General features: G+C 51.9%; 43 protein-coding genes and 1 other annotated feature (1 of these 44 only partly in view). Of the genes, 13 read left to right on the top strand and 30 right to left on the bottom strand.

What is annotated here, in order from left to right:
* Positions 1-124: 124 nt before the first annotated feature.
* The 3 genes from folA to DXU84_RS19430 form a co-directional block, all read right to left on the bottom strand.
* The gene (folA, locus tag DXU84_RS19440; protein WP_013577047.1) at positions 125-610 is read right to left on the bottom strand and encodes a type 3 dihydrofolate reductase; all 486 of its coding nucleotides are present in this window, start codon (positions 608-610) and stop codon (positions 125-127) included.
* A 269-nt stretch (positions 611-879) separates the two neighbouring features.
* On the bottom strand, positions 880-1,344 hold the full coding sequence (locus DXU84_RS19435) for a threonine/serine exporter (protein WP_037033453.1): 465 nt from the start codon (positions 1,342-1,344) through the stop codon (positions 880-882).
* Positions 1,341-2,150, bottom strand: coding sequence for a threonine/serine exporter ThrE family protein (locus DXU84_RS19430; protein ID WP_037033454.1), 810 nt, complete (start codon positions 2,148-2,150; stop codon positions 1,341-1,343). The genes DXU84_RS19435 and DXU84_RS19430 overlap by 4 nt, the downstream gene beginning before the upstream one ends.
* A 105-nt stretch (positions 2,151-2,255) precedes the next feature.
* Between DXU84_RS19430 and DXU84_RS19425 the strand changes: the two genes are divergently transcribed.
* Entirely contained in the window at positions 2,256-2,870 is a 615-nt protein-coding gene (locus DXU84_RS19425; protein ID WP_013577050.1) for a LysE family translocator, read from the top strand.
* Positions 2,871-2,925: 55 nt separating this feature from the next.
* Here the strand turns inward: DXU84_RS19425 and kefC are convergent, their stop codons facing one another.
* The 6 genes from kefC to dapB all read right to left on the bottom strand — a co-directional run bounded on the left by kefC (position 2,926) and on the right by dapB (position 14,063).
* Positions 2,926-4,779, bottom strand: a complete 1,854-nt coding sequence (kefC, locus tag DXU84_RS19420; RefSeq protein WP_037033455.1) for a glutathione-regulated potassium-efflux system protein KefC — start codon at positions 4,777-4,779, stop codon at positions 2,926-2,928.
* Positions 4,772-5,326: a glutathione-regulated potassium-efflux system oxidoreductase KefF gene (gene kefF / locus DXU84_RS19415; RefSeq protein WP_013577052.1), complete on the bottom strand. Its 555-nt coding sequence runs from the start codon at positions 5,324-5,326 to the stop codon at positions 4,772-4,774. The genes kefC and kefF overlap by 8 nt, the downstream gene beginning before the upstream one ends.
* A 118-nt stretch (positions 5,327-5,444) precedes the next feature.
* Entirely contained in the window at positions 5,445-8,036 is a 2,592-nt protein-coding gene (locus DXU84_RS19410; RefSeq protein WP_153376528.1) for a glycosyl hydrolase family 18 protein, read from the bottom strand.
* 335 nt (positions 8,037-8,371) lie between these two features.
* Complete coding sequence (carB, locus tag DXU84_RS19405; protein WP_037033457.1) at positions 8,372-11,596, bottom strand: carbamoyl-phosphate synthase large subunit; 3,225 nt, start codon at positions 11,594-11,596, stop codon at positions 8,372-8,374.
* 16 nt (positions 11,597-11,612) lie between these two features.
* Complete coding sequence (gene carA, locus DXU84_RS19400; RefSeq protein ID WP_013577055.1) at positions 11,613-12,764, bottom strand: glutamine-hydrolyzing carbamoyl-phosphate synthase small subunit; 1,152 nt, start codon at positions 12,762-12,764, stop codon at positions 11,613-11,615.
* Positions 12,765-13,241: 477 nt separating this feature from the next.
* Positions 13,242-14,063 carry a 4-hydroxy-tetrahydrodipicolinate reductase gene (gene dapB, locus DXU84_RS19395; protein WP_112151003.1) on the bottom strand — a complete coding sequence of 274 codons (822 nt, stop codon included), beginning with the start codon at positions 14,061-14,063 and terminating at the stop codon, positions 13,242-13,244.
* A 689-nt stretch (positions 14,064-14,752) separates the two neighbouring features.
* On the opposite strand from dapB, the gene DXU84_RS19390 reads away from it, so the two are divergent.
* Together DXU84_RS19390 and DXU84_RS19385 are read left to right on the top strand one after the other, a co-directional pair.
* The gene (locus DXU84_RS19390) at positions 14,753-15,898 is read left to right on the top strand and encodes a porin (RefSeq protein ID WP_112151004.1); all 1,146 of its coding nucleotides are present in this window, start codon (positions 14,753-14,755) and stop codon (positions 15,896-15,898) included.
* Between the two features lie 160 nt (positions 15,899-16,058).
* On the top strand, positions 16,059-16,934 hold the full coding sequence (locus DXU84_RS19385; protein ID WP_013577058.1) for an SMP-30/gluconolactonase/LRE family protein: 876 nt from the start codon (positions 16,059-16,061) through the stop codon (positions 16,932-16,934).
* Positions 16,935-17,000: 66 nt separating this feature from the next.
* Here DXU84_RS19385 and ispH read toward each other — a convergent pair whose 3' ends face one another.
* The 5 genes from ispH to ribF form a co-directional block, all read right to left on the bottom strand.
* A complete protein-coding gene (gene ispH, locus DXU84_RS19380) occupies positions 17,001-17,954 on the bottom strand; it encodes a 4-hydroxy-3-methylbut-2-enyl diphosphate reductase (RefSeq protein ID WP_013577059.1) in 954 nt (317 codons plus the stop codon).
* Complete coding sequence (fkpB, locus tag DXU84_RS19375) at positions 17,935-18,405, bottom strand: FKBP-type peptidyl-prolyl cis-trans isomerase (RefSeq protein ID WP_013577060.1); 471 nt, start codon at positions 18,403-18,405, stop codon at positions 17,935-17,937. The genes ispH and fkpB overlap by 20 nt, the downstream gene beginning before the upstream one ends.
* Before the next feature lie 5 nt (positions 18,406-18,410).
* Complete coding sequence (lspA, locus tag DXU84_RS19370) at positions 18,411-18,917, bottom strand: signal peptidase II (RefSeq protein WP_013577061.1); 507 nt, start codon at positions 18,915-18,917, stop codon at positions 18,411-18,413.
* Positions 18,917-21,733 carry an isoleucine--tRNA ligase gene (gene ileS / locus DXU84_RS19365; protein ID WP_112197251.1) on the bottom strand — a complete coding sequence of 939 codons (2,817 nt, stop codon included), beginning with the start codon at positions 21,731-21,733 and terminating at the stop codon, positions 18,917-18,919. Before ileS ends, lspA begins: the two co-directional genes overlap by 1 nt.
* A gap of 61 nt (positions 21,734-21,794) precedes the next feature.
* Positions 21,795-22,733 carry a bifunctional riboflavin kinase/FAD synthetase gene (gene ribF / locus DXU84_RS19360; RefSeq protein WP_013577063.1) on the bottom strand — a complete coding sequence of 313 codons (939 nt, stop codon included), beginning with the start codon at positions 22,731-22,733 and terminating at the stop codon, positions 21,795-21,797.
* A 439-nt stretch (positions 22,734-23,172) separates the two neighbouring features.
* Here ribF and rpsT point away from each other — a divergent pair, with 439 nt between their 5' ends.
* Entirely contained in the window at positions 23,173-23,436 is a 264-nt protein-coding gene (gene rpsT, locus DXU84_RS19355; protein WP_013577064.1) for a 30S ribosomal protein S20, read from the top strand.
* Positions 23,437-23,518: 82 nt separating this feature from the next.
* On the opposite strand, the gene nhaR is transcribed toward rpsT, so the two are convergent.
* The 4 genes from nhaR to dnaK form a co-directional block, all read right to left on the bottom strand.
* Complete coding sequence (nhaR, locus tag DXU84_RS19350) at positions 23,519-24,406, bottom strand: transcriptional activator NhaR (protein ID WP_013577065.1); 888 nt, start codon at positions 24,404-24,406, stop codon at positions 23,519-23,521.
* Between the two features lie 39 nt (positions 24,407-24,445).
* The gene (nhaA, locus tag DXU84_RS19345; protein ID WP_013577066.1) at positions 24,446-25,621 is read right to left on the bottom strand and encodes a Na+/H+ antiporter NhaA; all 1,176 of its coding nucleotides are present in this window, start codon (positions 25,619-25,621) and stop codon (positions 24,446-24,448) included.
* A gap of 231 nt (positions 25,622-25,852) precedes the next feature.
* On the bottom strand, positions 25,853-26,986 hold the full coding sequence (gene dnaJ / locus DXU84_RS19340; RefSeq protein ID WP_013577067.1) for a molecular chaperone DnaJ: 1,134 nt from the start codon (positions 26,984-26,986) through the stop codon (positions 25,853-25,855).
* A gap of 99 nt (positions 26,987-27,085) precedes the next feature.
* Positions 27,086-28,987 (bottom strand): molecular chaperone DnaK, encoded by a 1,902-nt coding sequence (gene dnaK / locus DXU84_RS19335; RefSeq protein ID WP_013577068.1) that lies wholly within the window; start codon positions 28,985-28,987, stop codon positions 27,086-27,088.
* Positions 28,988-29,306: 319 nt separating this feature from the next.
* Here dnaK and satP point away from each other — a divergent pair, with 319 nt between their 5' ends.
* Positions 29,307-29,906 (top strand): acetate uptake transporter, encoded by a 600-nt coding sequence (gene satP / locus DXU84_RS19330; protein ID WP_153376527.1) that lies wholly within the window; start codon positions 29,307-29,309, stop codon positions 29,904-29,906.
* A gap of 60 nt (positions 29,907-29,966) precedes the next feature.
* On the opposite strand, the gene DXU84_RS19325 is transcribed toward satP, so the two are convergent.
* From DXU84_RS19325 to tal, 3 genes are all read right to left on the bottom strand, one after another.
* The gene (locus DXU84_RS19325; RefSeq protein ID WP_112151005.1) at positions 29,967-31,289 is read right to left on the bottom strand and encodes an MFS transporter; all 1,323 of its coding nucleotides are present in this window, start codon (positions 31,287-31,289) and stop codon (positions 29,967-29,969) included.
* Positions 31,290-31,431: 142 nt separating this feature from the next.
* Complete coding sequence (gene mog / locus DXU84_RS19320; RefSeq protein WP_013577071.1) at positions 31,432-32,019, bottom strand: molybdopterin adenylyltransferase; 588 nt, start codon at positions 32,017-32,019, stop codon at positions 31,432-31,434.
* Between the two features lie 126 nt (positions 32,020-32,145).
* Positions 32,146-33,099: a transaldolase gene (gene tal, locus DXU84_RS19315; protein WP_013577072.1), complete on the bottom strand. Its 954-nt coding sequence runs from the start codon at positions 33,097-33,099 to the stop codon at positions 32,146-32,148.
* A 275-nt stretch (positions 33,100-33,374) separates the two neighbouring features.
* Between tal and DXU84_RS19310 the strand changes: the two genes are divergently transcribed.
* Positions 33,375-34,802, top strand: coding sequence for a sodium:alanine symporter family protein (locus DXU84_RS19310; protein WP_153376526.1), 1,428 nt, complete (start codon positions 33,375-33,377; stop codon positions 34,800-34,802).
* A gap of 111 nt (positions 34,803-34,913) precedes the next feature.
* Positions 34,914-35,687, top strand: a complete 774-nt coding sequence (gene yaaA, locus DXU84_RS19305) for a peroxide stress protein YaaA (protein ID WP_112197254.1) — start codon at positions 34,914-34,916, stop codon at positions 35,685-35,687.
* Between the two features lie 67 nt (positions 35,688-35,754).
* Here yaaA and thrC read toward each other — a convergent pair whose 3' ends face one another.
* The 5 genes from thrC to DXU84_RS19280 all read right to left on the bottom strand — a co-directional run bounded on the left by thrC (position 35,755) and on the right by DXU84_RS19280 (position 41,520).
* On the bottom strand, positions 35,755-37,044 hold the full coding sequence (gene thrC / locus DXU84_RS19300) for a threonine synthase (RefSeq protein ID WP_013577075.1): 1,290 nt from the start codon (positions 37,042-37,044) through the stop codon (positions 35,755-35,757).
* Between the two features lie 24 nt (positions 37,045-37,068).
* A complete protein-coding gene (gene thrB, locus DXU84_RS19295) occupies positions 37,069-37,998 on the bottom strand; it encodes a homoserine kinase (protein ID WP_013577076.1) in 930 nt (309 codons plus the stop codon).
* 1 nt (position 37,999) lies between these two features.
* Positions 38,000-40,459 (bottom strand): bifunctional aspartate kinase/homoserine dehydrogenase I, encoded by a 2,460-nt coding sequence (gene thrA, locus DXU84_RS19290; RefSeq protein WP_013577077.1) that lies wholly within the window; start codon positions 40,457-40,459, stop codon positions 38,000-38,002.
* Positions 40,460-40,493: 34 nt separating this feature from the next.
* Positions 40,494-40,610, bottom strand: a sequence feature (Thr leader region).
* Positions 40,549-40,617 (bottom strand): thr operon leader peptide, encoded by a 69-nt coding sequence (gene thrL, locus DXU84_RS19285; RefSeq protein WP_071823645.1) that lies wholly within the window; start codon positions 40,615-40,617, stop codon positions 40,549-40,551. (Overlaps the previous feature by 62 nt.)
* Positions 40,618-40,833: 216 nt before the next feature.
* Positions 40,834-41,520: a tRNA/rRNA methyltransferase gene (locus DXU84_RS19280; RefSeq protein ID WP_013577078.1), complete on the bottom strand. Its 687-nt coding sequence runs from the start codon at positions 41,518-41,520 to the stop codon at positions 40,834-40,836.
* Positions 41,521-42,186: 666 nt separating this feature from the next.
* On the opposite strand from DXU84_RS19280, the gene arcA reads away from it, so the two are divergent.
* On the top strand, positions 42,187-42,903 hold the full coding sequence (gene arcA, locus DXU84_RS19275; protein WP_013577079.1) for a two-component system response regulator ArcA: 717 nt from the start codon (positions 42,187-42,189) through the stop codon (positions 42,901-42,903).
* A 91-nt stretch (positions 42,904-42,994) separates the two neighbouring features.
* Here the strand turns inward: arcA and creA are convergent, their stop codons facing one another.
* On the bottom strand, positions 42,995-43,477 hold the full coding sequence (gene creA / locus DXU84_RS19270; protein WP_013577080.1) for a protein CreA: 483 nt from the start codon (positions 43,475-43,477) through the stop codon (positions 42,995-42,997).
* 208 nt (positions 43,478-43,685) lie between these two features.
* On the opposite strand from creA, the gene robA reads away from it, so the two are divergent.
* Positions 43,686-44,549 (top strand): MDR efflux pump AcrAB transcriptional activator RobA, encoded by an 864-nt coding sequence (gene robA / locus DXU84_RS19265; RefSeq protein WP_013577081.1) that lies wholly within the window; start codon positions 43,686-43,688, stop codon positions 44,547-44,549.
* A 12-nt stretch (positions 44,550-44,561) separates the two neighbouring features.
* On the opposite strand, the gene gpmB is transcribed toward robA, so the two are convergent.
* Positions 44,562-45,209, bottom strand: a complete 648-nt coding sequence (gene gpmB, locus DXU84_RS19260) for a 2,3-diphosphoglycerate-dependent phosphoglycerate mutase GpmB (RefSeq protein WP_013577082.1) — start codon at positions 45,207-45,209, stop codon at positions 44,562-44,564.
* Positions 45,210-45,260: 51 nt separating this feature from the next.
* On the opposite strand from gpmB, the gene yjjX reads away from it, so the two are divergent.
* Positions 45,261-45,794 (top strand): inosine/xanthosine triphosphatase, encoded by a 534-nt coding sequence (gene yjjX / locus DXU84_RS19255; protein WP_013577083.1) that lies wholly within the window; start codon positions 45,261-45,263, stop codon positions 45,792-45,794.
* A 23-nt stretch (positions 45,795-45,817) separates the two neighbouring features.
* Here the strand turns inward: yjjX and trpR are convergent, their stop codons facing one another.
* Both trpR and sltY read right to left on the bottom strand, forming a co-directional pair.
* Complete coding sequence (trpR, locus tag DXU84_RS19250) at positions 45,818-46,153, bottom strand: trp operon repressor (RefSeq protein WP_013577084.1); 336 nt, start codon at positions 46,151-46,153, stop codon at positions 45,818-45,820.
* Positions 46,154-46,209: 56 nt separating this feature from the next.
* On the bottom strand, positions 46,210-48,129 hold the full coding sequence (sltY, locus tag DXU84_RS19245) for a murein transglycosylase (protein ID WP_173362118.1): 1,920 nt from the start codon (positions 48,127-48,129) through the stop codon (positions 46,210-46,212).
* 596 nt (positions 48,130-48,725) lie between these two features.
* Here sltY and DXU84_RS19240 point away from each other — a divergent pair.
* The 3 genes from DXU84_RS19240 to ettA form a co-directional block, all read left to right on the top strand.
* Complete coding sequence (locus DXU84_RS19240) at positions 48,726-51,464, top strand: cation-transporting P-type ATPase (protein WP_119262121.1); 2,739 nt, start codon at positions 48,726-48,728, stop codon at positions 51,462-51,464.
* Positions 51,465-51,787: 323 nt separating this feature from the next.
* Positions 51,788-52,468 (top strand): transcriptional regulator RcsA, encoded by a 681-nt coding sequence (gene rcsA / locus DXU84_RS19235; protein ID WP_013577087.1) that lies wholly within the window; start codon positions 51,788-51,790, stop codon positions 52,466-52,468.
* A 203-nt stretch (positions 52,469-52,671) separates the two neighbouring features.
* Positions 52,672-53,360 carry the beginning of an energy-dependent translational throttle protein EttA gene (gene ettA / locus DXU84_RS19230; protein WP_015690481.1) on the top strand. It continues 979 nt past the right edge of the window, so only the first 689 of its 1,668 coding nucleotides appear in the window; its start codon is at positions 52,672-52,674; its stop codon lies beyond the right edge, outside the window.

The following is a 53,360-nucleotide window of genomic DNA, read 5'->3' as shown; positions in this document are numbered from 1 at the left end:
GGGTCCATGATGAGCATGAACCCTTTTTACACGAGCCACCGGATCGGTCAACTGATCCTTAAACGATCGGCATTACCTGCAAAGGGTGCCTTTTTATTGTCACACGGCTCGCGCAGCCGTAGGATCAGGCGCGGCGATCAAGGATTTCGAAGCAATAACCATGAGAGTTCTGCTCATCCGCATCGTGGAATTCGCTGAATGTGCTTTCCCAGTCATCCGGCTCATAATCAGGGAAATGTGTATCCCCTTCGACTTCGGCATCAATGTGAGTCAGATATAAACGATTGGCCTTCGGCAGCAGTTGCTCATACACGCGGCCGCCCCCCATCACCATCACTTCTTCCACATCGCCGGCAGCCGCCAGCGCAGCGTCAACAGACGTTACCCAGGTCACACCTTCATGCTCGCCCGGTTTAGAGCTGATGACAATATTCAGCCGGCCAGGCAACGGGCGTCCGATTGACTCAAACGTCTTTCGCCCCATGATGACGGGTTTGTTGAGCGTATTACGCTTAAACCAGGCCAGATCACCAGGTAAATGCCAAGGCATAGCGTTTTCCATGCCAATAACGCGATCGGTCGCCAGTGCGGCGATCAGGCTAATAATCATTGTGAAGCCCTGTGTAGAAAAAGGATTTGTGCGTGACCCCAAAAAAGAGCTGCCACTATACGGAAAGCCCCATCAGCCGTCGATAGGGAGACCCACGCTTTACAAAGATATAAGAGAGCTCTTACCCTGCCGGGATATTCCCCGCCAAAAGTAGCGGTTCCGGCGGTAAAGGACGCTCAAAAGCAGGAAGGTACCGCCGTAATCCAGTCGAAAATGCTGAAGCGCTCACCTGCTTTTTTGCATGGTAGCTCCACGTTGTACAACAACGCTTACACACCGGGGCGTTTACGGTACAGCCACAATCCCGGTAACGATAATCCGATAGATAATGCCCCGACGATAAAACTGGCTTTCAGAAAATTGGTGAGTGCCGTCGATAGCAATGCTTCGCTGTAGCCCAGATGCGAAATCTCCACGACTGAGATCATCGCCGTGTAGGCAGAAATGCCGGGGAACATCGGTATAACAGCGGCAACGGTGAAAACTTTAGGATGCGCCAGTAACCAGCGTGACCATCGAATGCCCATAATGCCAATCAGTATAGCTGCCAGCAGGGAGGCCCATTCGATGTTTATCCCGCCGTGGATCAGCAACATCCGCGTGCCATGGCCAACTGCGCCGAGCAGTGCGCAATAACGTAATGCCCGCGGCGGCACATTAAACACCATCGCAAAGCCCAGTGCGGGCACGGCAGCGAAAAGCATATCCTGAATCAGTGCCCATAAAAGGCTCATGACCACCCCCGTAAACCCCACAATGCCATTGCCATGACCACACCAATGCAGGTCGCCAGTGTCAGCAGGCTGGCCATAGTCCAGCGCGCCAGTCCGGTGTTCACATGCCCTTTGAACATGTCCGCCACGGCATTAATCAGCGGAAAACCCGGCACCAGCAATAACACGCTGGCAGCCATTGCGACGTTTGATGACTGCTGAAAAATGCCCAGCCGCAACAGCAACCCTGAAATGGAAGTCGCCACGAATGCCGTGCAGCAAAAGTTGATGAGCGGATTCATATGCCGTGCAGTAAGGCTCTGGCGTACGGCCATGGCGACGCCGCTGGCAAAAAAAGTGACAATGAATGCATCCCAGCCGCCACCATTAAGTTTGCTGAAACACCCGCAGGAGAGCGCCACCATCAGGATCATCAGCCAGCGCGGATACCGCAGCGGTTTGATTTTTTGCAGGCGTTTTGCCACCAGTTGACTGTCGAGCAGTTTATGCTCGGCCAGGATCACCGTATGTTGGACTTGTGTCACAACCTGCATGTTGATCCCGCGGTCAACATTTTTACGCGTCGAGGTCAGACAATAACCGCCGCTTAAGGTGCTGAGCACAATGGCATTGGCGGAAATCGAGCTTTCCACCCGGTCCATTCCCAGCGCGACGCCAAGCCTCGCCGACAGCTGTTCGACCAGCATACTTTCGGCACCATGCTGCAACAGCATCAGGGCACATTCGATGCACAAACGGGTAATTTCACGTTGATGATGCGCCTCGGGGCTTTCACGCACCGGGTATTCTATGACCGGATCCTGCATACCATTCACCGCCCGCAAAAAAAGCAATAAGAGTGATTTAACTTACTGAGGATTGGCGTATCATGCCGCCTTCTTTTGTTCCGAACATTGACGACGGTTATTTTCATGCTTGAAACCACCCTTTTTGTTGCCAGTATCGCCTTCCTCGGCATGCTTTCTCCCGGTCCCGATTTCTTTCTGGTCATCAAAAATGCGGCCCGCTATCCGCGCATCGCGGCACTCATGACGTCACTGGGTGTTATTTGTGGTGTGATTACGCATATGTCTTACTGCGTGGCCGGTCTGGCAGTGGTGATCACCACCACGCCGTGGTTATTTGATTTACTGAAATACGTCGGTGCGGCTTATCTGATCTGGGTCGGTATTCAGGCGTTGTTTTCGCGCAGCAACAGCAAAATGAACCTCGACGGACTGGAGCCACAGCAGGTAAAACTACGCACCGCGTTCGTGCAGGGTTATCTGTGTAACCTGCTCAATCCAAAAGCGACACTTTTCTTCCTGGCGATGTTTACGCAGGTCTTGCAGATTAACTCCACCTTCGGTGAAAAGCTGTGGTACGCCTCTATAATCGTCGGTTTGTCGGCCATTTGGTGGCCTTCGCTGGCGTTACTTATCCAGAGCCCGCCGGTGCGTCGTGGTCTGGCGAAAGCGCAGAAACTTATCGATAAACTGCTGGGCGGTGTACTGATCGGTTTGGGCATTAAAGTCGCACTGAGCTGAGTTCAGAAAGAAAAAACCGGTGCATCAGGCACCGGTTTTCTGTTTTAACGGCGGCTTAGCCCTTCGCTTCAATCACCTCTTTCTCAGGCGCTTTTCCGTCAATACTGCCACGCCAGCCCTGTTGCTGACCAGAAGCCAGACGCTCCTGATCCTGCTCGATAGCGGCTGTCAGCATATCTTTCGCACGCTGCATGCTGGCGATACGGAACTCAGTATCTTCGTAATTCTCGATAGTAGCCTCCAGCATTTTCAGGTTATAGCGGCGGAACAGATCTGCCTTCTCGCGGGCTTCGTACGCATCCAGCCCCAGCGCCTCCAGCACATCGCGGCCGACGCGCAAGGAGCCTTCAAACAGTTCACGCTCCGGCGCTTCGACACCCAACTGACGCAACTGATACCAGTGATCGACATCACGGGCGCGGGCAATCACTTTCAGATTCGGGAAATGCTCTTTCGCCAGCGCCGTCAGCTGAAGGTTGGCTTCCACATCGTCGATGGCATTAATCAGAACCTTCGCCTGCGCGGCACCGGCGGACTCCAGCAAATCAACGCGTGTGGCGTCGCCGTAAAACACTTTGGTGCCAAATTTACGCAGCGTTTCGATGTGATCCGGATCGTGATCCAGGACCACCGTGTGGACGTTATTTGCCAGCAGCAAACGACCGGCAATCTGACCAAAGCGCCCGAAACCGGCAATAATTACCTGCGCGTTCTCATCATCAATGGTGTCATGCGGACGGTCATCCTTCGGCGCATTGCGCTCAAGGCGCGCGGACAGTACCAGCAGCAATGGCGTCACCGCCATGGAAAGCGCCACGGCCAGCGTCAGGGCTTTCGACCATTCCACCGGCAATACGCCCGCCATTTGCGCCGTGCTGAAAATCACAAATGCAAACTCACTGCCCTGCCCGATTAAGATGGCAAACAGGCCGCGCTGCTTTTTCGGCACACCCAGCCACGGCGCAACCAGCCACAACAAGGCGGCTTTCAGCGCCATAAAACCGACCAGCAATGTGGCAATAAGCAGCGGCTGATGGACCAGCGTGCCGAAGTCGATAGACATGCCGACGCCGATAAAGAACAGCCCGAGAAGCAGACCTTTGAACGGCTGAATATCACTTTCCAGTGCATGACGGTATTCAGAACTTGCCAGCAAGACACCCGCCAGAAATGCGCCCATCGCCATCGACATACCGGCCATTTCCAGCAGAATACCGAAGCCGAATACCAGAAACAGCGCAACGGCACTGAACACTTCACGCATGCCGGAGCGTGCCACGAAGTGCAGCAAGGGCCGCGTGACATAGCGCCCGAGCAACACCACCAGCACCAGCGCACCGGCTACTTTTGCCGCTGACAAACCAAAACTCATCAGCGTTGTGGCTTCGCCGGTGCTCGCCAGTAAGGGGATCATCGCCACCAGCGGGATGGCGGCGATATCCTGGAACAGCAACACCGCAAAGGCGCTGCGGCCAATGGGTGAAGCCGTCAGGCTGCGCTCACTCATCGCCTGCATGGCAATGGCCGTTGAAGAAAGCGCCAGCGTCAGGCCGATCAACAGGGCGATTTTCCAGTCCAGTCCGAGGAAATAACAGAATGCGCTGAGCACTGCGCCGCAGCCCACCATCTGAATGCTGCCGCCGCCGAAAACCGAGGCACGCATCGTCCACAACCGTTTGGGATCCAGCTCAAGTCCGATGACAAACAGCATCAGCACCACGCCGATCTCCGCAAAGGTCAGAATTGATTCGGCATCAGAGACCAGTTTCAGCCCCCACGGGCCGATAATGCAGCCCGCAATCAGGTAACCGAGCACAGAACCCAGACCCAGACGTACCGCAATCGGCACAAACAGCGCCGCCGAGCCGAGATAAATCAGGCCTTCAATCATCAGGTTATGGTTATCCAAGGCTCACCTCCGGCGGGCAGCCTTCTTTCAGACTCAGGCAGGCGGTTAAACGACGGCGGTATTCTTCTCCCGCCGCTTTCAGCGCCACTTCATCGCAAATGAAGGTGTTGTGCACGGCGAAATACGGCAGCCAGTGCATGCCGCAATAAATGGCTGTCGCCTGTAACGGCTGCGCCAGCACGTCAAAATCGGGGTGATCACCCAGCTCGAAATGGTGCTCGTTACCGCCGGTCGTTACCGCCCACAAGCAATGTTTGCCATTTAAGGCATTGCCTTCATGGCCGTACGCCCAGCCGTGCTCGAGCACTTTGTCGATCCACAGTTTCATCAGTGGCGGCAAGCTGTACCATTGGAGCGGATGCTGGAAGACCACCAGATCTGCACGTTCAACGGCTTTCTGTTCAGCGGCAATGTCGATATTGAAATCGGGATAGAGGTCGTAGAGCGAACGCACTTCGACGTTGGGCAAATCACTGACTGCCGACAGCAGCCCCTGATTGGCTCTTGAATGGCGCGGATAGGGATGGGCGTAAATTATTAAAATCATCTGTGAACTCATATCGACAAAATATGCATTCATCATAAAGTATTTTTAACATTTATTAACTGCCGTAAATACGATGAAAAACAGGGCCCTCAGGCCCTGTCGATTTACATGAAAGGATTCACGGACAACTGACTGCCCCGAGATCCAGCCAGTTGTCACCTGCAACCGGCGTGACACCCCGAGTCCAGACCTTCGCTTTCCAGTTATGGCCGCCGTAAGTGGCCATTTCCCCCTGAACATAGGTGGCCGCATTGTCGTAAGGCAATGTGATATTGCTGACGAGTTGCCACTGATCGCTGCTGCGCGATGGCGGGTTGTTTTGTGTCCAGTATTTCGCCTTCCATATCAGCTGGGTGTAGCTGACGGCATCGCCGGTATTGTAGATTTTGCTGCTGTCCCAGGCAGGCACTTGCGCCGCCGCAGGATCCGTTGTCACACCACACCCGCCCGTGCTCGCCGGGTTAACCGTCAGTTGTAAGCTGGCAGACGTGGATGATTTTCCATCGCTGACCATCACACTGACCGGATACACTGTGCTGCTGGTGACCGCCGGAGCGGTAACGTTGATGGAGCTGGTAGTCAGCGAGCTGGCGCTCAGACCGGCGGGCAACGTCCACTGATACGTGAGCGGATCGTTATTGGCATCCGTCGCCTGTGCCACCAGCGCGAAGGTATTACCTGCCGTTACAGCCATGGTCGCCGGCAACGTCACCACCGGCGGCTGGTTCGCCTGAACCGCCGAGTTTGTCACCTGAACCTGCGCCGTGGCGCTCAGCCCTTGTGGATCGGTCACTTTCAGCTGGAATACCCACACCTGATCTTGCGCGGTAGTAAGGACATTAAACTGCGCTTTGGCTTTGTCTGCATTGGTCAGCGTCACCGCAGGCCCGGAGACTTTAGTCCACAAATACGTCAGGGCTGCATTTTCCGGATCACGGGAAGCAGAACCATCGAGCGTCACGGTCAACGGACCGGTCACGTTCTGATTTGTCCCGGCACTGGCCAGCGGCGCAAGGTTCGTCGTGCCGCCGCCGGTGCCATTCCCTAAGCCTTCATGCATGGCATTTAAAATATCGCCATTATCCGCATCAATTTCCCATGCAAACAGGCCACCCAGCTGATTAGCCAAAACATATTTACCTTTCGCGACCACTGAACGGTTGTCGTCGTAAGTGATCAAATCGCCGGTGGAAGGCTTCCACAAATACGGTGCTTCAGCTGCGGCATCATACTTGTACTGCCAGTCACTGTTGGCTTTAAGTTTCGCCACCTGACGGTAATCAAGAATGCCATTTTCCCAGGTACCGGCGGTCGGGCCGGTCGCGGTCCCGGTGAAAGGATCGTTATTCTGGAAATTCTTCACCCCCGTCCAGCCGCGCCCATACATGGCCGCACCCACTACAATTTTGCCCGGCGTCACGCCCTGTGAAAGCAACGCCTGCACGCCATGATCGGTGGTGTAATCGGTATCGGGTTTCGAGGCGGAGCCGTACAACGCAGTTTGGTGTCCCAGCGTCGTCAGTGAGAAAGCGCCATAGAAGTCATAGCTCATCAGGAAAATATGATCCATATACTGCTGCGCGGCGCTGTAATCCACGTTATCAATTTTGTCCCGGCCTGCACTGATCGCCGAACTCAGTTCATAGGTTTTTCCGGTTTGGGCGGATAATTCATTGAGCATAGTCCGCAGCTCTTTCATCAGCTGCACATAGGTATCTCCATCCGCCGTGCTGCCCAGTGCAGGATTTTCACCGCCACCGCCCGGAAATTCCCAGTCGATATCCACACCGTCGAAGAATTTCCAGGTTTGCAGAAACTCCTTCACCGAGGCCACAAAAACATCCCGCTTCGCTTTGTCTTTCATGAAATAGAACGGGTCGGATAACGTCCAGCCACCGATGGAAGGGACAATTTTCAGATTCGGGTAGGCTTTCTTCAGCGCCATCAGCTGGCCGAAATTCCCTTTGTAAGGCGCAGAATATTCACTGACACCTTGCTGAGGCATTTGCACTGCAGCCCAGGGATCATGGATCGCGACTTTAAAATCCTGACGCCCTGCACAGGCGCGTTGCAAGGCCTGAAAACTGCCCTCAATGCTTTTCAAGCTGTCGTTAATCCCATCCCCGCCGCAAATCGGCGTAAAGCCGTACAGGATATGAGTCAGGTTCTGCGCAGGGATTTTATCCACCGGGAACCCGCGACCGTACACGCCCCACTCGACAAAATAAGCGCCTACGACCTTGCCGGATTTATTGTTATAAGGCTGGTTGTTTTCCTTCAGCGTGCTGGTCAATGGTAGCAAATGGCTGCCATCGGTATCCGCCACTACAATTTGTTTGGCGTCACTGGTGGTACAGCCTTCGCTGTTACATAACGCAACCTGCAACTGATAGCGCCCGCCTTTATTGACAGCAAACGTGGCGCTGCCCGTTGTGCCGGAAGGGCCGCTCCAGACCTGCGCACCGTTCAGTAACACTTTGGCCGTCTGCCCTGCATCGCCGGTCCACAAATTCCAGGTGACGGTGACATCCGCCGCATTCTTTACAGTGACCAGTTGATTGTAGGCCGAGGCGGACTGATTGATATCAATGATGGCAAAGGTGGTTTCATCCGCACCGAGTGTCGGCTTTCCGGGAAGTGCCGCCTGTGAGACCGGCGCAAGAACCGCGCCGATGAGTAAAGCCAGAAGGGTGACAGGTGTTTTGTACATGTGAAATTCCTCATTTTGACTGAAAGCGCTGCAAGAAGGGTTAATTCTCGATGTGAACTAACCCAAGCTCCGAGTATAAAATCAGGAACAAAAACATAACAATAATTAAACATTAAAACATCATGACACCCATCACATTAACACAAAATATCGATCTAAAATAATAACTTATGATAAATTCACTTTCATATGAAGACTTTCATACATAAAAAATATAACTTTAATGATAAACATACTTAATGATTATATTTAACATTTTAGCCAAACACATATAAAAAAAAGCCCGCCCCTTGCGGGAGCGGGCGTCTTAACGACCGGATGGAAACAGCGGAGACTTATTTGCTGATTTTGGCGTGCATTTCCTGCACTGAAATCACCTGTTCAGTCGGGTCAGAAGATAATGCCATTGCCGTCGCGAAACCACCGTTCAGCGTAGTGTCGTAATGCACTTTGTATTGCAGCGCACTGCGACGGATAAGCTTGGAGTCTTCAATCGCCTGACGACCCGCCGTGGTGTTCACGATATACACATATTCGCCGTTCTTGATACGGTCCTGAATATGCGGACGGCCTTCATGCACCTTGTTGACCAGACGCGGGTTAATCCCGGCTTCGCCCAGCACTACCGCAGTACCGTGAGTCGCATCCAGCTCGAAACCGCGTTTCAGCAGTTTCGCGGCCAGATCCACCACACGGCCTTTGTCGCCTTCACGAACCGACAACAGTGCGCGTCCGGCTTTCTTCATGCCGGAGTTGCTTCCCAGTTGCGCTTTGGCAAAGGCTTCTGCGAAGGTACGGCCAACGCCCATCACTTCACCGGTAGAACGCATTTCCGGCCCAAGAATCGGGTCAACGCCAGGGAATTTGTTGAACGGCAACACCACTTCTTTCACGGAGTAGTAAGGCGGGATGACTTCTTCGGTAATGCCCTGCTCTGCCAGAGTCTGACCTGCCATCACGCGAGCCGCCACTTTCGCCAGTGGTACACCGGTCGCTTTAGAGACGAACGGAACGGTACGGGCAGCACGCGGGTTGACTTCAATCAGGTAGACTTCGTTGTTCTTCACGGCGAACTGGACGTTCATCAGGCCGCGAACGCTCAGCTCGAAGGCCAGTTTCTCGACCTGCTGACGCATCACATCCTGAATCTCTTTGCTCAGCGTGTAGCACGGCAGTGAACATGCAGAGTCACCGGAGTGAACGCCCGCCTGTTCGATGTGCTCCATGATACCGCCAATCAGCACGCGCTCACCGTCGCAGATAGCATCAACGTCAACTTCTACGGCGTCGTCAAGGAAGCGGTCCAGCAGAACCGGGGCGTCGTTCGACACGCTGACGGCGTTCTGGAAGTAACGGCGCAGGTCGATTTCGTCGTATACGATTTCCATCGCGCGGCCACCCAGAACATAAGACGGACGTACCACCAGCGGATAACCGATACCCGCAGCTTTCTCAACAGCCTGTTCGATAGTCGCGACTGTGGCGTTTGCCGGTTGTTTCAGGCCCAGACGGTTAACCGCCTGCTGGAAACGTTCACGGTCTTCGGCGCGGTCGATGGCATCCGGGCTGGTGCCGATAATTGGCACGCCAGCGGCTTCCAGTTCACGCGCCAGTTTCAGCGGAGTCTGGCCGCCGTACTGAACAATCACGCCTTTCGGCTGCTCGATACGCACGATTTCCAGCACGTCTTCCAGGGTGACGGATTCGAAGTACAGGCGGTCAGAGGTGTCGTAATCGGTAGATACAGTTTCCGGGTTACAGTTAACCATGATGGTTTCGTAACCGTCTTCACGCAGCGCCAGCGAGGCGTGTACGCAGCAATAGTCGAACTCGATACCCTGACCGATACGGTTCGGACCACCGCCCAGCACCATGATTTTTGGCTTATCATTGGTCGGGTTAGATTCACACTCTTCTTCATACGTGGAGTACATGTAGGCGGTATCGGTAGAGAATTCCGCCGCACAGGTATCAACACGTTTGTAGACCGGATGCAGGTTGTATTTGTGACGCAGTTTGCGCACTTCGCTTTCTGACACGCCGACCAGTTTAGCCAGACGCAGATCCGCAAAGCCTTTACGCTTGAGCATGCGCAGGTAGTCGTGGGTCAGAATGTTGAAGCCGCCCTCGGCCACTTCATTTTCCAGTTTCACCAGCTCTTCAATCTGCACCAGGAACCAGCGGTCCACGTTGGTCAGGTTGAAGATGCCGTCAACAGACATCCCGGCACGGAAGGCATCAGCGATATACCAGATACGCTCGGCACCGGCTTCTTTCAGTTCACGACGAATTTTGGTCAGCGCTTCCGGATCATCCAGACTCACTTTCGGGTCGAAACCGCTCGCGCCGACTTCCAGGCCGCGCAAGGCTTTTTGCAGAGATTCCTGCTGTGTACGACCAATCGCCATCACTTCGCCGACAGATTTCATCTGCGTGGTCAGACGGTCGTTGGCGCCGGCAAATTTCTCGAAGTTGAAGCGAGGAATTTTAGTCACAACGTAGTCGATAGAAGGTTCAAACGACGCTGGCGTTTTGCCGCCGGTGATATCGTTCATCAACTCATCGAGGGTGTAACCCACCGCCAGTTTCGCCGCCACTTTAGCAATCGGGAAACCGGTCGCTTTGGAGGCCAGGGCTGAGGAACGGGAGACACGCGGGTTCATTTCGATAACAATCAGACGACCATTTTTCGGGTTCACCGAGAACTGAACGTTGGAGCCACCGGTTTCTACGCCGATTTCACGCAGCACCGCCATCGAGGCGTTACGCATGATTTGGTATTCTTTGTCGGTCAGGGTCTGCGCTGGCGCCACGGTAATGGAGTCACCGGTGTGGATGCCCATCGCATCGAAGTTTTCAATGGAGCAGACGATGATGCAGTTGTCGTTTTTATCACGCACCACTTCCATCTCGTACTCTTTCCAGCCAATCAGCGACTCATCAATCAGCAGCTCTTTGGTCGGGGAAAGATCCAGCCCGCGTTCGCAAATCTCTTCGAACTCTTCACGGTTGTACGCAATACCGCCACCGGTGCCGCCCATAGTGAATGACGGACGGATGATGCACGGAAAGCCAACGTCAGCGGCAACCGCCAGCGCTTCTTCCATCGTGTGTGCAATACCGGAACGTGCGGTGTCGAGGCCGATTTTTTTCATCGCCACGTCGAAACGGCGACGATCTTCGGCTTTATCAATGGCGTCTGCGGTCGCGCCAATCATGGTCACACCGAATTCTTCCAACACGCCCTGACGTTCCAGTTCCAGTGCACAGTTCAGTGCGGTCTGGCCGCCCATCGTTGGCAGCACGGCATCGGGACGTTCTTTTTCGATAATTTTGCGCACAACTTCCCAGTGGATCGGCTCGATGTAAGTCGCATCCGCCATTTCAGGGTCAGTCATGATCGTTGCCGGGTTGGAGTTCACCAGAATGACGCGGTAACCCTCTTCACGCAGCGCTTTACACGCCTGTGCGCCGGAGTAGTCAAATTCACAAGCCTGGCCGATAACAATCGGGCCGGCGCCCAGAATCAGGATGCTTTTTATGTCTGTACGTTTTGGCATTTTTTATTCGCTCCTGTTATCTGGCGTTGTTTGTGCGAAAAGCTTCAATCAGTTCGATAAAGTGGTCAAACAGCGGTGCCGCATCGTGCGGGCCTGGGCTCGCTTCAGGGTGGCCCTGGAAGCTGAACGCCGCTTTATCGGTACGGTGGATACCCTGCACCGTATGGTCAAACAATGATTTGTGCGTCACGCGCAGATTGGCTGGCAGGCCGGATTCATCAACCGCAAAGCCGTGGTTCTGTGCGGTGATCATCACGATATTTTTATCGAGATCTTTTACCGGATGGTTACCGCCGTGGTGGCCGAGTTTCATTTTCACGGTCTTCGCGCCGCTGGCGAGTGCCAGTAACTGATGGCCGAGGCAGATGCCGAAGACCGGTATGTCGGTTTCCAGGAAGGTTTTGATGGCGGCGATGGCGTAATCACAAGGCTCCGGATCGCCCGGGCCATTGGACAGGAAGATGCCGTCCGGATTCATTTTCAGGACGTCTTCTGCCGGAGTCTGTGCAGGAACGACCGTCAGGCGGCATCCGCGATCCACCAGCATGCGCAGGATATTGCGTTTCGCGCCGTAGTCATAAGCCACCACGTGGAATGGCAAGTCTTCGGCTTTTTTTGCTTCAGGCAGTTCGCCTTCCAGAGTCCAGCTACCTTGTTGCCAGCGGTAAGATTCCGTCGTGGTCACTTCTTTCGCCAGATCCATGCCTTTCAGGCCCGGGAATGCTTTGGCTTTTTGCAGCGCCAGTTCAGCATCCGGTGAATCGCCCGCGATAATACAGCCGTTCTGTGCGCCTTTTTCGCGTAACAGACGGGTCAGTTTGCGGGTATCAATATCGGCGATGGCAACGATATTGTTGCGCTTGAGGTAATCAGAAAGATTTTCTTCACTGCGGTAGTTGCTGGCTATCAGGGGTAAATCGCGGATGACCAGGCCTTGAGCATGTACTGCGGAGGATTCTTCATCAGCGGCATTGGTGCCGACATTACCGATATGGGGATAAGTGAGAGTGACAATCTGGCGGGAATAGGAAGGATCAGTGAGGATTTCTTGATAACCGGTCATCGACGTATTGAAGACCACTTCCCCCACTGCCGACCCTTCTGCCCCGATGGCCCGACCGTGGAATTGGGTTCCGTCTTCCAGAACCAATAGCGCTGACTTTATCAAAGCATCCTCCAAGAATAATAAATCACAATATCTGCATATTAATTCAGATAACCCGATCTAAATCAATGCAAAAATCGCTCCCGAAGCCAATTTTTGGCAAATTGCGCGCATTCTAATGATGGCAGTTCGGTTTGTCTACCAAAAGCGCCAATATTTCTCTGTTTTTCGCACAACTCAGTGAAAACAGACTCTCACTGCCATAAAAACACAGCCTAAGTCAGTATAGTAACCGTTTGCGGAAGAGGATGTCTGAAAAATGACGAAGAAAGGAGTTTTGTTACAGCTCAGGGAAACAAGGGAGTACAAAAAACAAACAATACAGCAAGAGAAATCGGGATAAAGTCAGTAAAACACAGGATTCAAAATTAAAACAAACCCAAATAGCCATTTTAAACAAAAAAGAGAAGGGCAATCAAGGAACTGCCCTTTTATCAAAAGATTATGACCAAAACAACCACATCACATCTAAAACGTTGACTACAAATCTTCTAAACCAAGGACATCCCGCATGTCATAAAAACCACTTTTATGCGAGAAAAGCCATTTTCCTGCACGAACTGCGCCATTTGCGAAGGTCATACGGCTGGAAGCCTTATGGGTAATCTCAACACGCTCCCCGATATCGGCAAACATCGCGGTATGTTCACCGACGATATCGCCGGCACGAATGGTGGCAAAACCAATACTTTTTGGATCACGTTCACCGGTATGACCTTCACGGGCATACACCGCACAATCTTTCAGATCACGCCCTAACGCATCAGCAATCGCTTCACCCATTGCCAGTGCTGTACCTGATGGTGCATCAACTTTATGACGGTGGTGCGCTTCTACGATTTCAATATCCGTGTAATCGCCCATGACTTTGGCCGCTTTTTCCAGCAGCTTGAGGACAACATTCACGCCCACGCTGAAGTTGGCCGCAAAAACCACCGGAATGACCTCAGAAGCCTGCTTAATTGCAGCCTTACCGGCATCGTCAAAGCCCGTAGTGCCGATAATCATACCTTTATGGTGTTTCTGGCAAAATTCCAGATGAGCCAGGGTGCCTTCCGGACGGGTGAAGTCGATCAAAATATCGAAGTCATTCTTCACGGCATCCAGATTGTCATGCACTTTAATGCCAGCAGTACCCACGCCAGCCAGTTCACCCGCATCGGTGCCCACTAAGGAAGAACCGGTACGTTCCAGCGCTGCGCCCAACACCACGCCTTCGGCGTCAGAGATGGCCTGAATCAGCTGCCGGCCCATACGGCCACCCGCGCCAACAACAGCCATGCGAATATCAGCGTTACTCATAATTACTCTCTTCTTTTTGTGGTTCTGCCGTGAAACAGAATCAGGTTATCGACCCCGCGATCTGGGAGCCAGCAAAATTGCCTCATAATTAGAAAATTATGATACAGCCCCGTTAATATCAGTAAAAGCCATCTGGTTTCAGGTTACGCAATCTGTGATTTTGTGTTAAACGACTGGCAAAACTGGAACTAACGGACAAAAAAACACCAAAAAGCCCGCCTTAATGCGGCTCGCATAACCATGCAATGTAGTGCATAAGTTTCAGCTTTCGTCCGCCCTTCTCCCTGCATCTTTCGCGACACTGATTTTATCACTCTCCCCCAGGGCACCGTCTGACAATATGTATTAAAGGAGAAAGAAGAATATGACGGTGATTTCTGAAAACGCGTATTCACATCCTTGCGTGAGACAGATAAGCAGCAAACAAAACATTTCTTAGATCTGAAACATTAAATTTTTATTATATATGGCGAAATAATATTGATAAAATCAATGATTATGATAATAAATAGCAACCTAATTTTAACTGCCGAAATTTGATTTAAACGACAGTCAAAATAAGTAGCCTGGCTTCATAAGGCGCGTCTTCACCCTTACCAGACAGTCATCAGTAAGGGGAATATAAAAAATACACACTGCCAATTTTGTTGCTGATTTTTCAGATCAGTATATTGGCACAGGGACTTAACATGAAATTCAAACTGAACAAAGTCACACAAGTGGCGACTGCAGGTCTTTTATTTGGTTTAGCTTCTTTTGCTGCACACGCAGAAATCACTCTGATTAAACAAGACCCACAGCCGAACGATCCGCTGAGCCGCCTGAACTTCCAGGTTGGCGGCAGTATTCGTCCGCAGTTCCAGTTCCAGAACGGGGTGAAAAACTACAAGACCAATGGTTTTGATGGCGGTACACGTTTCCGTTTTTCTGCTGATTATTATCTGTTTGATGACATCAGCTGGATTAACTACTACGAGCTGGGTGTGAATATTCCTGCCCTGACTGGCTGGGATAATCACCACGCAGATGGCGCGCATAACACCAGCCGTCGCATGCTCTACACCGGTCTGAAAAGCAAAACTTACGGCCAGTTGACCTTCGGTCAGCAAAACAGCGTTTATTACGATGTGGTCGGTGCGAAAACCGATATCTGGGATTACGACATGCTCGCCCAGGCACCGGGTAATGGTGTGAACGGCGATTACGATGGTTCTTACCGTTCCCGTAAGATGCTGAAATACAAAAACACCTTCGGCGATGCAGATGTGTATGCCTCTTACCTGTTCGAAGACAATGAGTTGCTCACCGGCAAAAACGGGCTGCGTTACAAACGTAACGGCGGCGGTTCTGTCGGTGTGGATTACCACATCACCAAAGATCTGACCTGGGGTACGGCGTACAACTACACCGACGCAGAAATGAGAAACCCGGGCGACAACACCTCTAAAGATTACAACCAGAGCATTGTTGGTACTGCGCTGAGCTGGAAACCCGGCAACTGGACAGCGTCCTTCGGTGGCGGTTACTACCATGACTTCCTGACGACTGGTGTGAAAACTGAAGATCGCTTCTTCGCGGGCGATGCTTATGGTCTGGAATACTTCCTGGGGTATGCTTTCCCAATCAATCAGCTGGCGGTCAAAACCATTCAGCCGTACTTCATGGGTGACCGTCTGACCTATGTAACCGGCCGTAATTACCAGCGTATTGATAACGGGTTGGGTGTGTCCTTCCAGCTCGATTACGGCTTCCGTGTTGATTACGAGCACGTGTTCACGTCCTCTACCGATAATCTCGGTGATATGAATCTGATCCGTCTGCGTTACGATTTCTAAATCTTAACGACTGAACTTTTGGGGCCAGCTTTACGTCTTATTGACGGGCTGGCCCTTTCTTTTTACACCATTTCATCTATCCCACGTACGCAAAGCCAGACTAAACTCATAGAGACAGCTGTCGCTATATCCACTATGTAACCTGCAGGAGAGCTTTGCGATGTCAGCATTTTTCCGGTCCGACGTGACTGCCATTGGCGACTACCGAGCCGAATTGGGTGAAACTCCCGTCTGGTGCCAGCGTACACAATCTTTGCTTTGGGTCGATATTCTGGCTCAGTGTGTTTTGCGCTACTGGCCCGACAACGGGCAAACTGAAATTCATGAACTCCCCTCGCTGACCAGCGCCGTGTTGCTGACCGAAAAAAGAAATCAATTTTTGCTGGTTTCCGTCGACGGGATCCATCTTTACGAGTACGAACAGAAAACCCGCCAGAAGCTTTGTGATTATCCCGGCGCGGAAGGCACCCGTCCGAATGAAGCAGCCATCGCGCCCGATGGTTCTCTGTGGTTTGGTACGCTGGATATAAAGGAAGAAAAAGATAACGGCGAATGGTTCCGCTATGAAGCGGGCGCAGAAAAGCCGGAAATGATGCTCGATGGCGTCGGTTGTACCAACACACTGGTCTGGTATGAAGGCAAAGTCTGGTTTGCAGACAGTAAGAAAAAACGCTTTTTCTCCGCCAACGCCCGCCGCATCAATCCACTGAAAATATCCTGTTTTTCTTCGGGCGATAAGATCCCCGATGGCTCTGCGCTGGCACAGAATGGCTGGCTGATCACTGCCTGCTGGGGTTCAAAATGCCTGCTGCGCCAGCAGATCAATCAGGGCGAATTACTGACACTGGATACCCAGCCAGTGCCGGTCACACAACCGAGTTGTTGCACGTTTGGCGGGCCGGATATGACTGAGCTGTTTATCACCTCGGCGCGAAAAAACCTCGATGCGCCACATGCTCTGGAGGGAGCGTTGCTGCACGTTGAAACCACCACCGTGGGTGCACCGCAGAATTTGTTTAAACTCCCGCCTCATTGATGCCGCAGGAGTGCAGACATAAAAAAACCGGCCACTTTGAGCCGGTTTTTCATTTAGGATCTGAGATCAGTCTATCTGACGCACATCCACACGCAGTTCTTTTGGCACTTCGAACACAATATTTTCCTCGCGCCCTTCGATGTTGATCACATCAAGCCCGCCAAAGGTTTTCAGCTTGCTGATCACGTCCTGCACCAGAATATCCGGTGCGGATGCACCTGCCGTAACGCCAATGCTTTTCGCATCCTTCAGCCAGTTTTCCTGAATATCTGCCGCCGAGTCGATCAGATAAGAAGGTACACCGACACGTTGCGCCAGTTCGGCCAGGCGGTTGGAGTTCGACGAGTTCTTTGAACCCACCACCAGCACAACATCTGCTCCGTCAGCCAGCGTACGCACGGCTTCCTGACGGTTTGTTGTGGCATAGCAAATATCATCTTTACGCGGCCCGATGATTTTCGGGAAGCGATCGCGAAGCGCATCAATCACCGCAGAAGTGTCGTCAACCGACAGCGTGGTTTGCGTCATAAAGCACAGGTTGTTTTCGTCTTTCACCTGCAATTTATAAACATCTTCCGGCGCCTCGACCAGGTACATTCCCCCGTTCGGATTGCTGTACTGCCCCATGGTGCCTTCCACTTCCGGATGCCCGGCGTGACCAATCAAAATGGCTTCAGTGCCTTTACGGCTGGCACGCGCAACTTCCATATGAACTTTGGTCACCAGCGGACAAGTCGCGTCAAACAGCATCGTCAGATCACGCGCTTTCGCTTCTGCACGTACCGCCTGAGAAACACCGTGGGCAGAGAAAATCAGAATAGACCCATCAGGTACTTCGCTGATTTGCTCGATAAAAACAGCACCGCGCTGACGCAGGCTGTCGACCACGTAGCGGTTATGCACCACTTCATGGCGGACATAGATAGGTGCGCCATAAATTTCCAGCGCACGTTCTACAATACTGATTGCGCGGTCAACACCCGCACAAAATCCTCGCGGATTAGCCAGCAATATCTGCATGTTTCCCCTCAAGCTCCGGGTCAATTTCCAGCACTTCAATATCGAAATCGATATGTTGCCCTGCCAGCGGATGGTTGAAATCTACAGTGATTGAATCTTCTGTCACTTCACGGACAACGCCCGGCATTTCGCTGCCATCACGACCACTGAACAACATGATGGTGCCGACATCCGGCACCCCAGTTTCCTGAAAGTCACGGCGGGAGAAGAACTGAACCAGATCCGGACTTTTGCTACCGAATGCCGATTCAGGGGCTAACGTGAACGCCCGTTTATCCCCTACGTTCAACCCTAACAGCTGATTTTCCAGCGCGTCAGACAAGCTGCTGTCGCCAAGGCGAAACAGTGCAGGTTTGCCATTGGCGCGGGTTGATTCCGCCGTAGAGCCATCTTCCAGCTTCAACGTAAAATGCACCAGTACAGCGCTGTCATGTTTCACCTGTTGAGACATAGACCTTATCCTTTACTCTTTGTAGCTTCTGATGGCTTTGCCAGAAAACCTTCCAGCACCACCATGGCTGCGCCGACACAGATAAAGCTGTCAGCCAGATTGAACGTAGCAAAATGCCAGTTACCGACGTAAAAATCGATAAAATCGACCACAAAGCCGTGATACAGGCGATCAAACAAGTTGCCCAGCGCCCCGCCGATAATCATCGCAAAAGCGATATTGTTCAGCTTTTGCTTCGCGGTGCCGCGGTACATCAGCACGACCAGCGCCACGACAATCACCAGCGCGATTAACGCAAAGAACCAGCGCTGCCAGCCGCCTTTATCAGCCAGGAAGCTGAACGCAGCGCCATGATTTTGGGCGTAGAACAGATTTAAATACGGGATCAACGGCATGGATTCACCGAGCTGGAAGTTTCCCATAATGAGAAACTTACTGCCCAGATCCACGATGATGACCACGACCGCCAGCCAGAGCCAGCGGAGTCCGGTGGAACAAATCGATTTACTCATTATGCAAACTTACGCTCTTCGCCGTCACCGGCGATGTTAGTGACACAACGGCCACAGATGTCGCTGTGTTCCGCGTTCTGACCAACGTCAGTTGTGTAATGCCAGCAACGCGGACATTTGTCACCTTCCGCTTTCGCCAGACCGATTTTCAGGCCTTTGAGCAATTCACTCGGCACAGCGGCATCGTCAGCTTCAGACAAAGCGGCGACTTTCGCGCCTGACGTCAGCAGGACAAAGCGCAGTTCGTTGCCCAGAGAACGCAGGTCCGTTGCCAGCGCATCATCAGCAAACAGCGTGACCGCCGCTTCCAGAGAACCGCCCAGACGTTTATCAGCACGCGCCTGTTCGATCACTTTGTTCACTTCGCCACGGACTTTCAGCAGTTCATCCCAGAACGCATCGTTCATGGATTCGTTGCCCGCCAGACCGAACAAACCGTCATACCATTCTTCGGTAAAGACGAATTTCTCACGACTTCCCGGCAGTTCTGCCCAAATTTCATCGGCAGTGAACGACATGATCGGTGCCATCCAGCGAACCAGTGCTTCGCTGATGTGATACAGCGCGGTCTGACAGCTGCGACGTGCAACGCTGTCGCTTTTCGCGGTGTACTGGCGATCTTTAATGATGTCCAGATAGAAGGAACCCATTTCGATCGAGCAGAACTGCATCAGGCGTTGAACGACGCCATGGAAATCATAGGCTTCGTACGCGGCAATGATTTCGTCCTGTGCGGCTTTCGCACGGCCAACAGCCCAGCGATCCAGAACAACCATGTCTTCCGGTGCCACGCTGTGCAGCGCCGGATCGAAACCGTTAAGGTTCGCCAGCAGGAAGCGCGCGGTGTTACGGATGCGGCGATAAGAATCCGCAGCACGTTTAAGGATTTCGTCGGACACGGCGATTTCGCCGGTGTAATCCGTAGATGCCACCCACAGACGCAGGATGTCGCCACCCAGCTTGTTCATCACGTCTTGCGGCGCGATGGTGTTGCCGATGGATTTAGACATTTTGCGGCCCTGACCATCCACGGTGAAACCGTGCGTCAGCACTTGCTTGTAAGGCGCTTTGCCTTTCATAGCAGTCGAAATCATCAGGGAAGACATGAACCAGCCGCGATGCTGGTCAGACCCTTCCAGATACAAATCAGGAGAATGACCATTAAACTCAGGACGCACATCCACCACAGAAGAATGCGTTGAACCGGAGTCAAACCACACGTCCAGCGTATCCGGCACTTTGACGTAATCGGCAGCGTCCGCACCCAGAATGTCTTCCGGATTCAGATCCCACCACGCCTGAATGCCATCCACTTCAACACGTTTCGCCACTTCTTCCATCAGCTCAAGGCTGCGCGGATGCAGTTGCTCAGTGTCTTTGTGAACGAACAGAGACATCGGTACGCCCCAGGTACGCTGACGGGAGATACACCAGTCAGGCCGGTTAGCGACCATGTTTTCGATGCGCGCCTGGCCCCAGTCCGGGATCCACTGCACGCCTTTGATCTCTTCCAGAGATTGCTGACGCAGGCCTTTCTGATCCATGCTGATGAACCATTGTGGCGTCGCGCGGAAGATGATTGGCGTTTTATGACGCCAGCAGCACGGATAGCTGTGCGTTATTTTCTCAACGTGCAGCAATGCGCCTTTCTCACGCAGCAACTCAACGATCAGATCGTTGGCTTTAAAGACGAATTTACCGTCCAGCGTCGGGTAAGTGCCTGGCAGATAGCAGCCGTTCGGCCCTACCGGGTTCGCCACTTCCAGACCGTATTTCTGGCCGATAACAAAGTCGTCCGGGCCATGACCCGGTGCGGTATGCACGGCACCAGTACCGGCATCGAGCGTCACGTGATCGCCCATGATCGCCGGAACATCGAAACCGAGGAATGGATGTTTGAAGCGCAGCAGTTCGAGGTCCGCGCCTTTACATTCGCCCAGTACAGTCCATTCTGCGATACCAGCGCGTTTCATGACGCTTTCAACCAGATCGGTTGCCAGGATCAGACACTGACCTTCTGCCTGAATCAGTTGATAAGAAAACTCAGGGTTCAGTGAAATAGCGCGGTTGGCTGGCATGGTCCACGGCGTTGTGGTCCAGATCACCAGAGAAATCGGGCCGTTAAAGGAAGATACGCCAAACTTCGCAGCCACTGCTGCAGCGTCAGTCGCGTTGAACGCCACATCAATAGAAGGAGACGCTTTGTCGTAATACTCAACTTCGGCTTCTGCCAGTGATGAACCGCAATCTGTACACCAGTGAACCGGCTTAGCCCCTTTGTGCAGATGGCCGTTACCGATGATTTTGCCCAGTGCACGAATGATGTTAGCTTCAGTTTTGAAGTCCATGGTCAGGTACGGATGATCCCAGTCGCCCAACACACCCAGACGGATGAAGTCTTTCTTCTGGCCTTCAACCTGCTCTGCTGCGTATTTACGGCAAGCTTCACGGAATTCTGCTGCCGTGACTTTCTCGCCGGGCTTGCCGATCAGTTGTTCGACTTTAAGCTCGATTGGCAGACCATGACAGTCCCAGCCCGGCACATACGGCGCATCAAAGCCCGCCAGTCCTTTGGACTTAACGATCATGTCTTTAAGAATTTTGTTTACTGAGTGACCAATATGAATGCTGCCGTTCGCATACGGAGGGCCGTCATGCAAAATAAAGGTTTTCTTGCCTTTCTTGGCAGCACGAATAATCCCGTACAGATCCTGTTCATACCAATTTTTCAGCATGTCAGGTTCACGCTTGGCCAGATCGCCACGCATCGGGAACCCTGTTTCCGGCAAATTCAGGGTGTTCTTGTAGTCACTCATAGATTCTCGGTTCCGTTTTCGGCTGGATTCCAGGCTTTGTTACACGCCTGTCAGTACATGTTTAGCGCAGTGTCTTTAACCCAAAGAATTCACGGGCCGTCACTTCATCGTTCGCAATTTGTTGCTTTAAAGCATCAAGCGAGGAGAAACGCTGTTCGTTGCGCAATTTCGCGCGGAGCACCACATCAATGTGGCGCCCGTATAAATCTAATGTGGTGTCGAGAAGGTGCACTTCCAACTGCTTGCGCACGCCTCCGACTGTAGGACGTATTCCAATGTTCGCCACACCCGGCAGAGGTTCAGGCCCGAGTCCTAAGACTTCAACCGCATACACGCCGCGCACCGGAGACACGACCCGCTTCAACGGCACGTTTGCCGTCGGGAAGCCAATGGTGCGTCCCAGTTTATCGCCGTGTACGACCCGGCCCGAGATACTGAACGGATGGCCCAGTAAATTCTCGGCCAGCGCCAAGTCATCGTCGCGCAACGCATTACGGATCGCCGTGCTGCTGATGCGGTTCTCGCCTTCACGGAACGTTTGCGTGCTGATCACTTCAAAACCGTATTCTTCACCGGCTTTCTGCAATAGCTCAAAATCCCCCAGACGGCTGGCACCAAAGCGGAAATCATCCCCGACAGTCAGGAATTTAACACCCAGCTTCTCTACCAGCAGTTGTGAGATAAAGGCCTGCGCCATATGCGCTGCAAACCGGGGTTCGAAACGCACACATAAAAGGTAATCAACCCCGCACTCCGCCAGATACTTGGCTTTGTCACGCAAACTGGTCAGGCGTGCAGGTGCTTTATCACCGGCAAACAATTCCAGAGGCTGTGGCTCGAAAATCATTACCATCACCGGCAGCCCCAGACGTTGACCTTCCAGCTTAAGCTGTTCAATCAGGGCCTGATGACCACGGTGTACACCATCAAAATTGCCAATAGTCAGCACACATCCATGATGACGTGCTCGAATATTGTGTATTCCGCGAATTAGCTCCATAGCTGGCTCAAATCCAATGCTGACTCATAACGATGGAAATCGGCGGATTATACCTTGTACAGCCTCCAAGGTTAACCAGCGATTAGCAGGATCACACCATTCTCTCTTGCATACGGCAGATATTGCGGTTCAAATGGCGGCGTGGCGATGAAAATCTTTCGTTGCATACAGGGAATGCGTGACTTTTCGCATAAACAAAGCGTTAATGGCCGTAGTGGGCAGTTTGTACACTCTCCTGTCGATTTTTCTCGCGAAAGACTGTATTCCGATGCCGGAAGCTGTTAAAATCCTGCGCCATCACAACGTAACAAGCGACGAGTAAAGTTCACTCTTTAAAACGCCGCTTATTTGCACAAATCCGTTGACAAAAGAAGACCGAAAAGGCATATTCCTCGGCCTTTGAATTGTTCATCAATAGAAAAATATTTGGGAGTTGGCCTTGGCTAATATCAAATCAGCTAAGAAACGCGCCGTACAGTCAGAAAAACGCCGTAAGCACAACGCGAGCCGTCGTTCTATGATGCGTACCTTTATCAAGAAGGTATACGCGGCTATTGCAGCAGGCGACAAAGCTGCTGCACAAAACGCATTTAACGAAATGCAACCAATCGTGGACCGTCAGTCTTGCAAAGGCCTGATCCACAAAAACAAAGCAGCGCGTCATAAGTCAAACCTGACTGCGCAAATCAACGCAATGCAATAATCGCATTACGCTGAAATGCTTGATAAAAAAACCGGCTCACGCCGGTTTTTTTATATCTGAAATTTGAGTTCAACACTAAAAGCTATTCAAACAACGCTGAAAAGTCCGTATGGCAAATCCGCTGTACCGAAGGATGCTGAATCATTCTTTCGGCAAATATTACGTAGTACTCTTCCATAATCCCTTCCACCCGTCCGACTTCCTCTATTTTTTCATCCTGAAATTCAGTTGATGAATAAATAGCCGGGGCGACAAATATCGCGTCGTTGTTCATTCCAAACGCTTTCATCAGCGCGGCATCATCAAACTCACCGAGAATATTGACCTTCAGCCCTTGCGTATTAAACCAGTTCAGCAGTTTGCGCCCCAGCATTGAACGCCTGCCGGGGATGAGTAATGAACGACGCTCCAGACAAGCCGGGAAATTCATGTCTGCCGGTGGATTACAACAGAAGAAGCTGATCGGGCTTTCACCCAGTTTGACCGAGAACAGCCCTGCCTGCTGCGTGGAATCCACCGGGCAATCAGACAAAATCATGTCCAGTTTATGCTGGCTCAGTTGTTCGAGCAGCATTTCGTGAGTCGATTCAAAACAGCGCAGATGAATTTGCGCGTTGTCCGGCACGGCAGCTTCCAATACGCGACTGACCAGTCGTTTGGATAACGCATCCGCCACACCCACATCAAACAACAGGCTCGCCTCTTTGCGGTAATTCACGATATCCAGCATTTCCTGACTAAGGGTGAACATTTTATCCGCATAGCGGTAAACCAGTTGCCCTAACTCAGAAGGCACCAGCCCACGCCCCTGCCGTTTGAAGAGTTTCCCATCCAATCTTTCTTCCAGGGATTTAATCTGCCCGGTGATCGTTTGCGGAGTAAGGTGCAACACTTCCGCAGCTCCCACAACAGAACCTGATTTACACACGTGCCAAAAATAATACAAGTGGTTGTAATTGATATGAGGCATGGTTTCACCCTTTCCGAAAGTATGAAGTCAGCATCATTATTAATTTGCACGTTTCTTAGGCAAGGCCCGGCTCAGGAGCAGGTATCCCAGAACCGCTGATGCGACTGATCCCATCAGGATGCCCATTTTTGCGTACGTCAGCAACGCAGGCTCCAGCGTCGCAAAGGCCAGAGAACCAATGAAAATCGACATCGTAAAACCGATACCGCACAGCACGGAGACTGCCGAAATTTGGCTAAAAGTTATGCCGGATGACAGCCGTGTAATCCCTGATTTCAAGGCGATCCCGCCGAACAGAATGATACCCAGCGGCTTACCGAGAAGAAGCCCGGCAGCAATACCCATGGGTAATGTCGAGAATGAACCCGCAACTGTCACGCCCTGCAAAGAGATACCCGCATTGGCGAACGCAAACAGCGGCAAAATAAACCAGGAAACATAGGGGTGGATCCCATGCTCCAGGCGGCGAGCAGGTGACCTTTTATTCTCTTTGGTTCTCAGCGGAATTAAGAAGCCAAGAATGACACCCGCCAGCGTCGCGTGGATACCTGATTTCAGCACACACACCCAGAACACAGCACCAATCAGCAGGTACGGCGTCAGCTTCGTTACCCCCCGCCAGTTCAGTAGAGCCAGTACAGCGATGCACACCGCCGATAACCCCAGTGCCATCATCGACACATCGTGACTATAAAACAGTGCGATGATCACGATGGCACCCAAGTCATCAATAATGGCCAGTGCCAGCAGGAACACTTTTAACCCGGTCGGCACTCGTGACCCCAGCAGTGCCATCACCCCCAGCGCAAACGCAATGTCCGTTGCCGCCGGAATAGCCCAACCCTGACGGGCTATTTCATCGCTGCCGTTAAACAGTAAATAGATTAATGCCGGAACAACCATACCCCCGAGCGCGGCAATAGCAGGAAACATCGCCTGCTCGCGGTTGGCCAGCGCGCCTTCGCACATCTCACGCTTGACTTCCAGACCAATCATCAGGAAAAACACTGCCATCAGGCCATCGTTAATCCACAGCAAAAGTGGCTTGTCGATCAACAGCTCGGAAAAACGCAGGGTGACGGGAATATCCAGAAATGCCTGATAAATCCCCTGCAACGGACTATTCGCCATGATTAATGCCACAATGGCTGCGATGATTAATATCACACCACCGGCGGCTTCCATCCGTAAAAACTGACGAATGATATTTGACATTCTGACTCTCCTGTAGAAAAAACGTGGCAAAAAAAAAGCTCACCACAAGGGTATGTCTGAATTGTACGCAAACTATCACTTCGTAAAAAGTCGATTATTTCTGGATTATACTTCGCTTTTTACGAATCATTGGTTTTCACATTGTTGAATAAAAATCCATAAAAAATCCCCGGCGCGTCAACCGCTGCCGGGGATGTTATCTGGCTTTCCGTCGCTCGATTTAGCGAAAGCTTAGCGGGTCAGATCATCAAAGAACTTTTTCACGCCGTCCAGGAAGCTTTTAGAGCGCGGGCTGTTTTTCTCACCCGAAACGCCACCAAAGCTTTCTTCCAGATCACGCAGCAACTGCTTCTGCTTCTCGTTCAGGCTGACCGGAGTTTCCACTACCACCCGGCACATCAGGTCGCCCTGAACGCCACCACGGACAGATTTCACACCGCGCCCGCGCATACGGAACATTTTGCCCGTTTGCGTTTCAGCAGGAATTTTCAGGCTCACGCGGCCATCAAGCGTTGGCACTTCAATTTCGCCACCCAGTGCTGCCATGGCAAAATTGATTGGCACTTCGCAGTACAGGTTATTACCTTCGCGCTCAAAGATTTTATGCGCTTTAACCTGAACCTGAACGTACAGATCACCTGACGGAGCACCATGCTCACCGGCTTCGCCTTCACCCTCCAGACGAATACGGTCTCCGGTATCCACACCCGCAGGAATCTTCACTGACAGCGTTTTTGAACGTTCTACGCGACCATGACCATGACATTTGGTGCACGGATCTTTAATCACTTTACCGCGACCCTGACAGGTCGGACACGCCTGCTGGACTGTGAAGAAGCCCTGACGCATCTGAACCTGACCTGCACCATGACAGGTCGGACAGGTGGTCGGAGAGCTACCCGCTTTCGCGCCGCTGCCGTGGCAAACGTCACATTCATCCAGTGTCGGGATGCGGATTTCTTTGGTGACACCACGAACGGCCTCTTCCAGAGTCAGATCCATGTTGTAACGCAGGTCTGAGCCCCGGCTGGCACGCTGACGGCGACCGCCGCCAAAGATGTCGCCAAAGACGTCACCAAAGATGTCGCTGAAATCTGCACCGCCGCCGCCGTAGCCACCACCACCGCCCATGCCACCTTGTTCAAAGGCTGCATGACCATACTGGTCGTAGGCCGCACGCTTTTGCGCATCGGTCAGAATTTCATAAGCTTCTTTAATTTCTTTGAATTTGCTTTCAGATTCTTTATCGCCCTGATTTCGGTCAGGGTGATGTTTCATCGCCAGACGCTTATAAGCCTTTTTGATTTCACGCTCATCCGCTGTTTTGGATACGCCTAAAATCTCATAATAATCTTGCTTCGCCATGCTTTAACCTACCCTCAACATGCGTGCACGGGCGTAGAGTTTCCTCGACGCCCGTGCTGGTTATCAGTAAAGCTTCTTACTGTGCCCGCTTAAGGGCGATTATTTTTTGTCTTTAACTTCTTCGAATTCAGCGTCAACAACGTCGTCATCTTTCTGCGCGCTGGTATCGCCGCCTTCAGCCTGACCTTGTTGCTGAGCCATTTCCATCAGTTTGCCGGAAACCTGTACCAGCGCCTGGATTTTCGCTTCGATATCAGCCTTATCTTCACCTTTAGCAGACACTTCCAGTGCTTTCAGGGCTTCTTCTACTGCGGTTTTGTCTTCAGCTGGCAGTTTGTCGCCGGCTTCTTCCAGTTGCTTACGGGTACCGTGGATCAGATGGTCCGCCTGATTGCGGGTCTGAACCAGTTCTTCAAACTTACGGTCAGATTCAGCATTGGCTTCAGCATCGTTAACCATTTTCTGGATTTCTTCTTCGCTCAGACCAGAAGATGCCTTGATGGTGATCTTCTGCTCACGGCCGGTATTTTTGTCTTTCGCAGACACGTGCAGGATACCATCGGCATCAAGGTCGAAGGTGACTTCGATCTGAGCCTGACCGCGTGGTGCTGCCTGAATACCGTCCAGGTTGAACTGACCCAGAGATTTGTTATCACTTGAACGCTTACGTTCACCCTGCAACACATGGATGGTGACTGCAGACTGGTTGTCTTCCGCAGTAGAGAACACCTGACTGTGTTTAGTCGGGATGGTGGTGTTTTTAGTGATAAGCGGAGTCATCACGCTGCCCATGGTTTCGATACCCAGAGACAACGGAGTCACATCCAGCAGCAGAACGTCTTTCACGTCACCTGCCAGGACACCACCCTGAACTGCTGCACCGATTGCCACAGCTTCATCCGGGTTCACGTCTTTACGTGGTTCTTTACCGAAGAAATCAGCAACTTTCTTCTGAACCATTGGCATACGGGTCTGACCACCCACCAGGATAACGTCCTGAATGTCAGAAACTGACAGGCCTGCGTCTTTCAGCGCCACTTTCAGTGGTTCGATAGAACGGTTAACCAGGTCTTCAACCAAAGATTCCAGTTTTGCACGGGTCACTTTGATGTTCATGTGTTTTGGACCTGACGCATCAGCAGTGATGTACGGCAGGTTCACGTCAGTTTGCTGAGCAGAAGACAATTCGATCTTCGCTTTTTCAGCGGCTTCTTTCAGACGTTGCATCGCCAGTGGATCGTTACGCAGATCCATGCCTTGCTCTTTCTTAAATTCTTCAACCAGATAGTTGATCATACGGCTGTCGAAGTCTTCACCACCAAGGTGAGTGTCACCGTTGGTCGCCAGTACTTCAAAGGTTTTTTCGCCGTCAACTTCATCAATTTCGATAATAGAGATATCGAAAGTACCACCACCGAGGTCGTATACCGCGATAGTACGGTTGCCGATTTCACGATCCAGACCATAAGCCAGTGCCGCAGCAGTCGGTTCGTTGATGATACGTTTGACTTCCAGACCTGCGATACGGCCAGCGTCTTTCGTTGCCTGACGCTGAGCATCGTTGAAGTAAGCAGGTACGGTGATAACAGCTTCAGTTACAGGTTCACCCAGATAATCTTCAGCGGTTTTCTTCATTTTCTTCAACACTTCTGCAGAGATCTGCGGAGGTGCGATTTTCTGACCTTTAACGTCGATCCAGGCGTCGCCATTGTCAGCGCTTACGATCTGGTAAGGCATGATGCCTTTATCACGTTGTACTTCTTCATCCTGGAAGCGACGGCCAATCAGGCGCTTGATCGCGAACAGGGTGTTCTGCGGGTTAGTCACAGCCTGACGTTTAGCCGGAGAACCTACCAGAGTCTCGCCATCTGCCGCATAAGCGATGATGGAAGGAGTGGTGCGGTCGCCTTCAGCATTCTCCAGTACACGAGCAGTCGTGCCATCCATGATAGCTACACAAGAGTTGGTGGTGCCCAGGTCGATCCCAATAATTTTACCCATCTAAAACGTCTCCACTTAAATTCATATTCGTTCAGGTTGCTACTGTATATGTGGCCGATCTTTTCGATTTCAACAGCCCCATTTAACGGATTTCCCGACGGTAACAACTGCGGTTGGGAATAAGATGGGGCCATGCAGCTCAGCATCAAGGGGCAAAGTGAAAAAAAATCTTCAATTGCTGTTACGCCAGATCAATGTTTGCTGACGCAACCCTCCTTATGATGCCGCGCGCTTCTAAAGATATGTGGGTTTTTTACTCATTTCCCAAGCGTTTCTTCCCCCGATTATCAATTAATAATAATTCCGATACAGAGGATCTATGCACAGCAAAACGTTGGCAAATCCAGGCCCGCTCGGGTTGATGGGATTTGGTATGACCACTATCTTATTGAATTTACACAATGCAGGCTTTTTTCCCCTGACAGCAGTGATTGTCAGTATGGGGATTTTTTATGGTGGTTTGATTCAGATTCTTGCCGGGATGATGGAATTTAAAAAAGGGAATACGTTCGGCACGACCGCATTCACTTCTTATGGCGCATTCTGGTTAAGCCTGGTCGGCATCCTGATGCTGCCGCGCATTGGCATGGCTGAAGCCAGCAGCGAAAGCTTCCTTGGCGCTTACCTCGGCATCTGGGGCGTGTTCACCTTATTCATGTTCTTTGGCACCCTGAAAGCAAACCGCGGTTTACAGATCGTTTTCGGCAGTCTGGTTATTCTGTTCGCGCTGTTGTGCTTCGGTAATATGACCGGAAACACGGCGGTACTGCATTTTGCCGGTTTCGAAGGGATCTTCTGTGGCGCCAGCGCGATTTATCTGGCGATGGCCGAAGTGCTGAACGAGCAATATGGCCGTACCGTTTTGCCGGTCGGTGAGCCGAAAAACCACGCTCCCCAGGTTGACGCGGTTGTGGCATAAGCCCCCTCAGCCAGACGCAAAAAGCCCTGCGATGCAGGGTTTTTTTATGCATAAAAGAAATCACTGGCCGGAAGTTGCGCCTTCGGCAAATTTCTCTGTACGGATCGTTTCGCTGTTCAAATCGCGGCTAAGGTAAATACCGGTCAGCAAGCCAATCACCGACAAGGCCAGCACATAATAAGCCGGAGCCATCGGCGTCAGACGCATAATCAGCGTGACGAAGACCGGAGTCAGGCCGCCGAAAATCGCGTAGGCCATGTTGTATGAGAAAGAGATGCCGGTAAAACGCACTTCCGCCGGGAAGGCCCGCACCATCACATAAGGTACTGCGCCGACCACACCTACGCTCAACCCCGCCAGCGCATACATGCCCATCAGCACCGAGGCATCAGCCGCGACCATATGATAGAAAGACCAGCTGCAAATCCCGAGGAAGAGGCTGCCGAAAATAAAGGTTTTGCTGGCACCGAGGCGATCAACAATGCTTCCCGAGATAATGCATCCAAACATCAGCGCTACTGTAGCCAGACAGTTGGCTTGTAATGCGGCTGCCGCCGGAATGCCGAATTGCTTCTGCAACCAGGTTGGCGTCATCAGGATCACCACCACGATACCGGCGGATAACAGCCAGGTCATCAGCATCGATACCACGATTTCTTTTTTATGATTGGCCACGACAGATTTCAACGGCAATTCTTCCGCCAGCGCCTTATGCGCTTTCATTTCCATAAAGACAGGCGTTTCCTGTAACCATCGGCGCAGATACATCGCGATCAGACCAAAAATGCCGCCGATGAAAAACGGAATACGCCAGCCGTACTGACTGATGGTCGCTGGCGTCAAGCTGGTGTTCAGTAAAGTTGCCACCAGAGAACCCAGCAGAATCCCCAACGTTAAACCGGCGGTGAGGGTGCCGCAGGCGAAACCGATGCGATTACGTGGCACATGTTCAGCGACAAACACCCACGCGCCCGGCACTTCGCCGCCGATCGCCGCGCCCTGTAACAGACGCATCAGCAGCAGCAACAGCGGTGCTGCCATGCCAATCGAGGTGTAGGTTGGCAACAGCCCCATTGCCAGTGTCGGTAAAGCCATTAATAAAATACTCAGGCTGAACATGCGCTTACGGCCAACCAAATCACCGAAGTGCGCCATGATGATACCGCCCAACGGGCGCGCCAGATAACCGGCAGCGAAAATACCAAAAGTCTGAACCTGACGCAGCCAGTCGGGCATATTGGCCGGGAAGAAGAGATCGCCAATTACCGCAGCGAAAAAGACGAAAATGATGAAATCGTAGAATTCGAGGGCGCCACCCAGTGCCGCCAGGGAAAGCGTTTTGAAGTCCTGCCGGTTCAACCGGCGCGATTGTGTGTGTTGCATAGGATACCGTCAGACACCAGAGTAAAAAATGGAAAAAGGTTTTGCCACCTTATGTAAAGTAATCCTTACTATAGCGGCAAATATTTTTCACACCAGTGGTGTCTGACGCTTAACGTCGCTAAATTTCAAAAAGGAACTGTATTCAGTTTTTTATCTCGCGGCGGGCACTTTTCGGACGGAAAGCTGCTACCACCTCATCATGCGTTTCAACGTAAGGTCCGTCGAGCAACTGGATGCAATAGGGCACACTGGCAAAAATGCCGGAAACAATCACTTTACCGTCGGCATCTTTCAGTCCTTCCAGCGTTTCCTGAATAGATTTCGGCTGACCAGGTAAATTCAGGATTAAAGCCTGTTTGCGGATCACCCCAACCTGACGTGACAAAATTGCCGTCGGTACAAAGTGCAGGCTGATCTGACGCATCTGTTCGCCGAAACCGGGCATTTCACGATCGGCAACAGCCAGCGTGGCATCCGGTGTGACATCCCGGCGCGCAGGCCCGGTTCCCCCGGTGGTTAACACCAGATGGCAGCCGCTTTCATCAACCAGTTCACTGATAGCCTGTTCAATCAAAGGCTGCTCGTCCGGGATCAGCTTTTTCTCCAGCTTAAAAGGCGTAATAAGCGCTTTTTCCAGCCATTCTTCCAGTGCCGGAATACCTTTGTCCTGATAAACACCGCTTGAGGCGCGGTCCGACACTGATACCAGACCAATCCGTAATGTATCCATGCTATTTCTCCACAGCATTTTTCTTCGTAGTCACAGCACTCAGTATATCGGTAACCGGCCGGTGGTTTTATCGCAGGCACAAAAAAAGCGGCTGATTAGCCGCTTTATGCTGGAACTGAATGCTGATTACAGCAGGTCAGAAATCATTTTTTCCAGTTTACCCTGGTCGATTGCAAACTTACGGATGCCGTCAGCCAGTTTATCGATCGCCATTGGATCCTGGTTGTGCTCCCAGTAGAACTGAGATTCAGTCAGTGGCGCAGGACGTGGCTTGGTTTCGCCGGAGAAGGACAGTTTACGTTCCAGCGGGCCTTCGCTTTCTGCCAGTTCTTTCAGCAGTGCAGGGGCGATGGTCAGACGGTCACAGCCAGCCAGTTCGATGATTTCACCGATGTTACGGAAGCTTGCGCCCATCACGACAGTTTCGTAGCCGTGTTGTTTGTAGTATTCGTAGATTTCGGTTACGGACACAACGCCCGGATCTTCATGCGGTGCAAACTCTTTTTTGTCACCATTGGCTTTGTACCAGTCAAGGATACGACCAACGAACGGAGAAATCAGGAACACGCCCGCTTCAGCACAAGCACGCGCCTGAGCGAAGGAGAACAGAAGGGTCAGGTTACAGTTGATGCCTTCTTTTTCCAGTTTCTCTGCAGCGCGGATGCCCTGCCAGGTAGAAGCCAGTTTGATCAGGATACGGTCGTTGGTGATGCCCGCATCGTTATACAGTTTGATCAGGCGTTTGGCTTTGGCCACGCTCGCGTCAGTGTCGTAAGACAGACGGGCATCAACTTCTGTTGAAATGCGGCCCGGAACCAGTTTCAGAATTTCCAGACCGATGTTTACTGCCAGTTTGTCAGCGGCATCAGTAATCTGCTGGTCGTGATCGCTGCTCTGGTCACGTGCCCAGGCGATTGCTTCGTCGATCAGTTTACGGTATTCAGGAATTTGCGCAGCGCTGAGGATCAGTGACGGGTTCGTGGTCGCATCCTGCGGCTGGTACAACTTCATTGCCGCGATATCTCCGGTGTCAGCAACAACCTGAGTCATTTGGCGTAGGGAAGTCAGTTTATCGGTCATTTTGGCATATCTCATCGTTTGGACGTTTTCGTATAGGCATTTTCATGCCTTGCCTTTGGCTGATGATAACATGCAAAAAGCCAGGCGCAAGGCGCATATCACGGCATGCTCGGCTACGAACATCTATGGATTTCTCACCTTCCAAAACACACAAAATTAGCCAAAATGCACATGTTACCCGTTCGATAAAACAGGTATGTTAGCCACCCAAAGTGGTCATTGCCCGCAAGCAAACAAATAAAAATGATGAAGGGCAAATCAACCAAGGACAATTTATGAACGACCTGCTGGATTTTTTCGATACTATTCTCTGGAGTTCAATCCTGATTTACCTGCTATGCGGCACCGGCATTTACCTTACGTTCCGTCTTGGTTTCATTCAGTTTCGTCACTTTGGCCACCTTTTCTCCCCCACTCTTTATAAGCGAAAACACATCACACGAGGTATTTCCCCTTGGCGGACGCTGTGTCTCAGCCTTGCATCGCGTATTGGTACCGGGAATCTCACCGGTGTCGCCATCGCCATTACGCTCGGCGGCCCTGGCGCTATTTTCTGGATGTGGATTATTGCAGTTTTCAACATGGCGACGGCAATGATAGAAAACACGCTGGCGCAGATTTACAAAGGCAATGTAGCCCATGAAAAATTTCGCGGCGGGCCGGCTGATTACATGGAAAAAGGGCTTGGAATGCGCTGGATGGGTATCTTGTTTTCCTTGTTGATGGTGATTTCCTGCGGCTTTATTTTCAGCGCCTTACAGGCCAATTCCATTGCTCAGGCTTCTTTCCATCTTCTGCATGTACCGGCGCTGTCCACCGCCTGCATTTTATCCGTGCTGGTCGCGATACTGATTTTTGGCGGTATACGCGCAATCACCTGGCTTTCGAAATGGCTTGTACCGCTGATGGCCTGCGCCTACTTGTTGCTGGCCATCTGGGTTATTGGTCATCACATTGAAAAGTTGCCACAGGTGCTGGCGCTGGTATTCAAAAGCGCCTTCGGCTTACAGCAGGCCGCTTCCGGCGCACTGGCGTATGGCGTGACACAGGCCATTACGCAGGGCATGCAACGCGGCGCCTTTGCCAGCGAAGCCGGTGTCGGCTCTTCACCCAATGCGGCGGCGATGGCGGGCGTAAGCCACCCGGCCATGGTGGGGTTCAGTCAGATGTTTGCCGTCTTCATCGATACCATGGTGATTTGTACCGCAACCGCGCTGATCATCCTGACGTCAGGAGCCCTTGATCAACCTGACGCCCCGGTTGGCATCCGGCTGATACAGCAATCGATTATGCCGGTGACCGCAGGCTGGAGCCATGTGGTTCTGGCCATTCTGGTCTTCTCTTTTGCGTTCACGTCGATTGCCGGAAACTATGCCTATGCCGAAAACAATCTGAATTTCTTTCACGGTTCTTCGCCCGTTAAATTACTGATTTTCCGGTTGATGGTCATCAGCATGGTGTTCTGCGGATGCCTGATGGAATTACAAGTCCTGTGGAAACTGGCCGATATCGTCATGGCGCTGATGGCAATACTCAATCTCACCGCACTGTTGCTGCTTTCGGGCATCGCGGTCAGCGTGGTGAAAGATTATGAGCGCCAGCGACGGATGGGGAAAACGCCGGTGTTTAATCCTGATCACTACCCTGAATTACGCGGTCAGCTCCAGCCCGGCGTCTGGGATAAAAAAATGCCTCCGCGCTGATTTCCTGCGCTTTTACCTATCGATATCATGCCTCCATCGCAGTGACTTTTTTGCTACAGTAAGGCAACAAAAATCCTGAATGTGAACCGTCACTGACCAACGGACGAGACTATGCTGACCATTATTTCACCTGCCAAAACGCTCGATTACGAAAGCCCGCTTGCGACAACGCGCTATACCCAACCGGAGCTGCTGGATAAATCCAGCCAGCTGATTACCGTGGCACGTAAAATGTCTCCTGCGCAGATTTCTTCACTGATGGGGATCAGCGACAAACTGGCCCATCTGAACGCCGAACGTTTTAATGACTGGCAGCCGGATTTCACGCCGGATAACGCCCGTCAGGCCTTGCTGGCCTTTAAAGGCGATGTGTATACCGGTCTGCAGGCAGAAGATTTCAGTGAGAAGGATTTTGATTTTGCACAGAAACATCTGCGGATGTTGTCAGGTTTATACGGCCTGCTGCGTCCGCTGGATCTGATGATGCCTTACCGTCTGGAAATGGGTATCCGTCTGGAAAATCCCCAGGGCGCGAATCTGTATGCCTTCTGGGGAGATTTGCTGACCGAAAAACTCAACCAACTGCTCAGTGAACAAAAAAGCAAAGTGCTGGTGAATCTGGCGTCTGATGAATACTTCAAAGCGGTGAAACCCAAACTGCTGGATGGCGAAATCATCAAGCCGGTATTCCTCGACGAGAAGAACGGCAAATACAAAGTCATCAGCTTCTACGCCAAAAAAGCGCGTGGCCTGATGAGCCGCTTTATTATTAAAGAGCGTCTGGATAAGCCGAAACAGCTTCAGGATTTCAATCTGGAAGGTTATGAATTTGATGAATCACGTTCGCAGGGCAATGAACTGGTGTTTACCCGTCCTGAGCGCTGATTGACCTGATCTGCGGATACAAAAAAGCCCTCACGAAGAGGGCTTTTGCCTGTCTGAAACACAATATTTATTCAGGCAGCGCCATCAGGAATGCACGCATCTCGCTGAAATCAGCCGGAAGATTATGCGACAACAATGGCAGGTCAGCGCGATCCGCCAGTTCTTTCGGTAAACCGATGTCCTGATCCAGAATCGCTTCCACGCTTTCCTTGAATTTTGCCGGATGTGCAGTACCGATGAACAGGCCGAACTCGCCCGGTTGCAGCTGGTCACGCAGTACACGGTAAGCAATTGCCGCGTGAGGTTCAGAGATATAACCGATATTGGCCAGCTCGCGCATCGCGTCTTCGGTGGTGTCATCGCTGACCGCACCGAAGCCCAGATCTTTCAGCTGCCAGGTTTTACGACGATACAACTCTTCCACACGCGGCCAGTTGTTTGGCTGGCTGACATCCATAGCGTTCGACAGAGTCGCAACGGTTTTCTTCGGTTCCCACTCGCCGTTAGACAGGAAACGCGGCACCGTATCATTGGCGTTGGTCGCCGCAATAAAGCGTTTCACCGGCAGGCCGAGGGATTTCGCCAGCAGACCGGCTGTCAGATCACCGAAGTTACCGCTTGGTACGGAAACCACCAGCTGATTGCGCGCTTCCTGAGGCAGTTGGGCAACCGCTTCAAAGTAGTAGCAAATCTGCGCCAGCAGTCGGCTGATATTGATGGAGTTAGCTGAGTTCAGTTTCAGCGCGTGTTTCAGTTCTTCATCATCAAACGCCTGTTTCACCAGCGCCTGACAGGCATCAAAGTCGCCGTCGATAGCGACGGTATGAATATTTCCGCCAAGCGTACAGAACAGTTTTTCCTGCAACGGGCTGATTTTGCCGCGCGGATACAGAATCACCACACGAACATTTTTCAGACCGTGGAACGCATGTGCCACTGCCGCACCGGTATCACCGGAGGTCGCGGTCAGAATAGTCACCGGCTGATCGCCAGATACCTGAGTCAGGATCTGCGCCATGAAGCGGCCACCGAAATCTTTAAAGGCCAGGGTCGGGCCGTGGAACAGTTCCAGACAGGCAATGTCGTCTTCTACTTTGGCAACGGGTGCCGGGAAGGCAAACGCATTTTTTACACGCTGATATAATTCTTCTTCCGGAATTTCATCGCCGATGAAAGCAGAAAGAATTCGGCTGCTGCGGGTGACGAAATCCAGTTCCAGCAAGCGATCAATTTCGGTCAGTTCAAACTCAGGCAATTCCAGCGGGAAGAATAATCCCTGCTGTTTTCCAAGACCTTGTTTGACGGCCTGAGCAAAGCTGACCTGCTCGTTGTGATCCTTCAGGTTGTACAGTTTCATTAGTTATCCCAATAAATTATCGAGTTATCCCAATACCCGCGCGCCCGCGGTATCAAGACGACAAATATGAACAAAGCCTTCGTCATTTTGCAGATAATGCGTCTGCAACCAGTCAGCCATACGTTTCGCTGTCGCACTGTCGTTGCACACCGCGAACAACGTCGGGCCGGAACCGGAAATCCCGCAAGCCAGCGCACCAATTTCTTCTGCGGCGCTGCGGGCTTCGGCAAAGCCCGGCAGCAGACGGGTGCGGTAAGGTTCAGCAATCACATCTTTCATCAGTTTTGCGGCCAGCGCAGGTTGCTGAGTGTGGCAGGCATGAATAAAGCCCGCCAGATAACGTCCGTGGCTGATGCAATCCTGACGGCGATACTGCGCAGGTAAAATGGCACGCGCCTCGGCCGTCGAGACTTTAATCCCCGGATACGCCATCACCCACAGCCAGTCATCAAAGCCTGGCACCTCCTGGCTGATGATATCGAGTTCTTCCAGCATCAGCTGAATGCCGCCTAAATAGCATGGCGCCACATTATCGAAATGTACGCTACCGGAAATCCGCCCTTCCAGCTCGCCCATCAGCAACAGCATCTGGTTTTCATTCAGCGGTTTACCGCAAAACTCATTCATCGCCATCAGACCGGCGACCACCGAACAGGCGCTGGAGCCCAGACCTGAGCCGATCGGCATGTTTTTTTCCAGCGTCATCGCCACCGGCACTTCTTTGCCGATTTCCTGACAGAAACGCTGCCAGCACTGATAAACGATATTGTCTTCCATGCGATCCGGCAGTTTAGACACAAACTTGCCTTCGTTTTTCAGACTGAACACTGTGGCCGCCTCAACGGAAACACAGTCGCCCAGCAGCGTGCCATCCACCGGAGACACGGCCGCGCCCAGAACATCGAAGCCTACGCTGACGTTCCCGATTGAAGCCGGGGCATACACCTTAACCATATTAAACTCCTAACTTCCATGACAGCGTTCTCAAAAGATCGGCAAACACACCTGCCGCCGTCACATCATTACCGGCACCGTAGCCACGCAGAACCAACGGCAACGGCTGATAATAGCGGCTGTAAAACGCCAGCGCATTCTCCCCATTTTTTACTTTATAAAGCGGGTCATTACCATCGACGGCATCGATTTTTACTTTGCATTGTCCGTCTTCGATAGCACCGACATAACGCAATACTTTACCTGCGGCGGTGGCATCCGCAACACGCCTGGCAAATTCGGCATCCAGTTCCGGCAGACGCGCCACAAATTCATTCACAGTGCCTTCGCTATTGAAGGACGGCGGCAGAACGGATTCCACGTCAATATCCGTCAGCTCCAGTTTGTAACCGGCTTCACGCGCCAGGATCAGCAATTTACGGGCAACGTCCATACCGGACAGATCATCACGCGGATCCGGTTCGGTATAGCCCATCTCTTTCGCCTGCAATGTTGCAGCAGATAACGACATGCCTTCATCCAGCTTACCGAAGATGAAGGACAGCGAGCCGGAGAGGATGCCGGAGAAACGCATCAGCTCATCACCGGCATTCAGCAGGTTTTGCAGGTTTTCGATGACCGGTAAACCCGCGCCGACGTTGGTGTCATAGAGGAATTTACGGCGTGAACCATCCGCCGCTTTACGCAACTGATGGTAGTAATTCATGGAAGAAGTATTGGCCTTTTTGTTCGGCGTTACGACGTGGAAACCGTCGGCAAGGAAATCGGCGTATTGATCAGCCACTTCCTGACTGGAAGTACAGTCAACAATCACCGGATTCAGCAGGTGGTATTCTTTCACCAGACGGATCAGACGTCCCAGATTCAGCGGCTCTTTCGCGGCACCCAGTTCATCACGCCAGGTTTCCAGCGCAATGCCGTGAACGTTAGTCAGCAATGCGCGGGAGTTGGCGATGCCGCAAACGCGCAGATCAATATGTTTGGTTTTCAGCCACGCTTGTTGACGGCGGATCTGTTCAATCAACGCCCCGCCCACGCCGCCTACGCCGATCAGGAAGACTTCGATAACCTGATCAGTGTTGAACAGCATCTGGTGGCTTACGCGCACACCGGTGGTCGCATCGTCGTTATTGACGACCACCGAGATAGAACGTTCAGACGACCCCTGCGCAATCGCCACGATATTGATATTGGCGCGCGCCAGTGCCGAGAAGAATTTCGCCGAGATACCGCGCAGGGTACGCATGCCGTCGCCGACGACAGAAATAACCGCCAGCTTCTCCATCACATCCAGCGGCTCAAGCAGACCGTCTTTCAGCTCCAGATAGAACTCGTCTTCCAGCGCTTTACGGGCGCGTTCCAGTTCGCTTTGCGGCACACAGAAACTGATGCTGTATTCAGAAGAAGACTGGGTGATCAGCACCACCGAAATGCCTGAACGGGACATCACCGCAAACACGCGCGCCGCCATGCCGATCATCCCTTTCATACCCGGACCGGAAACGTTGATCATCGCCATGTTGTTCAGATTAGTGATGCCTTTCACCGGCGTATTATCGCCGAGGCTTTCGCTGCCAATCAGCGTGCCTGGCGCCTGCGGGTTGGTGGTGTTTTTGATCAGGCAAGGGATCTGGAACTGGGCAATCGGCAGGATGGTACGCGGATGAAGCACTTTCGCACCAAAGTACGACAGCTCCATCGCTTCCTGATATGACATGGATTTCAGTAAGCGGGCGTCCGGCACGATGCGCGGATCGCAAGTATACACACCGTCGACGTCAGTCCAGATTTCACAACAGTCGGCACGTAAACAGGCAGCCAGCACGGCGGCTGAATAATCGGAACCATTACGTCCGAGCACCACCAGTTCGCCCTGCTCGTTACCGGCAGTGAAACCGGCCATCAGCACGATGTGATCGGCTGGAATAGCGCTGGCGGCGATACGCCGGGTGGATTCGTTGATGTCCACAGTCGATTCAAGGTAATGCCCCTGCGCGAGCAGTTTTTCGACCGGGTTAATGACGGTGACGCCAAAACCTTTGGCCAGGAACACCGCTTCCATAATAGCGATAGAGAGCTTTTCACCACGACAGATGATGGAGGCATTTACACTGTCCGGGCATTGTCCCAGCAGGGCAATACCGTGCATCAGTTGTTTAAGCTGAGCGAATTCGTGATCGACAAACGCTTTCACTTTCGGCAAATCAAAACCCGGTTGCGCGGCCGCCAGGCCGGTTATCAGCTGACCAAAAATGTTTTCCGCATCACTCATGATGGTCTGAATGTCCTGCCCTGCGACAGTTCGTTCAATCATAGCAACCAGATAGTTGGTGATTTTGGCAGGCGCGGATAATACCGTCGCGACCTGTCCCTGACGTGCATTGCTTTCCATAATGTCCGCAACCCGCAAGAAGCGTTCTGCGTTTGCTACCGAGGTCCCGCCAAATTTCAACACTCGCATTTCTGGTTCTCTCCTGAAGCTCTCGTTTAAATGTAAAAAAAAAGCCCGCACTGGTTAGGTGCGGGCTTTTTTTCTTTTTCCTGTACGCGTCAGCCCGCCCCGTTACCTGTGGTATCGGTGGTGGTAATAATTGTTGTGTTCAGGCTGATGATTCGCATTTTTATTTTCTGTCTGTCTTTAGGTTTGTACTCTGTCTGCCTCTATTAGCTAAAGCATAAGGCACAATAAGTCAATTTTTTTCTATTTTCGGCAGGTTAATCACGGACAGAATGAAATGGATAATTATCTGCCTTTAAAAGCATTTCCAGTACGATCGATAACTCTGCTATCACCGCACCGGATATCGAACTGTAGCGGTAAGGATTCCCCTCACATCATTGGGTCAGTTTTTTTTCGATGTCATGTAGCAAAGTATGCAGCATTGCCGCATCGCGCTGCTGCAAAAGACCGAGACGCTGATGCAGCCAGTCGGACAATTTCTGGTCATCTTCTGCCCCGACATTTTCCAGTAATCGCCCGACCCGTGCACGCAATGCCGACAACTGTCCCGCTTCGGCATTTTCAGGTTTCACTGAGGTCACCTGATTGAGAGACGATAACTGATAACAGAATACCATCACGGCCTGCCCCAGATTCAGCGACGGGTAATCCGCCACCATCGGAACGCCGGTCAGCACATCAGCCAGTTCCAGCTCTTCATTGGTCAGCCCGGAATCCTCACGGCCAAATACCAGCGCAGCGTGATTCACCCACTGGCTTTTCTCTTCAAGCTGCACCTGCAACTCCTGAGGCGTGCAGTAATAGTGAAATTTAGCCCGGCTGCGGGCCGTCGTCGCGACAGTAAAATCAATATCAGCCAGAGCTTCTGCCAGTGTGCTGAAATGCAGAGCATTTTGCAGGATGTCCTGCGAACCATGTGCCACCCAACCGGCTTCCGGCTTGAGATGTGCCTCGCTGTCCACAATACGCAAGGAAGCAAAGCCCATGGTTTTCATTGCGCGGGCTGCCGCACCGACATTTTCCGGGCGAGCCGGTGACACTAAAATAATATGAAGTTGCATATGACGCCTTTGCAGGAAGGAAAAAGAATTTGCCGCCTGTATTTCAGCGATGAAATTTTATCCTGTTTCAGACCTATTCATCGTTTATATTCTTCACAAGAACTTAACAGTCGACTTGATATATTCCTTTATTTTATCGGAAAAGCTTAACCGGGAGGTAAAAAAGCTGCTGGCAGGGTTAAGCACGTTCCCTTAAAAAATTAGTCATTATTTTTCATATGGATATATAATAATGATACATACAGATTTTGCATTTATCTTGGGTTTCCTGAGGATTAGCTGAATCGTGTACAATAAAGGCCGAAATGTGACTCAAACGTGCATTCTTGTAAGTGTTTTTCACTGTTCTGTTACCGTGCTACAATTGAACTTGATATATGTCAACAAACCGTAATTTTGTTGGGTGGTAATTTCGACACTCGCTGTTATATTGCTGTTAATAGGGTTAGGATATGCGCCGCTTTAGGACCCCGTGGAACTGCAGAAAGTGGAATCCCTGACCGAGCTTGCGATGTTGTTGCCGTTGATGGAAATTGCATCGAGAACGCATTTACGTACTTTAGTCATGTAACGAGTGAGATGGCCAATAAGGCATCGAAATTCATTGGGATATCAAGGACTTCTGTACTCCTATTTTCTATTTGTTGGCAATCTTAGGTAGCAATCATGCAGACCCCTCACATTCTGATCGTCGAAGACGAGTTAGTGACACGTAATACGTTAAAGAGCATTTTTGAAGCAGAAGGCTACATGGTGCATGAAGCCAATGATGGCGCTGAAATGCACCACATTCTGTCCGAAAATGATATCAATCTGGTTATCATGGACATCAACCTGCCAGGCAAAAATGGCCTGCTGCTGGCACGCGAACTGCGTGAACAAGCCAGCGTTGCTTTGATGTTCCTGACCGGCCGCGACAACGAAGTTGATAAAATTTTGGGTCTGGAAATCGGCGCTGATGACTATATCACCAAGCCATTCAACCCGCGCGAACTGACCATCCGCGCACGCAATCTGCTGTCCCGCACGATGAACCTGGGTACTACCGGTGAAGAACGTCGTCTGGTTGAAAGCTACAAATTCAATGGCTGGGAACTCGATATCAACAGCCGTTCGCTGATAAGCCCGCAGGGCGAACAGTATAAGTTACCGCGCAGTGAATTCCGCGCCATGCTGCATTTTTGTGAAAACCCGGGCAAAATCCAAACCCGTGGCGATTTGCTGAAGAAAATGACCGGCCGTGAGCTGAAACCTCATGACCGTACTGTTGACGTGACTATCCGTCGCATCCGTAAGCATTTCGAAGCGACTCCGGATACGCCGGAAATCATCGCCACTATCCATGGTGAAGGTTACCGTTTCTGCGGTGATCTGGAAGACTGATACAGAAGGTTGCCAACCGCTCTGCAGTCGATGTGATAAAACGTAAAGGCCAGCGAAAGCTGGCCTTTTGATTTGGATCCCTTGGTGAAACTCAAGGCTCAGCATGTCCCCACGGAATGATCGGCACCGCGCTGAGGGCATTTTTAGGTGAACCGTCCACGACTTTATCGGAATAACTCAGGTAGATAAGCGCATTACGTTTTTCATCATAAAAACGCACCACCTGCAGCTTTTTAAACACCAGAGAGGTACGTTTCTGGAAAACTACAGTGCCTTTGTCTTTGCCCTGCTTAATCTTATCGCTGAGCTCGATAGGTCCTACCTGCTGACAGGAAATCGCCGCATCCGATGTATCTTCGGCCAGACCTAATCCGCCCTTGATGCCGCCGGTTTTTGCACGACTGATATAACAAGTTACATTTTTAATATCAGGATCATCAAAGGCCTCGACCACAATTTTATGGTCCGGACCGAATAATTTGAAGACGGTATCCACTGATCCCACTTGCTCTGCACGCGCTGCTCCAGAACAAAAAATAAACATCCCAAATACAAAAATCCAACATTTATTCATTAAGTTACTCCACGTCATCAGCATGACGTTGTTTTCTAAAGAAACCACAATCAGAAAGCGTGCATTCACACTTTCGGAATGAAATACTCTGTAACACCTGTAAATAGCACAGATAGCCAAAAAAATCTTAAGCAGTCTTATCGGGAAAAAGTTGCTATTATGCCGCCCATCATTCTGTGCATTTATCTTAGTTCAACGAGGACGATCTATGGATCAAGCAGGAATCATTCGTGACCTTCTTAGCTGGTTAGAAACCCATTTAGACCAGCCCTTGTCACTCGACAATGTCGCAGCCAAGGCCGGCTATTCCAAGTGGCACCTGCAGCGCATGTTTAAAGACGTCACGAATAATGCCATTGGTGCTTATATTCGTGCCCGCCGCCTGTCGAAAGCGGCTGTCGCTTTGCGTCTCACCAGTCGCCCGATATTAGATATCGCCCTTCAGTACCGTTTTGACTCCCAACAAACGTTTACCCGGGCTTTCAAAAAACAATTCGCACAAACGCCGGCATTGTATCGTCGTGCTGAAGACTGGCATTCGTTTGGTATTTGCCCGCCTATCCGACTGGGTGCATTCATTCTGCCGCAACCGGAGTATGTCTCATTACCAGAACAGCATCTGATCGGCATGACGCAAAGCTATTCATGTACGCTGGAGCAAATCACCACGTACCGCAACGAGATGCGTCGTCACTTCTGGCGTCAATATATTGGGGAAGCGAAAACGCTGCCGCCCATTCTTTATGGCCTGCACCATTCACGTCCAAGCCAGGAGAAAGATGACGAGCAGGAAGTATTGTACACGACAGCGCTGGAAGCTCAGCACCTGCCGGAAAACGTTGAAGGTCAGCCTATTGTGTTGCAGCACGGTGAATATGCCATGTTCCACTACAATGGCACGCCGGAACGTTTGCAGGAATTTATTCTGACGTTGTACAGCACCTGTCTGCCAACATTGAAACTGACCCGCAGAAAGGGACAGGATATCGAACGCTTTTACACGAATGGCCATGCCCCCGGCACTGCGCCAACCGAAATACAGTGTGATTACCTGATCCCAATCCGCCGCTAACGCCTTCTGGCGTTAGCGTTGCAACTCGTCTAACGCGGGCAGATCAAGATGTGAGACATCGCCCGCCGTTTCCACAATCCATCCATTTGCCAGCCAGGCGCTTTGCTGGTGATCAACACGCGACAGCGAACAGTTACGCAGACGCAGACGGCGTTCCGCATAGGCAGGCAAGCCAAGGATCGTACTGATCAGACAGCCCAGCGCAATACCGTGGCTGACCAGCAGCGGCTTGCTTCCCGCCGGTAAATCCAGACAGCTGTCGAGCGCGGCACGCATACGCACGGCCAGTTCAGTCATCGTTTCACCTTCGGGGATGCGCCCTTTGGGTGAACCATCAACCATCTGCTTACGCCATATTTCTTCCTGCTCCGTCAGACCATCCAGAATACGTTCTTCCAGCACGCCCATGTGCAGTTCGCGCAAACGTGGCTCATTGATCACTTCACACCCGCAGGCATCAGCGATAATCTGCGCCGTGTGGCGGGTACGTCCTAAATCACTGGTGATAACGTGAGTGATCCCTTCTTTACGCACGCGCTCAGCAACCTGACGGGCCTGGTAAAGACCTTTAGCCGTCAGCGGGCTGTCTGACTGCCCCTGAATACGGCGGGCGGCGTTCCATTCTGTTTCGCCATGACGGACGAGATATACCTGTAACATGAGTGTTTTCCGTTATACTGCGTGAAATTTGCTAAAGGATGCTAAAACTCTATGTATCATGTTGTCGCTGCAACCACTAACCCGGCAAAAATCAAAGCTATCGCCATGGCTTTTGAAGACATTTTCGGCGCTGAGGCATTTCGCATTGAAGGCGTTGATGTCGACAGTGGTGTTCCAAATCAACCTATTGGCAGTAATGAAACCCGTACCGGGGCACGCCATCGTGTAATCGGTGCGCGTCAGGTTCGTCCCGAAGCAGACTTCTGGGTCGGCGTGGAAGCGGGTATCGAAGACAATATGACATTCGCCTGGATGGTGATTGAGAATATGCACCAGCGCGGCGAATCACGTTCAGCCAGTTTAATGTTACCTGAAATCATTTTACAGGGGATCAACCAGGGCAGTGAATTGGGGGATGAGATGGAAAAACTGACGGGTATCGCAGAGGTGAAGCGTAAAGGCGGCGCCATCGGCATTTTTACCGCCGGGAAACTGAACCGCACCAGCGTTTATCATCAGGCACTGGTGCTGGCTTTAGCGCCTTTTCATAACCCGGTTTATCAAACCCGCGCCCAGACCCATTAAAATTTCAGACTGAAACGGGCACTTCATTCGCCCGTTTTGTCTGCCAGCAGTTGCCCGCTCAACCAATCCTTTAGCGCTGCCGGAGCCGTTTTCAGGCCATTCGATCCCCGGGTTATCGTAGCGATACCGGCACCCAGCTGGCTTTTCAGTTCGCGCTGACTCATCTCTCCCCGCATCAGCTCCTGAATAATGCGTACCCGCGTTCCCAGCGCCGCACGTTCGTCGGGCGTCAGAAGCAGTTGCAGCAGATCCTGATGCAGATTTTCAGCAAAAGATTGCTGTAGCAGTGCCAGAAAGCACTGCCAGTCCTCATTGCCTTGTTGGGAAAGAGCAGGGTCAGTGATGGGTCGTTGATTCATGATTGGGCTGCCATACTATTAAACTAGTACAGCAGCTTATCATAAACGATACGGGATCAGTAACGCCTCTGCCATTCGGCATCCGTCAAAATCTTGGCCGGTTGATGTAAAAAATAGCGATAAAATGCATCATATGCCAACACATTTTTAACATATCGGCGAGTTTCGGAGAAAGGGATACTCTCAATGAACGCGACCGAATCCACCCTGCCCGCGCTGTTGCCCAGCCAGGTATTCACACGGGAAGGCCCGGCGTTGTAAGCAGCGCTGGATAAAATACGGTTGCGGCCAAACATCTGATAGACATATTCCAGATAGCTGGTACCGATGGTGATGTTCATTTGCGGATCCAGCAGCTGAGCCGGATTGCTGTAGCCCTGCAAACCAAACATATCCACGGTATGCTGCGCTGTCGCAGGCATCACCTGCATCAGACCAGAGGCTCCTACCGGCGAACGGGCTTTCGGGTTCCATGCGCTTTCCTGACGGGCAATCGCCATCGCGTAGCTTTGCGTGATGCCTTTGTCATTGGTCGCACGGCGGAATTCATCCGGCCACGCCAGCGGGAAACGTTCTTCAAGATAATCCCAAAGCTTGCCGGTAATGGTCGCCTGCACGCTGAGATCGGGCCATTTCTGCTCGAAAGCGTAACGCGCCAGTGCCGACTGCTGAGATTCAGAACGACTGCTGACCAGATAGCTCCATTCAGTGCGTGCAAGATTGTCCATCTGCCAGTACATCAGTTCACGAACGCGGGCGACTTCCGGCAATTTCGCAATGCTGGCATCAGGCTTCGCAGCCACAGAAATTTGCATCGGATAAGCAACATTCAGCTTTTGCGCGGCGGCCATCGGATAGAATCCCCGCCCCTTCATCAATGTGCGCAGCATCGCTTCACCTTGTGAGCGCTGACCGTTGTCGATCATCACTGACGCACGCCAGTACTGCCATTCATCTTCCTGCAGGGCATCCGAAGGTAAACGATCCAGCCACTGTCTCAGTCCCTGACGATCACCGGCGGCCAGCGCCATACGAATCCGACGCTCCACCAGCGTGGTGGAATGGCTGCGCAGAATAACGTTATCGCGCCATGCCGCCTGTTCCGGTGTGGCGTCGCTGCCCATATAGCGCCAGGCGACAGCTTCTTCCAGATCCAGACGTTCGCTGTCGCTCATCTTCTGCAGACGCACGAGAACGGGGATCATCGAACGGGCATTTTCCGCATCATCACGGGCGATACGCGCAAACGTAATGCTGGTGGCATTGCGGGTAAAATCAGTCGGCCCGACACTGCGCGCAAAGCTTTCAATGGTATTCGGGTTATTTTGTAAATCCAGCAGCGCATCGCGCATGGTCTGGTAATCCGGCGGTAACTGCTTCGCCAGGAAGTTCACCAGATTCGTATTGCCGGTTTTCATCGCCAGGCCGATGCGTTGCAGCGTAGTCAATGCAGTCTGATTGCCTGCGCCCTGCCAGACGGAGAACAGCTTGTCGCAGGTATTCGGCAGTGACGTGCCGGTCAGCCAGATATCTTTCGCGCCATCAAACGCGGTTTTCTGATCGCCGGTCGCCCATTTGGCGTAATAGTAGTTGCAACGTGCAGCGACCGGTTTCGGCGGCTGCGGGCTGAAAGAGAGCAAACTGTTCCAGTCCTGACGACGCGCCAGCTCATTCACAAAGCGGGCCGGGAGGGAACGCGCAGGCGGCAATGTCGGGTTGGCTTTAACAAAGGCATTCACCTGCGCGGGCGTGGCATCGCCCAGTTCCTGCGTCAGTTGCCGGTATTCCAGATAAGGGTAAAGCGGATAATCTTCCAGCGTGGGCATCAGCTGACTGACGACGTCCAACTGATTGTTATCCCACGCCTGTTTAATCTGCATATAGTGCTGGCGTTGCGAGTCCAGCGAGTCAGCTTTCGCCACGCCCGATACTGTTACCAGCAACACGCTCATTGCCAGAGAGTGCCATTTGTCCACCTTGACCATACTTACCTTTATCCTCACGGGTTGTGCCGAAACTGTTTTGCATTCTGTAGACAGCCACTACGCTAATCGATTCATTTTTAAAATTGAAGCGATGTGCGGACAGCATCACAAACTTTACACAGTGTGGTGCAAGCGACGGACAGTTACCAGATAGCGGCAGATCTATTTTCTGTCACAGAACGTGGCGGCGGGAATAATTTCTCAGGATTCAATATCCGCAATTAATTAGCGGGTATTACCCGGTAAAACGCCAATAGATAGCACCCTTACCATTTTAACCAAAATAACCACGCTGACAAAACTTAGATTTACTTACTTCAATTTACTTAGATATTTAATTCCTAAACAAACCCTAAATGAAGGGTAATTAATACCGAAATTACTAAAGGACACATCCATCTGTTTTTAAATAATTTTACCTATTAACGTTGATACAAAAAAAGTATTTATTGGCTCAGATCAAATTTATTCCCAGATAATTAATTATGATCACACCCTATTGTAAAATTGATTTTTTGATATTCACTATTTCGCCGTCAGGATTGAAATATTAATAGCAGCGCAGTTCATGGCTTATGGAAAAGTATATGACTCACTCAACTTCATCTGTAAAAACGAATGCCAGCCCCTCTTCTTCTGTCGCGACAGAAAACAAAAACTGGTATCAGATTAGTGGTAACGACGCCATGCAGCGTCTGGGAACTGGCGAGAATGGCCTGACCCGGCACGATGCCAGCGAGCGTCTGAAAGAATATGGCCCGAACGCCTTACCGGAAAAAGCCGCCAAAAGCGCCCTGATGCGTTTTCTGGCGCACTTCAATGATGTCCTGATTTATATCCTGCTCGCGGCTGCCATCGTGACCGGTGCCATGGGACACTGGGTGGACACGCTGGTGATTTTGGGCGTGGCCGTCATCAATGCGCTGATCGGTTTTTTGCAGGAAAACAGCGCTGAGAAATCACTGAAAAGCATTCAGAATATGCTGTCAAGTCAGGCAGTTGTCATGCGTGACGGACAGATACAAACCATCAATGCCGACCAGCTGGTGCCCGGTGATATCGTGCAGTTGCGCCCGGGAGATAAAATCCCGGCGGACTTGCGCATTGTCAGCGCGCATAACCTGCAGGTCGAAGAAGCCATTCTGACCGGTGAATCCACCGTGGTGGTGAAAAACGCACAGGTCATTGACGATGAAGTCATGATCGGCGACCGCCACAACCTGCTGTTCTCCGGCACCATGATCAGTGGCGGCACCGCAACCGGTGTGGTTTATGCCACAGGTAAAGACACCGAACTGGGTCACATCAACCAGATGATGTCGTCGATTACGCCGCAGCGCACCCCGCTGTTGCAGCAAATCGACAAACTGGGCAAAGGCATTTTCGCCCTGATTCTGCTGATGATGGCGTTCCTGTTTGTCTTCGCCTTTATCCTGCGCGATATGCCATTGGGCGAACTGCTGTTGTCGCTGATTAGCCTGGCCGTGGCTTCGGTTCCCGAAGGTTTACCGGCGATTATCTCGATTATTCTCTCCCTTGGCGTGCAGTCGATGGCGCGTAATCACGCCATTATCCGCAAGCTGCCGACAGTCGAAACACTCGGCTCCATGACGGTTATCTGCTCGGATAAAACCGGCACGCTGACCATGAATGAAATGACTGTGAAAGCCGTCATTCTGGCAGACCGCGCTTATCAGGTTGAAGGCGAAAGCTATCAGCCTAAAGGCCGGATTGTTGACGCACAAACCCGGCAACAGATTGATGTCACTCATACACCGGTGCTCAATACCTTCATCACTGCAGTTGATTTATGCAACGACAGCCAACTGATGCAGGACGATAAAGGCCACTGGGGTATTACCGGCGGGCCGACTTCCGGCGCACTGAAAGTGCTGGCGGCGAAATCAAACCTGAATACCGGCAAAGTCGAGCCGCTGGATAAAATCCCGTTCGATTCCAAACACAAATACATGTCGACACTGCAACGCATCAACGGCAAAACCCGGTTGTTCGTGACCGGCGCACCGGACGTACTGTTCTCTTTAGCCTCGTTTGAACTGACCGAAAACGGCGTGCAGCCTTTCCGCCGGGAATACTGGGAAGAAGAGATGGCGCGCTATGCCCGTCAGGGTCTGCGCATGGTCGCTGCGGCATTGAAAGATGAGCCGGAAATCGGTGGCGACCTGAACCATAGCCATCTGCAACAGGGTCTGATTTTTGTCGGTATCGCTGGCATGATGGATCCCCCTCGCCCGGAAGCCATTGATGCGATTGCCCAGTGTCAGCAGGCCGGGATCCGCGTGAAGATGATCACCGGCGACCATCAGGAAACCGCGATGGCCATCGGCAAAATGTTAGGGATTGGCAACAGCAGTGATTCCATCACCGGTTACCAGCTCGAGCATATGGATGATGCAGAACTGGCCGCTGCCGCCAGCCAGTATGATATTTTCGCCCGTACCAGTCCCGAGCATAAATTACGGCTGGTAAAAGCGTTACAGGATACCGGTGAAGTGGTCGGAATGACCGGTGACGGTGTCAACGATGCGCCCGCGTTGAAACAAGCTGACGTCGGTATCGCGATGGGGATCAAAGGCACCGAAGTTACCAAAGAAGCCGCTGACATGGTGCTGACCGATGACAACTTCGCGACCATCGCCAGCGCGGTCAGGGAAGGTCGTCGCGTTTACGACAACCTGAAGAAAACCATTCTGTTTATTCTGCCGACTAACCTCGCGCAGGGACTACTGATTATCCTGGCCATTCTGGCCGGGGCAGTCATCCCGCTAACGCCGGTTCAGATCTTGTGGATGAACATGGCGACGTCGACCACGCTGTCCTTCGGTCTGGCCTTTGAGCCGGGTGAGAAAGGCATGATGAGGCGCCGTCCGCGCGCGCCGGGTCAGCACGTTCTCGACCTGCATGCTGTCTGGCGTATCGCCTTCGTGGGTATTCTGATTGCCTGCAGTGCCTTTGTGCTGGAAGCCTGGATGCAACCGCGTGGTTACAGCAGCGATTTGATCCGTACCGTGCTGTTACAGACGCTGGTCACCGCGCAGTGGGTGTATATGTTTAACTGCCGCGTAATGGACCGTTTCCCGCTGACGCGCGAAGTGTTCGTCAACAAAGGGTTATGGATTGTTTCCGGTGTCTTACTGCTCCTGCAACTGGCGTTGATTTATCTGCCAGTCATGAACCGGTTGTTTGGCACCGTGCCGATGCCCCTGAAATTCTGGGGTATCACGCTGGTGGTTGGCGCGATGATCTTCGTGATCGTCGAAATCGAGAAATGGCTGGTTAACCGCTTCATCCGCAAGAAAGTCTGACGATTTATGCTTATGCCGGGTTACCTTGTGTAACCTGGCTTTTTCACATAAAAAACGTCACAATTCTGAAACTTTAGTCTTTTCCCCGCTCAATTCGTCTCAAAGATCTCACAAAACGTCCCAAAGCCCATTCTGCTGATTTACATCAATTCTTTAGCGCCTTATTACTCTCTCCAGGGGCATCCCTTCTCACAGCAATGTTAGTTTTGCCAGCGTCCGGCAACTTTTACGGGAATGCCCCATCGCTATACGATCAGTTTTATAAAAACGAGCTCTCTGGCTGTACCGCAGTCAAACAAAGGCCAACAAACAGGTAACACACAATGTCATCGCTCATTGTAGATAAGTGCTATTACACACAGCTGGCATTGCATTCGCTATTGCAATTAAACGGACAACATCCGAAAGATATTCTTTCGCTTAAGGACATCGACGAACTGCAAGCGACGTGCAATTCCCTGACGCCTGAAATCATCTTCGTGAATGAAGATTGCTTTACGTCTGATGCGCAATCAGGTCACGTTCTGCGGGAGGTGATCGACGCACATCCCGGTACGCTTTTTTTTGTTTTCATTTCCAAGGAAAACCTGAATTATCAGAACTATGTGCCGATCCGTAAAAACATCATTATTTTGTCAAAATCCATCCGGACAGCCACTATTTATCAGTTGATTGCCCATAACCTGCTGCTGGCGCGCTCGGCAGAAACGGAACAACCGCTGGATCTCACGCCGGTCAGCCTGAGCCGGACTGAATCCAGTATTCTGAAAATGTGGATGTCGGGGCTGAACACGCAAAACATTTCTCAGCACCTGAATATCAAGCAAAAAACGGTGGCGTCACACAAAGGCAATATCAAGCGCAAAGTAAAAACTCAGAATAAACAGGCTATTTATCATGTTGTTAAACTCACCGATATTCTGACGTCCGGGATGTTTGTCGGGCGTACTCAGCCACTGCGCCCGGACCGCGAAACGGATGAATTCACCATTCCATTCGGCTGATTTCTCCGCCACCTGCCGCCTGCCAGCAACATTCTTGCCTTACTGTGAACCTGATGGTTGGGAACCCGACTGAAACACGCTAAACTTCGCAGTCGGAACCCTTATCAGTCATGCCGCAATCAGGCGGGGCTGGCTTTAATTTGCCGCAGCGCCTGCCCTTCGCAGACAGCGCGCGGCCCGCAGAGAAAGAGGCTCAAAACAACGTGGCTCAATACGTATATTCCATGCATCGCCTCGGCAAAGTTGTTCCGCCGAAGCGTCATATTCTTAAGAACATCTCCCTGAGTTTCTTCCCTGGCGCCAAAATCGGTGTTCTGGGTCTGAACGGTTCAGGTAAATCCACCCTGCTGCGCATCATGGCCGGTATCGATACTGACATCGAAGGTGAAGCACGTCCGCAGCCAGATCTGAAAATCGGTTATCTGCCGCAGGAACCGCAACTGAACATGGAACACACCGTGCGTGAGTCCGTGGAAGAAGCCGTTTCTGAAGTCGTTGGCGCGTTAAAACGTCTCGATGAAGTGTATGCGCTGTACGCCGAACCGGACGCTGATTTCGACAAACTGGCGGCCGAACAGGGCAAGCTGGAAGAAATCATTCAGGCACATGATGGCCATAACCTGAACAGCCAGCTCGAACGTGCCGCCGATGCGCTGCGTCTGCCGGACTGGGATGCGAAAGTGGCAAACCTGTCCGGTGGTGAACGCCGCCGTGTGGCACTTTGCCGCCTGCTGCTCGAAAAGCCGGACATGCTGCTGCTCGACGAACCGACCAACCACCTGGATGCTGAATCCGTGGCATGGCTGGAACGCTTCCTGCATGACTTCGAAGGCACCGTTGTGGCGATTACCCATGACCGTTACTTCCTCGATAACGTGGCAGGCTGGATCCT

Source organism: Rahnella sp. RcJ3 (assembly GCF_009498575.1).
GTDB lineage: Bacteria > Pseudomonadota > Gammaproteobacteria > Enterobacterales > Enterobacteriaceae > Rahnella > Rahnella aceris.
The sequence above is the reverse complement of the archived record's forward strand: the minus strand, read 5'-3'. Positions and strand labels throughout refer to the sequence as shown.

Coding starts and splice junctions, on each gene's coding strand:
- creA (WP_013577080.1), bottom strand. CDS start 43,477: ATGAATAAATGTTGGATTTTTGTATTTGGGATGTTTATTTTTTGTTCT.
- carB (WP_037033457.1), bottom strand. CDS start 11,596: ATGCCAAAACGTACAGACATAAAAAGCATCCTGATTCTGGGCGCCGGC.
- DXU84_RS19385 (WP_013577058.1), top strand. CDS start 16,059: ATGTCAGCATTTTTCCGGTCCGACGTGACTGCCATTGGCGACTACCGA.
- DXU84_RS19410 (WP_153376528.1), bottom strand. CDS start 8,036: ATGTACAAAACACCTGTCACCCTTCTGGCTTTACTCATCGGCGCGGTT.
- DXU84_RS19390 (WP_112151004.1), top strand. CDS start 14,753: ATGAAATTCAAACTGAACAAAGTCACACAAGTGGCGACTGCAGGTCTT.
- DXU84_RS19430 (WP_037033454.1), bottom strand. CDS start 2,150: ATGCAGGATCCGGTCATAGAATACCCGGTGCGTGAAAGCCCCGAGGCG.
- arcA (WP_013577079.1), top strand. CDS start 42,187: ATGCAGACCCCTCACATTCTGATCGTCGAAGACGAGTTAGTGACACGT.
- kefF (WP_013577052.1), bottom strand. CDS start 5,326: ATGATTTTAATAATTTACGCCCATCCCTATCCGCGCCATTCAAGAGCC.
- thrB (WP_013577076.1), bottom strand. CDS start 37,998: ATGGTTAAGGTGTATGCCCCGGCTTCAATCGGGAACGTCAGCGTAGGC.
- DXU84_RS19325 (WP_112151005.1), bottom strand. CDS start 31,289: ATGCAACACACACAATCGCGCCGGTTGAACCGGCAGGACTTCAAAACG.
- mog (WP_013577071.1), bottom strand. CDS start 32,019: ATGGATACATTACGGATTGGTCTGGTATCAGTGTCGGACCGCGCCTCA.
- trpR (WP_013577084.1), bottom strand. CDS start 46,153: ATGAATCAACGACCCATCACTGACCCTGCTCTTTCCCAACAAGGCAAT.
- satP (WP_153376527.1), top strand. CDS start 29,307: ATGCACAGCAAAACGTTGGCAAATCCAGGCCCGCTCGGGTTGATGGGA.
- DXU84_RS19435 (WP_037033453.1), bottom strand. CDS start 1,344: ATGAGCCTTTTATGGGCACTGATTCAGGATATGCTTTTCGCTGCCGTG.
- yjjX (WP_013577083.1), top strand. CDS start 45,261: ATGTATCATGTTGTCGCTGCAACCACTAACCCGGCAAAAATCAAAGCT.
- ribF (WP_013577063.1), bottom strand. CDS start 22,733: ATGGAGCTAATTCGCGGAATACACAATATTCGAGCACGTCATCATGGA.
- fkpB (WP_013577060.1), bottom strand. CDS start 18,405: ATGTCTCAACAGGTGAAACATGACAGCGCTGTACTGGTGCATTTTACG.
- ileS (WP_112197251.1), bottom strand. CDS start 21,733: ATGAGTGACTACAAGAACACCCTGAATTTGCCGGAAACAGGGTTCCCG.
- nhaA (WP_013577066.1), bottom strand. CDS start 25,621: ATGTCAAATATCATTCGTCAGTTTTTACGGATGGAAGCCGCCGGTGGT.
- dapB (WP_112151003.1), bottom strand. CDS start 14,063: ATGAGTAACGCTGATATTCGCATGGCTGTTGTTGGCGCGGGTGGCCGT.
- DXU84_RS19280 (WP_013577078.1), bottom strand. CDS start 41,520: ATGCAACTTCATATTATTTTAGTGTCACCGGCTCGCCCGGAAAATGTC.
- DXU84_RS19310 (WP_153376526.1), top strand. CDS start 33,375: ATGAACGACCTGCTGGATTTTTTCGATACTATTCTCTGGAGTTCAATC.
- dnaK (WP_013577068.1), bottom strand. CDS start 28,987: ATGGGTAAAATTATTGGGATCGACCTGGGCACCACCAACTCTTGTGTA.
- nhaR (WP_013577065.1), bottom strand. CDS start 24,406: ATGCCTCATATCAATTACAACCACTTGTATTATTTTTGGCACGTGTGT.
- DXU84_RS19240 (WP_119262121.1), top strand. CDS start 48,726: ATGACTCACTCAACTTCATCTGTAAAAACGAATGCCAGCCCCTCTTCT.
- folA (WP_013577047.1), bottom strand. CDS start 610: ATGATTATTAGCCTGATCGCCGCACTGGCGACCGATCGCGTTATTGGC.
- ispH (WP_013577059.1), bottom strand. CDS start 17,954: ATGCAGATATTGCTGGCTAATCCGCGAGGATTTTGTGCGGGTGTTGAC.
- dnaJ (WP_013577067.1), bottom strand. CDS start 26,986: ATGGCGAAGCAAGATTATTATGAGATTTTAGGCGTATCCAAAACAGCG.
- lspA (WP_013577061.1), bottom strand. CDS start 18,917: ATGAGTAAATCGATTTGTTCCACCGGACTCCGCTGGCTCTGGCTGGCG.
- thrC (WP_013577075.1), bottom strand. CDS start 37,044: ATGAAACTGTACAACCTGAAGGATCACAACGAGCAGGTCAGCTTTGCT.
- tal (WP_013577072.1), bottom strand. CDS start 33,099: ATGACCGATAAACTGACTTCCCTACGCCAAATGACTCAGGTTGTTGCT.
- robA (WP_013577081.1), top strand. CDS start 43,686: ATGGATCAAGCAGGAATCATTCGTGACCTTCTTAGCTGGTTAGAAACC.
- gpmB (WP_013577082.1), bottom strand. CDS start 45,209: ATGTTACAGGTATATCTCGTCCGTCATGGCGAAACAGAATGGAACGCC.
- rcsA (WP_013577087.1), top strand. CDS start 51,788: ATGTCATCGCTCATTGTAGATAAGTGCTATTACACACAGCTGGCATTG.
- thrA (WP_013577077.1), bottom strand. CDS start 40,459: ATGCGAGTGTTGAAATTTGGCGGGACCTCGGTAGCAAACGCAGAACGC.
- yaaA (WP_112197254.1), top strand. CDS start 34,914: ATGCTGACCATTATTTCACCTGCCAAAACGCTCGATTACGAAAGCCCG.
- DXU84_RS19425 (WP_013577050.1), top strand. CDS start 2,256: ATGCTTGAAACCACCCTTTTTGTTGCCAGTATCGCCTTCCTCGGCATG.